Here is a 52,720-nt window from a genome sequence, read left to right as displayed (position 1 = left end):
CCCCTCAATTTTGAGTTATTCGATAATGGGTTTGTCAGAGAAATTTCGGGGCGGGTTGTATACGTGGACCACATAAAGAAACTGTTTCATGTAAAAGATAGCCGTTCTGATACAAATTTAATAAAATTTGCAGATATACTTAATGTAAAAACACTTTAAATAAAAAGGCCGCCCTTCTAGGCGGCCAATAAATTCATTTGTTAATGTTTTTCTTTAAATCCTCAATTTCATTTTTGAGGATTTTATTTTCTTTCTTTAGTTTTGAAACCTCAACGACTGTAAATAACAAAGTTGCAACTATAAGTAAAATCAAAATATACTCAAACATGTTAAATATCCATATAGTAGTCATCAAAGCCAAATGTCGCAGCAATACCTATTACCGGTACTAATGCAGCTCTGAAACCCCATCTGTGTTTTTTGTAAGTTGATTTCGTTAACTGCTTGCGCTTGTAAAGTTGATTGGCGATATAGCGACCAGCAGCATATCCACTCCCCACAATTGCGGTCATCCCAGTAATTATGCCGATCACAACAAGTATAGGATTATGTACTGTGGCTTTATCTTCTTTGTCGAAAAGACTGTCGATTTTAAAGATGTCATTGTCAGTTAGGCCAAGATCTAACGCACCTTTATATAATTCAGGATCGTTTTTTGTAAATGATTCAGACGGTGTTTTTTGTTCATATTGCGGCTGAATAGCTTTTGCATCTGCAAACTCTCCAAGCGTACAGGAGATACCCAATGCAGCTACAATGGATAATGAAATTCTTGTTATCCATTTTTTATTCAAATCAAACCCTCCCCTTTTTAATCCCATCAAGCATAACTTAAAATATACAGTAATTTCCATAGTTACAAATAACCGAATAGCGAAGGTGGATTAGTAATAAAGTATGTAATTTACGACAAACAAAAAAGCCCCCATCCATTAAGGACAGGGGCTAATTTCTTTTCCTATAGTCATATGTCTATAGATTTTTATTTTAATAGTTTTTCGAGAGCGGCTTTTGTCTTCGGTCCGTAAATGCCGTCGGCCGTTAGGCCATGCATCATTTGAAAACGAGACACTGCATTCGCAGTCTTGGGTCCGTAGTACCCATCGATTCCATTGTTGATCGCTCCTTTATCTGGGTAATAGTAAACCGCCGCTAGGGCTTCCTGTACGGCTTTTACTCCCGCCCCCTTTGTAAGAGGCTTTGTTACTTTTAAAACGCCAGAAGGTAGGTTGTATGTCTTTTTAGAAGTGCTTGTTTTAGGCTTGCTCGTGCTTTTTGATGGGGCTGATTTTACAGGTTTAGCTTTTGTTGTTTGTTTTACTGTACCAGCTAAAACCGCTTTATAATCAAAAACAGGACACGCTTTCCAAGAATAGCCCGGAAACTCATTGTGCCCTCTTGTTCTTTTGTAGTTTGGCATATCTTTCTTCAATGCCGTTACTAAAGCTCGAAAACTCGTTTCCTGTGCTGCTGTTGGTTTTTCGCTCCTAAAATCACCCACCAGGCAAACACCAATTGCAAAGCGGTTAGAGTCACCTACATGATATGATTTGATACCTAAATTATGATTCCACTCAATCGTTCCGTCCTTCAGAATTACAAAATGATAAGCAACTCCCGGCCAACCATTAGTACCTACATGATAGTTTGCAAATGCTGCACTGTTCCCCGATGTTGTTAAGCTATGATGTACTGCGATGTCGGTCTTAGCATTGACACCAACATTTGCATAACTCCCCTTACTCTTGGTTTTTCCTCGAAGATCAACAAGCTTGCTTAATTGTCTAAAATTCATTTACTTTCTCCCCATTCATTTAATGGAATTAAAATAAGCCACCCGAAGGCGGCTTCTATTTTGTTAATCCTTTTTGCTTCAAGACTTCCTTTTGTTGCTTACCTTTTGATGTCACATAGTTGTTTTTAAACCATGTGATGAGCGTCATAATCGTTGTAAAGATTGTGGAGCCAGCAACATATAAAACGTTCGCTAGATTGTTTACTGACTCTTCATCCAATGGTAAAGGCGTTTTACCGAACATAACTAAAAACTGATTGATCAATGCAACTAAAAGAAGCACCGTGCGTATCACAGTGCCTTTGTCGATGTTTTTCATATTCATTTCCCCATTTCATTTATTTTTGTAAGAATGTAAACGCAAGGGCAATCACACCGCCAATTACACCAGTGCAAACAGCGGTTATAATCGCACCTGTTATTGTTCGTTTGATCCATGTTGTGTTTTCTTCGATTTTGTTAAGTTGATTATTCAAGCTGATAATTTGCTGATCATGCTTGTCTTGACCTCTTTCGAGAATGTTGACTCTCTGCTCCAAAGTTGTATGACTGTTTTTTAATTCCGATATATCTTTTTGTATGATATTCACATCATTAACCTCCGTCATCCCTGACATGAGTTAGCCCCCCTAGTCCTATTTCAAGTTCCTCACCTCCTTAAAGAAGGCAAAATAAAAACGCTTATTCAGCGTTTGCGTTTGTGTCATTCCCTTGTTGATTTAATAAAGCTTCTTTAAGCTTCTTATGTTCCTCAGACAACATCGTATATGTGGCCCTAACCTCTGCAAATTTATTGTTTGCTTCATTAAGTAGCTCGCTTAGACTGATCACTTTTAACTGTGTCGCTTTCAGTTCTGTTTGCAACTGTTCCTTTGTCATCTCATTACTCATTTGTCATATCCTCCTGCATTTTAATTTCTTCTTTAATCTCTTGAAGTGTTTTTTCTGCTTCTTTCAATCTTTCTTCCAGTGATTTTGTAGGAGCGTCACCTCTAATTACGTTGGGTATCAGTTCCTTCATCTTCAATCACCCTTTCTACAAACGCATTTATATACCCATCTCTTTCACCTTCCACACCTACTCTGATACTTAATAGAGTTAAAACGAGATAGTCGGACCCGGTATAACACGGCATTTGATTAGGTGACATGTAACATTTGTCTAAATGATAAGCGTGATTTTTTTCCTCATCCATCGTTATATAAAGGTCATACAGCACTGAATATCTGTTTTCTTCATCCACATCTAGCTTTATCAAGGCTGCTGGAAGCTCACCTGTAACTAATTCCCCTTCATACCTGTGATGAATAGTACAAGCGCTCAATTCAATTCCTTGATCTGTCTCTTTAGCTTTTAAAGAGCGGAAAAATGGATTGAATCTCTTATCTCCTCTAATTTCAATCAAAGTGAATCCCCCTTCACTTCTATATTGCTTCTGTAATCATCATTATGTTAACTGTGTAATTGCGGTCGTTGGCACTAGCTATTCCAGCAGCATTTCTTATATAGATCCTGAAACCTGAAGTTGTTTTATTTTCAAATGCTGCTATGACAGCACTTGAGTTCGATCCTTCCACCTGCAGAAAAACATTAAAGACATTTTCTATATTCCGAAACCCTCCAAATGTGTAATCATAGCTTCCAGAATTGCCGGACATTCTGACAGTAACATTATCAAAAATAATTTGGCAGTTTGTTTGAAGTGAGTTCATGTACCGTTCATGCCAAACACCAGCAGCTCTCAAAAGGGTTCTAGTTTGGTTTCCGCTATACATATCGATGGTATGGGCGTTCAAGTTTACCGAACCATTTAATGTACTTATAATAAATCCTTTTTTTGCGAATACACAGAAATACCCGTTATCTACATCGACTGCAAAGTTCCCATCTTTGCTGACACTCCATGTACTTTCATAATATTGTCCGTTACCTTTAATATAATAATTTGTTCCTACAGAATTGATAATAGTTTCTTCATTTGATGTGATAGTAAGGTCAAGGGTATCCGCTGTCATAGAGAAAAGGTCTCTCTCAGTCGATCCGTTGTATTCCGTCATTTTAAAACCTGAACCATCTATGAAATCTGAAAACAGGTAGAATCTATAAGTCTCTTTACCTAACACTGATAATCCTGAACCGCCTTCAAGGGTTATAAAGCCTTTATCAATTGTTGTTCCTCCAACCACTTCTTTATTGTCATCTTTAAATGATTGTTTAAAAACTCCGTCTTTTATAGTTAATACATTTGTGGTGCCTTTTGTATATTCTTGATATATCTCATCAGCAGTCATATAAGATTTATACCTTGAATTTTGAGAGATAGGTTCAATCCTTGCACCTTTTATAAGCGAACCTTCTATCGTGATACCTTTAATCGTGCCAGCTGTGATTTTATCAGCAGATAGATTGGCTATTTTGGCATTTGTGATGGCTCCATCTGTGATGTGCGCCGTGTCAATTATCGCTGTTCCTAAATGTGCTTTTTGGATTGCGGCATTTTGAATGGCTGCCGTTCCAATAGCAGCATCGTTCACGTGAAGTGCTGTAACAGACTTTTCAGTTAACATGACATCATAGGGGCTTGGTGACCATCCTTTTATTTCACTACCTGATCTTAACTGAACATTGCGTATATCGAACGAAACAGATGTCACATCTAAAGTTTCAATACCTTCCACAGTTGTTGCTGATCTCGCAACACTGCCTATAATGGTATCTTGTGAGTTTGGCGTAAAATTGACCCAAGATGAATTATTGTTGTATTGCCATTGTGAGCCGTTATATCGCACTACTCTAAAATCATATGTTTGTACAGTGACACCGCTTGTAAATCTTGAATTATCTGATCCAGTAAACATTAAAAAGGCATTGGATTCAGTAGAATTTGCGCCAGTACCTTCTAAATTTGTGCTAATTTCTGTGCTTCCCTTTGGGAATTTGTAAACAGTACCGTCTGGCGTGGTAAAAGAAGCATTTTCACCGAAGATAACTTGAATTTCCCCCGGATTATACAAGCCGGAAAACTGCATGTTTTTCAGGAATTTTATGTCTCTTACTCCCCCGCCACGTTGAACCCCATTTACTGTTAGTGCGGGCACCTTTCCACCGAGTCCAGCTATTAAGATGTAATAGTCCGAATTGGTATTCCCCGTAAATTCAAATGGAAAATCATATCTTACAAATTCTTCTTCTGGATAATTGGTCATGTCCGTGTATGGTGATGGAATCAAAATACTTTCCGTACTATTAGAATTGGTAATTCTTCTTACATAAACATAATTGAAGTTATCCATTAAACCTCTTTTGGCTTCGAAAGACAAAATATATTGTTTTCCGTTTTCTAATCTCAGCGTTTTTCTTTTGTTTGTTGTAATTCCAATAGCATTGTAAGTCGAATTTCTCATCACAGAAACGACATTAGACCTTTCGTTTTCCTTGAAGAAAAGAAAACCATTATTTATTGCTGTCAAATCACTTGATCGTAGAAGAGAACCTGGTAATATATTTGAATTTGCAATGTCCGTGTACAGTTTTTCAGCCGTTACTGACAATGAAGCTAGTTTATCAGCTGTGACAGCACCAAACATAATATCATCGGTGAGGATTCTCACTGTCTTAGCTTCATATTCTTCTGACCAATCGCTGGCCGTTCCATGTGTATTTATGGTTCTCAAGCGGTAATACCATACCTGATCAGCTTCCACGCCGTCTTGATGATGCCACCCGCCTGTTTTGCCTCGGAAAATAAGCTGTGCGGCTGTAGGTGTAAACCCCTTGTTTTGTGATGCGTACACTTCATACGCAGCTATAAAGGATCTAGGGTCATAATCCCATGTAAGTGAAATCGTCTTGTAAAGACCTTCTACTTTAATATTTGCTGGACGTGGTGGCTTTGTATTCGGAAAACTGCCATCAGTCACGTTACCCGCTTCCGGCTTCCGCTCCCATGTGCCCCTGTTACTATCAATTATCTTTTGCAGCTGCTTTACTCGATCATCGCCCTGTAAGGCTGACAAGAACTGCCCGATCTCAACGACACACGTATTTTCAGGATCGGTGATGTCATATTCCATTACTATAATTCGCTGTGAAGTTTCGATCGGAATTGCGAAATTACGGTCAATAGCAATGGTTGTATCTCCAAGATCGACATGCTCGTGCTCATACCCCTCAACACCTTCAAGCAGCTTCACTGATAGCTCATAATTGACCTCAGTTATTGAAGCCACCGTGATTAGATGATTGTATGTTGCTTTCAATAACTCTTCAGGATCTTCAATATCCTCATCACTGAAAATATCTTCTCTATGAATCAATTCCCCATTTTTCAAGCGGCCGTATTTTTGTAATAGAGCAGGATCGCCTACCCACTCTTGCCCCTTTGGTTTGTCTACTGGATCACCATTTGATTTTTTCCACTCAACATCTGAGAAGTCGATGAAACGAGAATAACCACCTGTCTCCTCTCCGTCTTCGTCAGTTGTTTGTAATGAAGCACCATAACCATACAAAGCAGTCTTCGGATAGCTGATCACAGTACGTCTGATACTCTCTGTGTCCTTATCAATTTCAAACCGCTTACCGCTGTCTTTTCCTCTTCGTGATAATACCTTGATTGTGCGTTTAGTGATGGTATTTCCGTCAAACTCCACTACATCTTTAAACTCTCCGCCCCATTTGTTCAAGACATCGCTTAAACATTCAAGAGCAGTCATTTTATAGAATGAAGTCGAATTCAAGCCCAACTCGGCGGTCACTTCTGCGGTCCATCTGGTTCTTTCAAACACTTGATCAAGAACCTCTTGAGCGGTCCTGTCTTTCGGCCTTCGCTCTTTTATGATTGTTTCCGCTAGTTCCATCATTGCTGCTTCGCAAGTAACAAGGGTATTGATCTCGGCACCATCATCCGTATCATCAAGCTCTTTTATGACAAATGCCCGTAATTCGCCGTCCTTATCTCGGAACACCACTTGATTTTCTTCAAATAGATAACGTGCGTCAGGATGGGAAGCATCCGCAATAAAAGAAAAAGAAGAACCCAAGTTGAGTTCTTCTTTGTATTTTGCATCCCAAAAATTGCAGGAGTCCTGCCCGTCACTGGACAGAACAGCCAAAAGTTCATCTTCTGGCGATAAAATGAATATTTCAGCCATGACGGACCCCCTTTCTATAGATAGGCTTCATTGAATTTGATACTACTTTTATGACTGAATCTTAGCTTGACTGGCTTTTTAGCAGGAAACCCGAAAAATTCTGATTGAATTTGTAGTCCATTCATAATTGCTTTTCCATTGTTCATTATTTTTCGTTTAGCAATGTCAATCACAAGCGTGTCACCAACGATGAAATTATAAACAATTTTAATAGTTTTCTTCACACTATTATCTGAGTTTAGAAGAGACACCTCATATGAAGTGGCTGCTGCCGTAAATACACATTCAATCTTTGGTTCTATGGTTGCTAAACTTGGATTCGTAAAAGTCCTCAGGCCGCTCTCGAATTCATAAGCTGCCGTTGTTCCGTATTTAATTGGATCAGTACAAAGAAAAGTTAGTGTAGCACGTTGTAAACCTCCCTTTGTCTCCCCCTCTGTTGAATTCTCGAATATAGCATTGTATACCCTGTCTGGCTCATCGAAAAATACAAGCGGCTTTTCTTCATCTGTATGCAGAATAAAGTTCAATTCCTCTTGTTTTTTCTTTAATTCACTTTCACTACTAAATGCAAATAGAACCTCTAAGGTAATAACTCTTGTTGGAACCCGTGTACGACGAAGAAAACCGCCTCGGCGGTTCCCTTTTGTTTCAATATTCACTTCTCGACCTACAACACCCCTGCCGCTCGGTGTCTCTTTAAGGTAGAAATATTGTGATATGTCGATACCGTTAAAAGTGATCTTCCATTCATTGGGGACAAGTTCTTGATATTTGATCATGTGATCCTCGTCCTCCTTGCGTTTGCTCTCTTCTGTTCATGTTCTACAGGTTTTGCAACACCTTGACCAACCTTTTTGCTGTCCATTTCAATAACAATAACTTGCTCAGGCAGTTCAATATTTTGAAGCTCTGCGCTCAACTCGTGTTTAACCGCTCCTATTTTACTGTTTGTAATAGAAGCATCGTAAGCGATGTTTAAATCTTCCTGTTTGATATACATTGCTTCTGTTACGGCATTCATTGCTTTACTCACAGTACCTACACCTTGCTGAATCCCCACAGCAATACCAGCTGGCACCATGACACCCACTTGATCACGCATTAGACGTGAAGGAGAATGGATTTTCAGCTTCTTCTTGATTGTTTTTTCGATTGTAGATGCGATGCTATTGGCTTCCTTCGCAAGTTCGCCTTTCATCCCTTTCATGCCGGATATAATGCCGGCCATCGTGTTAGATCCAATAGCTTTCCCACTTTTTTTAAGCGATCCCAGCTGCTTAACATTGACAGTCAATTCAGCGATTTTATTCATGTAATCATTTTTCAATTTGTTCAGTTCTGAGTTAGCCGCATTTCTCAATTCAGTGATCTTTTTAGTTGTTGCATTTTTAAGATCCGCAAGCTCTTTGGTCGCTTGTTCGCTTGCCATGCTGTGTTTTTGTTTCCATAGTGAGATATACTTATCTAGCTCTGGAGCAGACATGGAAGCAATAGCTTTTATTTGATCAGCTGATCCAACACCCATTTGCCTTAATTCATCGACAAATTCTTTTGGTGCGCTGCCTGTTAGTTTTGATAGGTCAGACTGGAAACCTTTCATTTTATCAATTTGCGCTTGAAGGTTATCCAGAAGCTTTGACCCACTTACTTTCTCTGTAGTGACACTATCAAACAATCCCATAGCGTTGTAAATGGAATCTGTTCGATCTTTAAGAGCGTTCTTATACTCTTCATTGGCCTTCTTGATGTCGCTGGTTAGCTTGTCGTTAATGCTTTTGAACTTTGATAGATAAGAATTGTTTGCTGAAAGAATACCTTTATTCAGCTTTTCAGCTGCTTTTTTCTCATTTTCTTTCTTCTTCAGCGCTTCTCTAGTTAGATTATTCTGCGTTGTATAGATTTCCCGTTGAATTTTATTACGCTGGTCAGCTGTCAGTTTTTCCTTCTTTTTAATCTTCTCAAGCTGCTTAATGTATGTCTGACCGCTTATTTTTTTGGTGTCATATTTAACTTCTGCATTAGCAATCTTTTGAGACACTTTCTTTTGATACGCAAGCTGCGCTTTTGCCTTTTTACGCTGCGCCTCAAGAGCTTTTTTCTTTTGCTGTGATTGCGATTTCTTCTGTGCATTGTATATTTCACGCTGTATCTTCGCATTTTGCGTGGATGTTAGCTTGTTTTGCTTCTTGATTGCATTTAATTGTTTGATATATGTTTTGGAACTTATTTTTCCAGTATCGAACTTGGTTTCTACAGCTCTAATCTTGTTATCAACACCGGTTTTTCTTCTGGCATTCGCTTTACGTGCCGCAGCTGCTTGTTTCTTCTTCAATGCCTCCGCTTGCTTTTGAGCTTTTTTCGTTTCAGCTTGCGCCGCTTTTTGCGCCGCCTGTGTTGTCTTTTTGGCAGAAGAAACAACTGTATTTGTTGATTTATCCAAACCAACGGCCATACCAGCACCCAAGTTATATCCAATCTCATCCCGCATCCAGCGTGAAGGGGAATGGATGTTGAATAGTCTTTTGAAAGTGTTTTTGACGTTATCTACAATATCAGTTGCTTTTTTATATAGATCACCAGCAATGCCGCCTATACCTCTTATCAAACCTCGAATAATGTCTTTCCCTATTTTGAATAGGTCAATTCCTTTAAAGAAAGCCATGACCTTATCCCAAATACTCTTGAGCTTGCTTTTGACATCATTCATTTTGTTACCAACAGAATTTTTTATATCGTTGAACTTGCCTGAAACAGCCTTCCATATCCCGCCGACAACATTTCCGACTGTCGTTTTGATTTTATTCCACACATTTCCAATGAAGGTTTTAACTGTGTTGAAAACGGTCGTTGTCGTGCTCTTGATTTTGTTCCAATTGTTCACAAAGAAATTTTTAATGCCGCCTAAAACAGTCGAGAAGAAGGATTTGATTCCGTTCCAAACTGTAGAAGCAGTATTTTTTAAGCCATTCCAAACAGCTGTAACAACTTTTTTGATTGTGTTCCAAACTGTTGTGAAAATGGTTTTATATATCTTAAATACTGTTGTAAAGTACGCTTTAATCCCGTTCCATATTGTTGTGGCCGCCTTCTTTATTCCGTTCCAAACACCGGTTATAAAGCCTTTGATGCCACCCCAAACACTAGAAGCAACTTTCTTGATTCCCCCCCATAAGTCTTTCAAGAAGTTTACTATGCCATTCCATGCATTTTGCGTAAAGCTAGTAACCTTGTTCCATAAGTCTATAAAAAATTTAGAAATAGGCTCCCAGTATTTAATGACAAGAAATACTGCTGTTCCAATGGCCGCAATTGCTAACAATATGGGGTTTGCCATAAATACCTTTGAAACAACCCCGAAAATTGTTCCGATCAACTTAATAGCTGAACCTACTTTTGTTGCTATTGCTACTATGTCTTGCCACTTCAAAAATAGTGTGGAGAAAGAAACGATCATCGGTGTCAAAGCTCGTACTACACCAATAGTTGAAAGCAATCCGGCGATCAATTGGCCGATAATTGGATTTGCTTCCATTGCAGAATTTGAAAACTTCAAAAAACTGTTTACGTTTTCTAAGATCGTCTTTCCAAGTGGTGCCATTCCAATAAGCAGATTTATAATAGTTCGGGAAATTTGCCCAAGTGTGCTCCACACTGTCGGACCTGTTTTTTCAATGTAGGCAATAAAATTCTTAAAACCTTCTGTATGTTGAACGCTTCCCGCCCATTCTCTGAATCTTGCTGTCATATCTACTAATGAAGTAAGCATGTCTGCTGACATTGGACCAAAAGCAGCAAATAAACGGCGTAACGCACCTGAAAAATTAGTGATAACTTTTAAAATTTTTGGGCCGTTTTCTCTTGTATAGGCTACAAAATCTTGGAATCGTTGTGATGAGCTTAAACCCGCTGCCCATTTAGCCCATGAAGCAGTTGCTTTTTCCATGCTTGCTGCCATGTCATTCCCAAGAGGACCAAAAGCCACAATAAGGTTCATCACTGTTCTCATGACATTACCAGCGATATTTCCAAACGTCACAAATGCTTGACCAGCGTTGTTGTTCATCCATTTAATAAAATTTTGAAGATCAGGAGCTTTAAAAGCATTATCCATGTTCTTTGATAATGTAACCGCTCCATTTGCTACACTCACAAACATAGGTCTAAGACTATTCAGAACCGTTTTAAACGTTGTAAGAGAGTTGGTGAATGATTTAAGGATAGGCTTCTGGGTTATGCTTGCGATCTCTTGCCAGTTATCTTTGAAATCTTCTAAAGTGGCAAGGGCTTTCTTTTCTTCTTTTCCAAGCGACTGTTGCAAGACGTTTATCTGCTCCATGATTTTAGCCCGTTCTTTTGCATTAGTAGCATCATCTAGCTTGGCTTGGAGTTTGTCTAGGTCTTGGCCGGTTTTAATCACATTTCCAATGGATGTAACAGCTAAAGCACCAAATGCAACGGCACCTGTTCCAGCAGTAGAAAAGGCACTGACAAGACCCATTAATCCACCAGTAGCAGAACCGATCATAGGACCAAGCGAACCAAGAACACCGACAGCACCAGCTAAAGCAGGAGCGATGGCAGGTAATAAAGCCAATAATCCACCACGTATAGCATTCCCAAATACAGTTGAAATTGAATTTGTGATTTTCGCTAATCGGTTCATAGCGTTTTCGAAGTTATCGAGCCGGCCCTCAATGTTTATCCATATCTTTTTAGGTAATGTTGCCAACGCTGTTCTTGCAATTGCCACAGACCTTATCAAAGCTGCTGCACTTCCATTTATAATCGTTGTAACTCTATTCGGTATACTTGCTAAAGCTGCAATTCCTGCACTAACTCCCAAAAGAAGTGGCCCCTCATTTACTGATAGCACTGTTGTTACTCTGGAAGTAATGGAAGAAAGAGCGGTACGAGCAACGGCAACTGTTGAAACAAGCGGGCTGGCATTACCTGCAATGATTGAAGTTACCCTTTGAGAAATAGTAGATAATGCCGTACGAGCTACGATAACAGCACGTCCTAAAGGAGTAGGATTTCCGGCTATGACGGTTGTCACTCGTTGAGCGATTGACCTTAGCCCTGCTTTAGCACGAGCTATTGAACTGGTTAACGGATTGTTATCACCCGTAAAATAAGTATTGATCCGTTGAGGAATCTCACGCAATTTTTGACGGGCCATACGAACCGCCCTTGTTAAAGGATCTGCATCTGCGTCTAGGTCAACCCGGTTGCGTTCGTGCCGGCGCAAGAAACTGTCCATTTGCTGTTCAGCTTCCCTAACACGCCTTTGAAAGTCAGCGATTTCAGCATCTACTTCGACAGTGTGATGATCACGCATGCGCCGCATCATATCATTCACTTTGTCCATTTGCTTTTTGAATTTACGTGTTTGCGCCTCGACAACCGCCGTTAATTTTTCAATCAAACCCTCACCCCTCTTCTGTTGGTTTTCTAAGCATGTTCCTTAATCCAATGTTAAGGTCGTTCAGCTTTTTGGCATCCACTTGATTTTTGAAGCCATTGCCAGTGACATCCCGCTCAAGATCAGCTCTAGCTTTTTGTGCATCAAACATTTGTGAAGGCTTAACTTTTTTGGCGTTATTCGCATACCGATGAAACATTGCGTTTATTGTCATTCGCTCTATTTCATCAATTTCACGCATCTTAGCTGCCTTTAACTTTCGTTTATACTCGTTTGGAGTCCATGACATGATGAGATCGTTGTCATAGACACCCATCCAACGAGCTGCGTCTTCAATTACTTGGAGGTAGTCAATCCCATCAACTCTTTGCGGGCTTGTTTCAGCATTTCCAAGTATTCCTTGCCGGTCTCTTCTTCCTCGATCCGCTTCGCTGCCATTTCTGGTGTCTCGTTCGGAGCAACTTTCTTCGGTTTGTTCATCTTCTCGAGTAGCGTCCAGTTCTGACGGATCTTTCCTTTGAAAAAACCAGCGTTTTCAAGTGTTTGGAAAGCTTCTTTAACCAAGCGATCCACTGCGTCACCTTTTGTATCTTCTTCAATGATTTTCATAATTGCATCTTCAATTTGCTCTGGAGACGGTTTACTCCCTTTAAGATGAGAAAGAGCGCAATCCCAAAAAGCAGATAACATAAAAGCATCTTCATTGAGTAAACCCATGTAAATGTTAAGTGTTCCGCCTGCTTTGTCTTCTTCTTTTGTCGTGTATTTCTCGTTTGCTGTACGGTCAAATGCAAAGTCACATCTTGCTGTATATTCTTTTGATCCAATTGTTAAAGTAGCCATTTATAAAAACCCCCGATTTGTTTTTTGTAATAGAAAAGAGCCTCCAGATAATAGAGGCCCTTCAAATGTTATTCTCCTGTGGAAGCAGGTTCTGTCTGTGTAACGATTTCACTCATTGGAGACTCGCCAGCTTCATTCACTGCTGTCACATTAATAGTCAGTTTCGTATCAGGACTCATACCTGTTGCAACATAACTTGTGTCAGTGACGTTTTTATCAAGACGCTTATCAGCGCCTCTGTATACGTTATATGAAGTCGCCCCTTCTACAGCCTCCCACGTAACTGTAATGCTGTCAGACGTGGCAGTAAACGATAGATTTTGGGGCTGCTTAGGGTGTCTCAACTTTCTTATTAAGTTCGCCAAACTGCTTGAAGCTGTCAGCTCCAGCAGTAGAACGAATTTGAGCAATAAAAGCAGGATCTAACGCATTTAGCTCACCTTTTTGCGTTTTACCCAATACAGGTAACGTTGTTGAAACCTCAATGAAACCATCCTGCGGCGCACTTTTTTCAAGGTTTTCAATAATTGCATGACCATATTCTGAATCATGCTTTCCGTTTTTGTTTAGGTTTAAATTTACTTTCCATACTTGGATAGCTTCTTCGTTGTCAAAAGCCGCTTCAATGGCTTTTTGACCCGGATCATCATCCGCAGCGTAGAAAGATAATTCAACTGATTCACTTTTTGTGCCATATCCAACAATACGACCTGACTTTGTGCTTTCATCCAGCGTGTCCTGCTCTTTTGTGTGAGAGCCTTCCGTCTGGAAAGCAATAAATAAACCTTCATCGTCTGTTGCATCCATCGACTGAACAAAATAGATTTCGTCCTTACCATTCAACAAGTTCATTTATATCATCCTCTCAATTGTTTATCGTGTATCTCATTCGCAAGATACCGTGTCTTGTATATCCGTCTATGTCTGTGATGACCTGCATCCCTCGCAACTCTTCACGGCATAAAGAAAAGCCCTCTATTTCTAGGGGCCTTTTTGTCAAAGCTTGCAACATTAGGTCTATTACCTGTTGCGCTTCTTTTTTTCCTGAATAGTCTGACCAGCAATGTAAAACCACGTTTACAACCTCGCCAGCAGACGTTTTTGTCTCAAATAAGGAAACATCGTCATCGCCCATTGAGACATAAGGCTTTTTAGCATCTTTGGAAACCGCATCAAAAACGCCTGTGACACGTTCGTTTAACCGCTTATCCATAGATAGCCTTTCAAATATAGCAGCCTGTAACGGCCACAATGATGAGCGCATTTCAGCAGCTCCTTTCTATTGCGTTTCACTGGCAAAGTGCCGCATTCCTTCTTCTACAGCAGGATTAAAGAATGGTTGTGCCCTCATACCTCTTGTCATCACCCATCGGCCTAGCTTTTCATCATAATAGACCCACGGTGTTTGACGGCCGCCGCCTTCCTCTGCATAAATACCGGTTCCATACTCAACGTATATGGCGTAATCTGCACCAACAGTGATGATGGCTTTCAATCCTTCATCACGATATTCAACCTCAATAGAGTTCTTAAGGTTTCCACCATCAATTATGGCTGTTGGTGAATTAATGACAGCATGACTGTAAATCAGTTCCGCTGTCTCTGTGACAATTTGTTTCGCTTGATCTATGACTTTTCGCTCAAACTTTTCAATAGCTTTATTCATTTTCTTAGCCCATTTTCCGCTTACTTCAGCCATTTAGCACCTCTGAAACTTGGCATTTGAGACACATGATTTCATTTTCTCCGCCTTGATCAATAGGATCTGACTTCAATGTGAGTATTTTATTTTTGTGTTTAATTCTCATGGTCTTTTCAATGTCCTCTCTGTACTCGAAATAGACATTGTGATCAACTGGATATTGTAGCTGTTGAGCTTGGTAAAATTCTCTTGATGAAACACTCGTGACCCGAGCAGGTATTGTCAGATGGTCCACATACTTTTCATTGTAGCCACCGCCACCGTCCGGCACTTTTTCAAGCTTTTGAAACGTGATTTCATGCGGGAACTCTTCAAATACATAACTCACCAATAAGCCCTCCTATACGGGTACAGGTGCTTTGCTATCGTTTCAGGAAAATCAGTGTCATATGAGTACGATACATCACCCATGCTTCGACTTGCCAAACCTGCTGGCTTCATGTTGAACTCAACAGCTTTCGCAACAAAGATTTTCACACCGGCCGGCAGTTCATCTGCATCAAATTTGTTCTTACAAAAGTCAGAAGCATATTCCACAAAAATAGGAACAACCTCAGACAAGTAATCATCGTGCTTATCTGTGGTCATTCCTATCATTCTTTTTACTTTTTGGATGTCCATTGGATCACCCTTTCAATTTTTCAAGCAGGGTTTCACGCTTCATGTTGTAATAACCAGCGATCCCTTTCTCTTTCGCTTCCTGCTTTAGTTGCTCAACAGTCATTTCTTCATAAGAAAGATCGTCTTGAGCATCTTCTTCAATCTTCGCACGCCTTTTCAATTCTTGTTCCAAGAGCCAAAAGGTTGTTGCTCCCATTTACTCGGTGCCCCCTTCTGCTTCCGTTTTAGTTGCGATTTCTGACATTGCAGATTCGCCGCTTTCATTAACAGAAGTAACATTGATTGTTAACTTAGTATCAGGCGTTAGACCGTCCGTGCTGTATTCAGGCTTGGTTACATTCTTATCAAAACGCTTGTCTGCTCCCCGATAAACATTGTATGAATCCGCCCCAGCTACGGCATCCCAATTGACAGTCACAGATTTACTTGTGCTTGTAAACCGTAGGTTTTGGGGCGCATTAGGGCGTAGGAATAGGCTCTTCCACTGGAAGTGAATCATCAACAATAATAGATTTTTGAAGATATGTTCCGAAACCTACATCAGCTCTGTTGTTAGGAATGAACTCAATCAAGTTTTGTTTCTGTAAATTTGTATGCGTTACAGAATGCATTGCAATTGAAGTGAACTTCCCTTTAGCATCCCCAAGTAATTGAGCTGCCTCAAGAATCACTTCACCACTTAATTTAGATTTAGCTGCTGCGTTTGGCCCTTCATTGGAAATAATCTTCACAATTCGGACTTTCTTTTTGTCGTACACTCGTTCATAGTTTCTAGCACTTGCCAATTCAGCGAGTGTTGGCATTTGGTCAGCGACATCTGCTTCTGTCCACTTGAAACCACGAGGATGCATAATGAATTTCTTACGATTGATCAGAATATCTTCACCTTTAAGTGAGTTTCGATCAGTTTCAGTCGGTACTTTAGGCATTCCTGGAGCGTAACCAACGGCACCACCAGCAAATAAGTAAGTTGTATACTTTTTCTCGTCACCGCTCGAAATATCTAATACTAAATCACCGTCATTATTAGCGACGTTGCTACTAAAGACACCATTCAACATAAGGAAAATCATTCGTTGCATTTGTCTTTCCCAATAATTATTAACACGATCACCAATTGCTTTCATTGGATCAGATCCAGCAAGTTCACTAGCTAAATCTTCTGCACTCCAAGCCTGTCCAAATAGAAATACCCGAGCAACGTCTTTACCTGCATTGATTTTTTCTGGAATCAGTGCGGAGTTTGATTGAATCGCTTGAGGATCTCCTTCTAGATCGTTCCAGAAAGGCATGCTAACTGTATCACCACCGCTTGGAACTTTTAAGTTCGGTACCGGCTGAATAATTCCGCTTCGATATACTGCTGTTTGTTCAACAGTATTGTTCATTGTGTACTGGTTGAAAATTTCTGGGATGATAACATCCTGAACTCTAGTTACTGCCATTTAAATTCTCCTTTATAATCCATAGATTGCAGGATTTCCGCCTGCTTGGATGATTAATTTTTTAGCTTGTTCGGGATCACTTCTTAAAATGTTCCCTTGCTCAGTTAGGTTTAAATGGTCCTGACTGAATGGATTTTTAGCTGTTGGCAAATTAGCAACAGAATTACCTGTTCCATGTGGCTGTCTTCCAGCTAAACCTGGAGGGCTTTCATTTTCGGTTTCAAATAAATAGCCGTCACTCTCTTTTAGAGCGGCTAACTGCTCATCAAGACCAATGATCTTATCGCCTGCCAATTTAAGTTCTTCAACGTTTAAATTAGCTTTCACAGACTTAATGTTCCGCGCCTTCGCATCACGTAAAGCACTTTCAATAGCAAATTCAAAGGCTTGTTTGTCCAGATTTTGCTGATATTCCTCTGACGCTTTTTTATTTTTTTCTTGCAGCTGCTCAATTTCTTTTTGAAGCTCTTCATTTCCTTTGGTTTGCTTTTGCAGTGTGCTTAACTGCTGATCCCGCTCATCAAGCTGGCTTTTCAATTCCTTCTTCTCGTTATTGACCGCATCGAATCGGTCTTTAGGAAACCATTGACCGTTACTAACAATATCAATCTTTTGATCTCCAGCTTTTTCTACTACTTGAGCATACAGATCATCACCGAGTAATTCTTTTAATGTCATGTTTATCTCTCCTTTGATGTTTTTTTGCGTGTCCACCTCACGCACAGGATTTACGCTTAGTTTGGCTCCAAGCCTTTAGAATGAGCAAAAGAGCCTTTTTATGTCATGCTCAGGACAGTTCATTATTTGTTCTCTATTGTTTTGTACCACTCTTCATAGGTTTGGTATGGAATGACCTCGCCCGCTCCCGAACCGCCTTTTCTTGCTCTTCTTGTGTCCGGCATTTTGCCATTCACTTTGAAAGAGACAGTGCAGCGGCAGTTTATATCATCTTTGGCATTATTCATGTGACCCGGAGCGGGGCCGATACCGCCATAAATAGAAACGAACAAACCATTTTTAGCGGTCTGCCCATCTAGCTTTCTATGCCCCACTCTTGTTTTTAGGTCAAGGGTAGAATTCCAAGTCTTTTCTAAATCGGCATGTTTAGAAGCTTTTTCAGCGCTTTTCATTCTTGCTGATACCTGTACCCTATGAACTTCGGTTCTCGCCACGTCACGGGCTTTCTTTCGTGCAAATTCTGTATTTCTCTCGATACGCTTGGCAATTTTGGAATAATCCTCACCCGCTTGAATGCCTTGAGCGATAGATATTTGAATCTGCCGAACATAATCATCACGATGCCGCTTATATAAAGCTGATAGAGTCAATTCGGCTATCGGGTTTAGAATAGCTTGCTGAATCATTGCAGTTGTTGGCAACGTATAACCCATTTTCACCGCTGCTTCTATCTCGTAGAGATAAGCAGACCGCATATAGTTCTCAAGAAACTGCTTGGCAGCCAGCGCCTCTACAATGATAAGAACCGTTTTAAATGCTTTGCTTGATTCTTCTGTTATCCGCTCCATTTCTTTTTTGAAGCGGTTGTATTTGTTGAGATCCGCCATAGAAAGTGAACCATCTTTTCCATACTTAGCGAAAAGAGCGGCCATTTGCTGATTAATTTCTTTCAATCTCTTAGCAAAGACAGCATCAATTTTCTTAGCATCCTCTGTGATCATGTCATCGAGCAGTTTATCAATCTCGTTCTGGTTCATCTTCATCACCGCCCGTTTCAATCTCAGTTAACGGCGGCATGTTGTTCCTGTATTCGACTTCCTCTGCCTCAATACGCTTCAATTCTGCTTCTACATCATCTACCCACGGATGATTCGCAATGCGTGTTTCTCGGCTTAAATCTGTGCTCTGATTCGCCATTTGAACCTGCTCAAGCTCGTTTGTCATTCGAGAGCGGTTAAATGTCATCTGTAAGAGCGTGGGATCGTATTCACCTTGACCTGTCATTTTTAGATATTCAGTGAAGAACCAAAAAAAGGCGCTTAAAGCTGGCCGGAATTTCCGCTCTGCTTCATTCGCCTTCAAATCTAAGAGTGAATATAGATTTTTAATTGCAACGTTGGTCGGTGAATTTCCCACTTTGTCAGGATTGTTGTTTACACCCTGTCCGAAGCGGTATATATTCTCTTCTAATCGGTCTAGATGTGAATTTGCGCTATCCATTGGGATTTCAGCACTCTTCATTTCTAAACCGCCTTCACCAGACACTTCCACAGCCTTATAGTGACGTAGATTCGTTGTGAACTCGTTTAAATCTTGACCTGCGAAGTTTTTAATGACATAGATTAAGTCTTGCATTTCATCAAACGTGTTAGCGTTATTTGAAATGTTGTTATTATATTGATCAATCAAGTCTTTATAGAAGATAAGGTCACTAACACCCTCTTCATTGTTCTTAAACTCGATCATTGGAACCTTACCCCAGCCATAACCTTTCCCTCGTTTGTCGTAGAAATGGCTTTCAGGGTTGTTTTTATAATCAAAGTCTTGAATGAAAGACCCGTTATGCTCTACATAGTAGAAAATCTGTTCATCTGTGTACAATTCCACTTTGCGGGTGATCTCATCATCAATGTTTTTAACATCGTAGTAACGGATAGCATAAAGCAGACTTCGTTTTTTGGTTGAATCGTAAACCGGTATGACTTCCTCTGCTGGAATGCGAAGATAATCAAAGTTACCTTCTTCATCAACAAATGGATGGAGCCACTCTTTACCCTTGTTGCTGGCGTTTTTAAGAATCTCCTGCATACAGTCATCAAAATCTTCGTCTATAAAATCATTCACAACTTCAAGAAACCTTTCTTCTTCTGCATTGAAGGTGATAGGTTTCCCTAAAAGGTACTGAACCTTTTGCTGAACAAGCAGCTTATGCCAGTTGTGAGAGATCCGATTGTTCGGCTTATCAGTATCAACCATTTTAACGCCATGTTTATAGTAATAACGTTTGCGTTTCTTAATGTCCGCTTGGTTCAAATAATAAGCGACACCTTCGAGCATCTGATCCCGCTCCACAGCATGTTTATCAATCATCTTTTGAAGGATGGTTGTATCAGGCATATTGTCGGAAGTTTCTGCGCTGTCCTCTATGATTTTAAGCAGCTCTTCTGTATGCGTTGGCGATGTTGGGTACATGATCATTCCCCCTTTCTAATCAAGTGAGCACCCTTACGCCAGATTGTTTCATATCACGCTCAAATGCGTATCTAGTCGCATCAATAGAGTGATTGTCTTTATCCTCAAGGCGTGGTTTAGGGTTGCCGTCTTTATCTGTTTGATAATCAATGTTCTCAAATTCACGGGCTAAATTTGGTGTTCTTAATGGATCAATGACTATTTCATCTAAGTCACCAAGCCATTCCTCACCATATTGAACCGAGTCAGGGCCTTTCTTTGCTCCTGAAACCCTTCTAATGCCGTGTTCCTTTTTCAGCTCGTCAATGCTTTTGGGTTCAGCACTATCGGCTGTGATCTCGTTGCTTTCATAGCCTTTTGATTTAATCCACTTTGCTAGTTCTCTGTTAGAAACTTTGTGATCATATAATTCATCAAGTGCATATATTTTGCTTCGCTTCTTGTCATAATGCCATCTGACGAAAGCAAGCGGATCTGGACCATAACCAAAGTCAACGCCTTGACGTATATTGTCAAAGGAGCGGACCATATCATCAGTTATGCTGCCTTTCTTGATTTGAAGGTTATCGAATGGAACAACGCCAGTTCCGATCGCTTCCCCAAGATATTCCCATCTATACTTCTTTTCGTTTTTGGCTTTAGTTTCCTCAGCCTCATTAATAAACGCTTTTGATAGATGCGGGTTGTCTAAATAAGTTGAATGATGAATATACGTGTTCTCAGCAGGGAATGACGTTTCATACTTCTTGTTAACCCAATTTTGCTTACGCTTTGGCGGGTTATAAGTGTAATAGAACGTATAATCAAACTTCCCTGCTCGTTTACGTGGGTTCTCTGTCTTTATTTTGTGTGTTAGTTCTTCACGTAGAACGGAGTTCATGATGGTGCTTACTTCCTCATCTGACTTAAATTCTGCAAGCTCTTCTATCCACATGACACCGATTGGAAAATCAGCGTCTTTGATTGATTTGAGCTTTTCAGGATCATCAGCACCTGCAAAATATATCTTGTTCCCTCTTGGCTTGTATATGATCTCTAACCTAGAAGGAACAAACTTGAATAGATGAGAGACACCAAGCGTTACCGTTGCTTGCTTTATCTGTGCGAAAACTGATTTAACAAGCGTATTCTGTACTTTACGCAGCACGAGAGCGGAAACAGGGTATTCAATAATATCTGTTACCACACCATTACCCACGCTGAATGATTTACCAGAAGCACGTCCGCCCTTTAGAACGTAATGAAGATGCTCTTTTGCTCTTCTGTATCTCCAAAACTCACGAAATGCCGGTGCCAACACTTCCGATACTTTAATCATCGTCATCACCTATATCATCAACAATGTAAACTGGTGCAACGTCACCTAATTCCATTTTCTCGACTTCGGCTTTTGTTTTATCAATGTTCAAGCGCATCTGCTCCAGTTTAAGCCGTCTTTCGTCTTTTTCATGGGCTATGTTGTCGAATTGCTTTATTAAGCCCCTAAGCTCAGACATTGCCCTAGATTGAGCGTTTAGGAATGTAGCATGACGATCCCAAGCGAATTGAAACTCGTATTCCTCTTCTTCGATGTCAGCTGAATCTGAAACAACTGATTTTTTCTTTTTCAGCTCTTTGATCATTTCATCCTTATTCTCGACAAACATGATCTTCTGCGCTCTTACAATTGCTGTGAACTGAATTTGTATTTGTTCCCAAAGTAAATCAACAGGGGAAAACTCCTGAATGTCCTGCATGATCTCAAACGCTTCTGCTGGCATGTGCTTTGAATAAAATCCATGCGTCTTTGCGTTTTGGTTTCGTATTGGTGCTGCTCCCCCGCTATTACCTAACGCATTAACGTTACCGGGTTGACCACCCTTTTTTGTGTGCACACTTTTTCTTTTGGGTGCACCCTTTTTTCTTTCCCAACCATGCCGCTTTTTCCATGATTTTATGGTGTTGATCGACACCCCGTATTTCTCGGCAAGGTCCTTGTATTTCATACCTTTGACGTAATCTTTCTCCGCCTGAATGTGCTTCGATTCCATTTACATTCACCTGCCGCCTCCTTCTGATTCGTGTTTGTTTCGGGATCTTTATTTTTTAACTTGGTGCTTGATGAGGTTGTTGTACTCTTCAAACCACTCAAGAGGAATTTCTGACCTTGCTGATATTCTTCGTTCAATAGCTGCTGCTATATCTTCTGTTCTACGTTCATCATGTAGCCACTTAGGAATAACACCTAAAGGCGGTTCCGTTGTCATGTCATTCACTCCTTTAATTTATTCGCTCTAAACTGCCGCCGCACTCTACCTTTAAGCCGATACTTTTTATAGAGATTCTTCACCGGAAGCAGTTTGCAGGGAACAAAAAAAGCACCCCAAACGGGTGCCTACTTTGCGAAGTTTTCTGTATAAATTTTATAAATTTCATTTGCTATTTCATTCATATCATATTCATAGCTTTGATATGTAATTATGCCTGTACTAGGATCAAAGTGTCTCAGATATTGATTCTCATTTAAACCCTCAACACTTATAGCTGATTTCGGTCCAATATTTGAATCTACATAATTAGAATAAGAATTAGGTTGAGTTGCCCATTCTTCTATATGCTCATCAAAATGTTCAAATAAGTTTCTCATTTTTCTACTTCTTAAAGTAGAGCCTTCAGAGACATCAAGCTTTTCTCTTAGTTCTTTCCTCAGCTCTTTCCTAAGTTTATTTTTGGCATAATCCTTAGTGTAACTTCCCCATAATAGTCTTGAAATGTTTGCTGAGGAAGTTAGAAAAGATTGAACGTGGTACCAGATATTTTGTGTTTGAACTCTCTTCTCTGGATTAAAACATTCCTTCAAATATTCATCAGATGAAAAAAAGATAACGCATTGTCTTTGGATTTCAATCTCAAATATTTCAATTGCTCTTTCTTTATTATCCATACTATCCCCTCCCACCTTTTTATCGGCAGAAAGCGAGATCATGGAACCATTCGCAAAATTTGTCGAACGAATCCCAAGCTCGCAAGAGCAAGTGAAAATATATTAATTTGTGGTGACACGGGAAATTGTGCCTCCCCGTCCTGCCTTCCATTTTACACTACGGATTTTTCGTCTTTCAACAAGTGCACAAAGTGGCAATATTGGCATAATTGGTCGATGATATTATCTTTCATTTGCCGTACCTTTTCACGAGACAGCCCCAAGTGAAGTCCAATAGCCCGATAACTCATACCCTCCATCATGCAGTCATAGACCACTCTGTTTTTCTCTCCTTCTATCTTGCTTGCTGCTGTTTCTATTGCATACACCCGCTCTTCAAACTTACATAGCCGCTTATAAAGCCTTTCTTCTCGTAAATCCATGTCACGCAATTCAGCTTGGCTCTTTCCTTTGCTCCCCTTTGGAAGAGTTGCCTCGATACCGTATTGCGCCACACCCCAACTTCGCATAGGGATGTCAGTACCATATATAACACGCTGGAGCCGTTGAACCTCTTTTGCCATCCACGGATAATTGCGAATGAGTCCTTCAATCTCTTTTTTGTTCATGGTTCATGCTCCCTTCGATCGTATTAAATCTAGTTGAATAGCAATCTTTTTCTTTGCTCTATATACAGTTTTTTGAACCGTTCCTTTGCTAACTCCCATGAGATTTGCGATCTTATCTAGTGAATTACCGTCAGCAACATGCGAGAGATACATTTCTTTTTGCTTTTGTGTAAGGGTAGATAAGGCGTACTCAAGCAACCTTTTATCTTCATCACTGACTGTTCGTGGTGACTCTTTCACGATTTTATAATCATTCGCTAAAGCCTCAAGCACTTCTGGTGAAGCAAACACAGTACGTTGATAAACGGATCTTCGGTCAATCGCTCGTTTTGCTTCTGGCTGCCTACCAGTGGACAACCATTTCACAACGTACTCAAGATCATTTATCATCGCACTGAAAATCTTGCGGCTTGGATCAGTTTCCTCCATCTGCTCATATCTTCTTTTTGTATCTTTCAACGTTCGTTTATACTCAAGAATCAATTCGTTCATGGTTTCCTCCTATTTACGCTTGTACGCCCCGCCTTTGGCTCTTTTTAACCGCTGCATGTTTTGCCCCATAAGCTCACGTATCTCTCTTTCTGTAAGCTCCTGCGGTAGTTTTTTCGGTTTTTCCTTCTTCATGGCTGCTCCTTTCCGACAAATAAAAAACGGACACCAACCAGCACCCTTAAAAGGTGTTGATCAGTGTCCGCAGGCTCTCCGTCTTGGACTTATTTAATTGACTCTATAAAAATGTGTTCAAAATCATCGTCATCCTCTTCATAATTCCATTTGATGAAAAAGAGACAATCCTCTTTAGATGATTTGAACAGTGTTTCATCTGTTCTGTCGTCATACACTCTATACTGATTCATTACATATCTTCACCCATTCTTTGAGTTTTTCATAATCGGCTGGGCTGATATTAACATCAGCAACCCCGCAATATGCACAATGGACTTCACCTGGATGCTCTAATGTTTCAAGATATGTCCACTCTTCGCAATCCTCACAATAGTAGCTGTGCAAGTCTTCTGCTGTCATTCCGCTACCTCCAATCCTTGTAATGAACCATTGATCCGATGTACGGGTGGTCTTGTAATTCCTGTAAACTATCATGGAATCCGTTTGCGACACCTTCACCATTTAGGCTGACTAAAGCGTATTTATATCCGAACATTTCCCCGAAGTATAGCTTTGCAACTAGGTATTTGCCCATGCTTGTATTACCATAAAAATCTTCTAGTATGTCTCCAAGTTTCAACTCGTGCTTCATTCCGCTACCTCCTATCGAATATTGAATTTAACGGATTCAAACGTTCCGATATACTTCTTTTTTGCTGAATCCGTGTAGCAGTCCAGCTGGATCACGTATGTTCCTTTGCCGGTACGCTTGCGAATTTCTTTAACACTAAACGACTTTAGAGGCGTGGCTGCTTTGAAGCTGCCCCTTTGCACTAGATTAGTATCTGTTAATCCGCCATTGGATCTCTTTTTGTAAACGCCAGCGGTGTAGTAAAGTGTTCCTGATCCTTTCTTTTCCGCTCTCCAATCAACGGTAGATGCACCTGCATAGTAATTGGTGTCATCCGTAAAGACTCTCGCTTGATGACCATATCCCTCAGTTTGCCAGTTAGACCATACTGCTTGAGCAGACGGCGCATAAAGCACCGCCGCAATAATAATAATTAGTGTGATTAGTAGTTTTTTCATACTGAAACCTCCTTATCTAACTCGTCTTCCCATTTAACCCCGAAACGCTTGCGGAGCTTGTCCTCTAACGCTCTCAATTCTTGATAGGTTATATCCTTTTGTCTTTTGATATTTTTCATTTTTCGTTCAGCCTCCATAAGCTGCATAGGACTATTACCTCTATACAACTTGTCAGCATCCCTAGCACCTGCTCGCATGAACGCCTCTTTTAGAACGTTCTCATCTACTGTAAGCTCTTGGCGTTTCGCTCTTTTCATGCAATTGGAACCGATGTAAACGCCAATGTGACTAGGGATTTCATCTTTTACCTTTTCGTAAAGCTCCTTTGTGAGCACATAATAGTTGTAATGACCAACAAAGCTCTTTTTCGCACTGGACCTAAAATCCGAAAGAGATACCTTGATTTCGTAACACCGCCAAACACCTTTTGTATCGTAGGTAAGATAATCAATTCGCTCATAACCTGGTCTGCCATCATTAAAGCCAATAGTCACCTCGAACAAACCGAACTCGCTTTTCATGCCGCCGTTTTTATATGTTTTCAAGTGGATTTGATCTTCAAGTTCTAATGTTAGATCGGTTTTGGCCATCATTCACCCTCCGTTTTCAATCTAAAGCCTGCTGTCAAAGCGTCTTGATAAACAAGGCTTGCGCTCAATGCGTGGTGATTTCTAGCATCTGCGCTACTGCTCCACCCATCATAAAAACCTGCCATTGCTTCGTATTTTTGTGAGATATGATGATCATAACGAGCTTGAAAAGCCTGTTTTTGTTCCTCTAGCAACTGAATTGCCGTTTCAAGATATGTCGCCAGATCCAACGTTTCTTCAAGTCCGTGCTGCAACCATCCTTTTAAGTCGTGGGAAGAAGTTTTGACAAAAACCCCGTACTTTTGCAGGCCCTTTTCTTGCTGCTTATGCAATTTCTCGATGACTGAATATACAATTGGGTTATTTTCATTCATTGTGCTTCCTCCTTTAGAAGATCAGGATTTTGATAGATGTTTCCAATGCACTTGTACGAGTCGAGTCTGAGCATTGAATTCTGTATGAGGTAATCCGGTACAATTTCATATTCCAAACCTTCCTCATCGGTAATAGTTGGGTTCACCGCTTTGGCATAAAAACCAAAGCATTTCGATGGTGGGTATTCATCCCCGCTTCCATCCTGTTCATACTCGCCAAATTCTACTGAAGCTATATAGTTGCCGTGCCATTGAGTGACATATATTAAATCTCCAACGAACACGCCTTTTTCTTTGTCAAAACATAAATCACGAGAGATTAATTCGTATTCTGTTTCATCGAAGCATGGCGACAGCTTTTGTACTGACCGTTCTTCTATTTGGCTGATTGAGTATATTTTGATTTCAATGTTTCCGGTTGCTCGGTGCTTGAAAACATATCTGATGACTATATCCATCAATAACCCTCCTGCTGCCGCTTATGATTGACGGCGTTTTTTTCCATGTATGCGGCTTCGATTTGTTCAGGTGTGAAACCGAGAGCTATTCCAAGTTCGTTAAATCTCCAAAATATTCTTTCATAGATCATGATGCGAGTTAGTCCAATAGTATTCTTTGATACTTTCCGCTCTTCGTTAAAAAATGTAATTTCTTTAAATAATTCTAGGAATGCTTTTACTCCGCTGGCTTCCAATGTATTTCGTTTTAGATCATTAACATCATTATTTTTTGAATACTTAGTGAGATTCCCAATACTCAAGATAAAGTGCAAGCAGTCCACGTATTCTTCTAGCAATGGATTCTTATAGTAGTCTCTCGATGTCTCTCCTTTTTTATTTATGATACAAGTGCGTGGCTGCTGGTCATTGCTCCAGAACTTAAAGCCGCGCCACTCGTTAGCACACTCCGCTAGTTCCACCTGCAAAGCCAAGATAAGTCCGGGCAGCAGGTCTTGACCTTCCAGCCCTTTTTCTCGGATGATGCGGTTATCTAACTCCGCTTGCATTTCAAACATTTTTTCAAGGTTCATTATTTTTTCCTCCTAAGCCGCTAGGCTGTTTTATACTCCGCACATTCCTTCGCATTCGTTCAAAAAGTGGTCTATATCAAGCTGATCCTCATTAAAATCAACTTCTTCCAAAGGTTTACCTGACTTGTGCAGGAAAGCATTATTTTTAAATCGTGGTAGTTTCCGAATAAGGCGATCTATTTCCACCGCATCTTGCCACGACTCTTGATCTTTCATTTTCATATCACGCCACGCATTGAAGTCATGGAAAGGGCAGCCGATACAGCTAGATTTCGCAGGTGTACCAAGTCCTTCTCGCTCAACATATGTAATGCAGCGTGACCGATCTATAAAAGCCACATCGACCAAAGGATGCTCTGCCACTTGCCAGCTTTCCCGACTTGGCTTAACCCGTTGTATTTCATCGGTGCTTATGCCTTTCCATAGGTGGACAACTTCTTTAATCCTTTGTCTCGGCTTGTACCCAAGCAAAGAACGGATCTTACGATTAACAGGTAATATCTTGTATTCGTTTGTACACTGGCGGCGGGCGATGCCGATTTCTCCATTCTTATCTTTTGTGAAAAAGGGAATGCTTGCGAATCTATTTCCTGTCACGGAACCTTCTACAATGTCATCACGAATATTTCCGTTATCACAGAAGATGATTTCCCTGCCGTAAGTAGCCTTGATATGCTTGTTTATTTTCTCGATCCAGTTGTAAACGTGCTTCGGCTCCCATCCTGTATCCGAAAAAATGATGTAGTCTGGTATTACTCCATTAATCTCACCCTTTAGAGCCATCAAGAGTAATGCAGTTGATTGAGTGCCGCCGCCATATGATAGGACATGGACGTGATCTTTTCCGTCATCGTATTGTTGTTGAATCATTGCATCAACCCAGCGATAACAATGACCGCCATGAAACCAAGCACCGTGAGAATGACAGGCCCGTTTGATTCCCTTTTCGCCATGACCACATTACCTTCTATCACGAGATCATCGTTTTTGCGTACCAGCATGGGCACCACAAATTCAGGAACTCTAATTTCAGCAGCTGCATCATCAATCGTCATCGCTTGATTTTTGCAGGCTTTGACTGCCTGCGACAGTTCAACGTGTTTTGGTAAACTCATAGCTCATCCTCCTCATCATCACAAAAACATTCGCTTTCACGTTCCCCACACGATTCGCATTTCTTTTCGACTTCAAAGCCCAAGAAATGATATTGAGGCATTGCATAATATTTCTTTTCACAAGAAGAACACTCAACCCAGCCATCGTTATCTTCTCCGTTCCAATTGGCATAAGCATCGTCTTCCGTTAAATTGCAATATGGACATTCTTGCTCTTTTGGTAGACTCATTGTTGCTCCTCCTTCACCACATAGCCATTTGTTAAAGCACTCATTAAGTCATGCGGATCAACATCATTTAAAGGTTTGAATAATAGTTCCCACGGTGGTGTATCACCTCTTTTTACTAACCAATGTTCAAATACAAACAATCTATTTAATCTAACGCCACGGTCCATCCCGTGTGATTCGTAATATTTCACGCCTGCTTCTACTGCCTTGGCTTGTTCTTTAGTTAACTCAACTTTTGAAGAAGTAGTAATTGAAACACTCATAATCTCTCAACCTCCGATTATTTGATCTTGAATCCTATTTCATGGTCAACTCTCGCAAAGTGACCTTTGGCCGTTTGAATGATTGTTTTTCCGTGTTCAGGTGCGTCTGTGATGTGGGCAGTACCTTCGTTGCCGTCAATCACGATAATGCGGACCTTCCCAGGTTCTAAATTCTGATCAATGGTTGTAGCAAAATCTTTTATTTCTGATGGTTGGTTCATCCGCTCCGCCCCCATGTGTTATAATTAAAGTGTGAGATTTAATTAGCACTGGAGCAGCGGCTTCGGTGTTTTTTTATGCCCATTTGTCCATTTGGTATGATGGTGACGGTTTTAGTTCTTCTCGGTAAACGATAGGATGTTTTGCTAGATATGCCTCAAGCTCTTCTTTAGTCATCTTCCACTCGATGACTGGACCCGCAGCATATGGGTTGTTAGGCTTTCCGCTCATGTTTTCTCCCTCCAATCTTCGGTATTTCAATGCCGCCCATTCGTTTGCAATCAGATCCAAAGCGGCTTGAGCATTGTTTGAACTGCGAACAACGTGTCATACAGGCCATAAGCTTATCTTCCTGCCTTACCCACAACGGACGATCGTCTGCTATTACCACGTTTAACAGTTGGTTTCCCCGCCTTCCTTTTCAGCTTTTTGAGTTTGTCCAGTTCGATGAATCCAAACGACCGATCAAAAGCAATGACTTTTAGCGGCGTATCAAATTTGCGTTCGTACAGCTTTCGCTTGATGGCGAACTCTTTTGTTTCCATGCCTTTGATGTCGATTATTTCTTTTGATCCATCGATTTTAGTGATCTCGAAGTCTGCAATATATTCAATCTTCCGAAAAGTCTTGTCGTTCTTTTTGAATGCTTCTTGCAGCAGGAAGCGTGGTTGCAATGAAAAATCTTTTATCTGCTTGGCTTGCTTGAGCCATTTAAGATGCTCATAGTATTTGGCTTCTGCCTTACTGTCGAAGGTGATGCCGTCTACTACCGTTTTGCGTGCGCCGTATTTATTGGACATGTTTTGTTGATCCTCGCTTTCCGTTGCTGGAAGTGCTTTTTCAGTTCGGCAACGAGCTTTGATTTTTCTGATTCAGTTAAGTCAGTTCTTTTTAGTAAAGACATGATGCTGTGGTTCATTTTTTGTCAGTTTCAACTGCCTTTGATTGTCTATGGATTTCATTAAGAGCAGGAAAAATAGAAGCCTCTATTTGTCTAATGTGATCCATCGCTGAATGTGGTGTCATACCTTCTTCTTCAATCAAAGCTGTTAAACCAGTAATAATTAGCATTGATCCTTTGCTAGAAAGTATTTCATCGTGTGATAACATGGTTACCTCCCGTCATCCCGCAGCCATTGCAGGAGCTTCCTTTCTCTTGATGATGCCGTGAAAGCTATAGTGATTAGTGCGGCCATCGTCTTCATGCTGTCTTTCCATCTAGTGCTCTTGCTTCGACTAACATTCTGTCTAGCATTTCGATGACTGGCTTTAGGCTCTGTTTGCGTCCTGTAGTGTTACATTCAGGACATGGATAGTAGCCAGCCATAAATGAAGTTTCTCCTATGACGACCCTCTCGCCGTTGCATGTGTTGCACATCTGACATTCTCCTTTACTCGTATAGTTCCAAAAGCAGTTCTTCATTTTCTTTTTGCGCTATCTTTTTACGAATCTTTTCATCCGGCATAATCACAGGGAAAGCCAGTTTTTCAACCCTGCTACTCACCCGACCACTTTTATAGATTGTGTCAAGATCATCTATACTTAAATTACTTGTAATGATCGTAGGCTTCTTGTATTGAAGTCGATAATCAAGAATACGGGTGAAGGTTTCTTCGACAAATTTTGTTACATTTTCCACTCCGATATCATCTAGGACAACAAGATCAGCTGTCTTGACAGCATCCATAATGTCGGTGCTTTTCACCTTCGATTCAATATCAAACGTGCTTTTTATTTCTCCTATCAGATCAGCTGTAGACGAATAGATGATTTTGAGTGGCTTTTCTTCTTTTTTGTCGTAGACCTTTGTTATTGCGTGAAGAATACTAGCAGCAAGCCTTGTTTTTCCGCTTCCTTTCTCTTCACTAAAGAAATACAAGCCTTTTCCTAACTCCCGCATCTTTTCAAATTTCAAAATGTAGTTTTTAGCAACCCTTTTTGCATTGGCTGCTCGCTCTTTGGATTCGGGTTTTTCATAAACATTGATATCAAAAGAGTTTAGAGAAGCGTCTTTGAACTCTTCGGGTAATCTTGCATTCATAAGCCTATTTGAGAGCTTTTTCACTTCTTTGCACGGACACTCTTTCATAAATTCTTTGTTTTCCTCATGATCAATAATCCAGATCAACCCCGACCCATCGCATTTTCCATACATGCAATGTTGTTCAGAAATCACAGTGAGTGTCTCGTACCTGACCGGATAGACCTTTTCTTCTTGCAATTTCTTGTAACCTCTCAGTCTCTTCGCTAGTGCTGGATTTGCTTTCTCCAACGACTTTAAGGTATCGCCCATACTCTGCATCTTTGTTCACTCCTTCTTGTGCCCGCTGATTTGAAAGGACCCGCTGAACATATTTGATGTTCTGAACGCCGTTTTTCAAAGTGACCTCCATTGCTTTAATCACGTTTCCTTCTCCAAAATCGTCTATCAGGTCACCAATTTGCTGACTTACAAAGCTATTTAAAGTGCCGCCGAAGTGGCTTTCGTAAAATTCAAATGGGTTCATTGGCTTGTCCTCCTGTCGTGTTGGTTTTTCTTCTTTTGGCTTTTCAGGTTCTTCATCAGGTACAGGGGCGATGCTCGTTTTAGTCTCAAGACTTACGATGCGATAACTGCCCGCTGATTTACCTTTAGGCTTGTACTCGATACGGCCATGTTCTATCAAGATTTTACGGTGCTCAATCATAGTCTTTTCACTGACTCCTAACCTTGAATAAAGGCGACTGTTTGGCACCGTGAACCAATCTTTCCACGAACAACCGTTGTTAATATCCATTAGATGAAACCACAATGCTTGAGTGGCGGGTTTTAGTTCTGTTGTTTCAAGGAATCTCATGAAGCCGTTTATTTCTTTCAGGTAGTTCAAGCCCCTACCTCCTTTCACATAATGCATACAAGCCCTGTATGCGAACAAAGCGCATATCAGGCTCATTAGTCTTGATGTAATCTTTCACATAGTCTTCTGCTAATTTGAAAGGATCGGAAGTGCCTTTGACCATCCATGTGTAACAAAAAGGAATAGGAACCTTAATCAAATGGGCTTCGGTTTTCATCGGCTTGCTCCGTATTCGGGCTTTCTGTTTGTTCTACACTGTACGGCATATCAAGGACTTCCTCGTCATAAACTGACTTTGCTTCTTGGGTAATATCTTTTCGTACCGTTTCGTCTTGCGCTGCATATTGTTGTATTTCAATACTGATAGGCAGGTACTTCCACATGCGGCGAATGACAGTTTTTTTTGCCATTTCTTCATAATCTGTTTGCCACGGGCCACTATCCTTTGACTTGCTTCGTTCACGAACAGCCTCAACATCTTCTTTGCTGAAAACCTCGAATTGATAGCCACCATCTTTAAAATGAGCAACTGCATATACATGAGTCATTTCACCTCTATGCCCTGTTGCTGGCTTATGAACTAACTTTGGATTTAACCCTAGTTCATACTCGAATTGATCCTTTTCATAAACCACATGAGAATAGATACTTTCTATATGACCAGAACGTCTAGCAAGGTCGATCATGCCCTTATATCCGATGATGAACTGAACTTCTTTCGTCCACTTATCCTTCTCACCATTTTGCCCCTTGATCTTTTTGTTGAAAGGAACAAAATAGCAATGACCTATTAATCCAGGTTCTAATCCTAGTTGTGCAGACTGCATGACAGCCCCCAACAATGAAGCGGGTGAACATTGTTGTAATTGCGGGTTACTTCTGATTGTCGTTAGAGCGATTCTTGTGAGTCTTTCAGGTGTCATGTGTTCAGGCAACGCCTTTTGTAATTCCGGCTGCATTGAAGCTAGGTAGTCAGCAATTGTTTTGGGTTTCTCCTCCTGCTGCTGGACGTTATTGACTGCTTTGTTTGCCAGCTGATTCCGAATATCTTCGTTTTTAGCCATTGTCTACGCTCTCCTTTACATAAAATCTTCTCTGCGGCTTTGTCTCGCTGAATTCCTCAAATAATTCAGGATGTTCACTGGCGAACTTCTTTGTATCAAAGCGGTTTGTTTGAATGGTCTTCCAAGTCACCCGATGTTTAGTAGCAAGACCGATTTCGTTGTCTCCTAGCATGGACTTGAGTTGGTTTTCATCCGCTTTAATTCGTTCATCAATTTCTTTCTTTTCTTCTTTTGCGCTTTTTAGTCGGACTATGATTTCATCCGCTTTTAAAGGCAGGCTTGTTTCCTCGTCAATTCCAATGGGGTACATGTGATTAAGCAATTCTGTTGATGACTCTGAACCGTCAAACATTGGCGGCTCTTGCTTTTGAACGTGATTCTCCCAAAAATCTTTTTCAATCTGAATCAAATAACCTATCAATTCCTCGTCACGATCGACTTTTTTATAAATGAACTTGTTTCCGCCGATCAGAACTGCAATCCACCATGCTTTATAACCCGTCACAGCCATGTAATGCTGGCACTGGATCAGATAAGCGTCTGGAATCTCTTCCCCTGTCCATTCTTCTTTCAAGTATTCAGATGCCGTTTTACATTCAAGCCCCACATTTTCACCAACAATTAATCTATCAACGTTGGCAAGCATGAAAGGATATAGAGGGTGTTGTAATATAGCCTTTTTTCGTCGGACCTTCTTTCCAGTGCGGTTGCTAAACTCTCTTGCGACCACTTCTTCGAGTACATGCCCCCAATATGCGGCTTCTCCCGCTTCATCTTCCTTTGGTGACTGGCCCAATTTATCCAAGTAAACTGAAACGGGTGATCTCCATCTACTCATTCCAGCAATGGCAGCGGCATCTGAACCGCCTATACCTGCACGTCTAGCCTCAAGCCATTGCTCTTCTGTCATCTTCTCCGTTGAGATAAGGACCTTCGCTTGCATGGCTACATACCTACCTTTTGGCGATATGCCGCCTGCCCCAATTGAATGTATTTTTGTTTAGCTGCTGCGTTCGGAAAGTTGAACACAGGTTGTCCTTTTTTGTAGTCGATCCAACCGCCTGTCTGCTCTAAACGCTCCTGCGCTTCACGGCGATGGTCAAAGCTGATTTGATATTTTGACATCGTGTATACCTCCATTGAATTTTTGTAAAAGATTTGGTATACTGTCTGTACCAATCAGAAGCAGTACACCTTAAAACTCGCTATGCCAAGCGGGTTTTTTTATTTGTCTTCGTCTTCCTCTTCGTAACCGTCTCTTTCTTGCTCGTCTTTCCAATGACTCTTCGGATAACCAAAACTATTAATCTGTGTGATCATCGGGTGCTCAATATTCAATTGTTTCAGTCCTTTCAGTGCGTGTAACAAGCTCAAGACGTACACCACTTTTTTTCTGTAACTTCGATGCGACTTCAATTAATTTCCATAAATTATTCATCCGTACAAGATCCTCGCTAATAGTTCTAATGCTTCCAGCTATACTTGCAAGTTCGTCATAGTCACCATCCTTTAGTGCTTGGTGAGCAAGAAGCATAAGCTCTTCTGCGCTTTGAATCTTTACCTTTGCCACAGGAACATCTTCTTTAATGAATTGTTTTTCAATCATGCTAGTACAGCCTCCCTATCTTGCCTTTTGTGCATTGCTACCTCTGCTACAATGGCCTTTTTAGACCATTTCTCAGTTAGGTCTTGTATCTTCAAACCAAACTCCCTCGACATTGAGTACATGAGCGTTTTGTTTGCTTGTGTCAGGTCATATATTTGCTTGATAGCCTGCATCGGAAGCTCGGACTGTTTGCCTGGTCTGGTGTTGTTCAACCACTCCGCAAGCTCTTTGGTTGCTTGCTTGGCATCTTCCATTTCATGAACAAGATTTATGAGCGCTTTATGAGCACAATCATTTAGGGCGGGATCAATTGGTGCGGCTGCCATAGGGTGAAGCTTAAAAATGAAATGTACAAGATCAATATGTTCATAGGCACCGCAAACCTCAAACCATCGAATGCATATTTCAGGAGTAAGTGGAGCAATTCCATTTTCAATGTTTGAAACATACTTCTGATCCCTCCCGCCAAGTAGTTTACCCATCGAGTATTGTGAAAGACCTACTTCCTTTCGTTTCATATGCATCCACTTACTTAAATTGGCAACATTATAAGGGCTGTTCGCCATTTGTTCTCATCCTTTTTTATTCAGTTTTTGTTGTTAAAATATTAATGAAGGGACAGGCTCAGCTGGCCTGCTGCTTTTTCAAACGGTTGATGATGTAAGCTTGTCCCTTTGGTGTAATCTTCATAGTGAGCCATGCTTTCGATGACCCGTTTACTTCTCGGACACCTTGAGCAATCTCGAAGTAACCACGGTTTACATACTCTTGATAAGGCTCGTTCTTTTGGCTGAAAATCATTTTCCAATCACGCAGTTTTTGGAATAGTTTTCTTTCACCTATGATGATGCCTTGCTTTGATGCCAGTTTTGCAACCTCACGAACTAATAGTGACTTTTCTGAGGCCATACAGCTTTCAGCGAAGTTTACAAGCGGTTCTTGAATTTGTAGTGTTCGTTGTAACTGCTGCTTCTCTTCTTGTTCGGCGATCCATCGCTTTGCACGGCTTACTGGATCTTCGATCATGTAAGAAGGGGCATTCATTTCTTGGATGTAGTTTTTCATTTTCTTAAATTCATTGATAAACCGGATTTTCATTTTCATTGCTGACGGTGTTGTATAAGACATCGCCACTAGAGCAAAGGCATCTTCTGTTAGGTTGAATTTGCGGTATTTTCGCTTTCGTTCATTCTCGTAAGTTGACTCCTCAAAGTTGAGGAGTGAAAAATCTGTTTCACCAGCTTGTTTCAACTTCTCGATTTGGACCTCGATGTCTCGTAAAACAAAGTCATGTCTTTTATCAAAAACTCTTGAGATCGTCAGGCTATCCGTAACAGCTTGGTTACCTTCAATGAAAACGAGTTTGCTCATGCTGTAACTCCTTTCTTGAAGTAATCTGTGTTTTCGTTGATCCAGCGGGTGTTGTTTTCAATCCACTTGAAAAGCAAGTGTGTTGGAATCAATAGACCTGCTTCTCTAAATACCGGAAAGTCTTCACGGTTCAACAGCTGTGAAGCCTTTGTATCTTTAATGTTGAATAGTTCCATAAGCTGTTTTTTCGTTAGCATTGGCGGCAGTTGAGTTGTTCTAAAATCCTGCATCGCCTTTGCGACTTCATCCGCAATGATTTCTCTAAACATTTCCTTAAAGGCTTCACGGTCAATGTTTAACATGTTAAAACCTCCTATGCGGTGTTTGTTTTTTGTTTCGTTTCGACGACTTCTTCTTCAAAAAAAAGAGTCCAATCAAAATTCAAGGTATCACCGATTCTTTTTGCAAGAGTAACAGAAGGGTTTCTTTTCCCTAATTCAATATTGGCATATGCTCCTCTTGAGATACCAATAGATTTTGCAGTACTTTCTTGGCTTCTGTTAGCACGTAATTCAATAAGCCAATGTCTCAATTTCCTCACCTCCAAATTGTTTCTTATCGAATCATTTGACTTAATAATATCGTCATTAAGAAACAATGTCAATGGTTTTTTCGTCTTTTTGACACAAAACTTTATTTGTTTCATTTTGACACGTTATAATGATTTTGAAATGAGGTGTTAGTATGTTTAAGGACCGCTTGATACAACTAAGAAAAAACAAAAAATTAACACAAGAACAAATGGCGGAAAAAATCGGTATTCATAGAGGTACTTATGCAAACTATGAAAGAGGTCATCGCCAACCAGATTATGACACTTTACTTAAGATTGCTGATTTCTTTGAGGTTTCAGTTGATTATTTATTAAGAGGCGAAGAACACTATAAAGAATTAGCAAGTGAAATAAATAAAAGACCTGACACTCGATATGCTGCCATTGACGGACATGACTTTGAAGATGATGAAAAAGATGAAATTTTAGTGAATGCTTTAAAACAAATTGACGGTCTTGAAAAGATCATCAAAGAACACCTTGAGAAAAAAAATAAGGGTTAATTGTGTTCTTATTAAACAAAAGTTTTGCAAGTCAGATTAGAAATAAAAGATGAAGAGAAAAAGAAAGTTTTGGATAAGTAAATAAATCCATTTAAACATCCTTTTCGGAGTATTTGAGAGATTTTAGTAAGTATTTAGACCAAATATACCCGCATGGTACAAAAATGTCTGAGAAGGCAAATACGGAGTTTTTAATAAATTTAGATTATATATGTATTTTTCCAAAAAAACTCTTGCAATACAGATTAGAGTGTGATATTTTTTAAAATCTTTTTATTTATTATTATTATTTAGTTTAATTAATACTGTAAAAATTACAGTAAAGTCTTCAGTTGAATAACTGTTCAACTGTAAAAATTACAGTAATACCTACAATTGAACGACCATTCAACTGTAAAAATTACAGTAGAGTCTACAATCATTTTTTCTCAACTGAAGGTTGTGCTGTAATTTTTACAGTAATGATTATGAGTGAGAGGTGTAAAAATTGGCTTTTATTTTTAGAGATGAAAAGATTTATAATCCCACTTTGAAAAAAAAGAAAAATGCTTCAAGGAACTTTATTAATCTCTATCATACAGCGAACGCTTTGTTAAATCAGACAAATGAAACAATTATGGAAATCGTATCTGGCAGCAGCAGTTTTTCTAAATTCGGTGAAATTGGCCTCTTAATAGCCACAAAAAAAAGACTGATTTTTATTGACAAAACGAGCTCGATTAATTCTTGGGACTATAATGATGTCACTCATGTGTCTGTCCCTAAGAAATCATGGACAGGATACAAATTCTCTTTTAATACTTCTAATGAATACGTTGAATTATCTGGAATAATGGAAGGTGATCCTGATACTTTCGTTGCTTATATAAAGAAGATGAAAGAAAATGCCTCAAAGGTAAAAAAACAGTCTTCAAGTGATGAAATTAAGCAAGAAAATGTTGTGGCGCCTGAGGAGAACACCGATTTTATTATTGAAGAGATAAGAAAGTACGCAGCACTCAAAGAAGAAGGCATTTTAACTGATGAAGAATTCACACTAAAAAAGAAACAGCTTTTAGGAATTTGAATACAGCCCTATCTTTTGGGCTTTTAATTTAAATTTCCATAAGAACATGTGTTCAAAAATTGTATTGAAATACCTAATTATTTCTAATATCATTGAATTGATACAAATACTGGCTTCTGATTAGGTAATATACTTTATGATAGGAGAATGTTATTTGATTGGTTTCTTTCTTCAATTTTTCTTCCTGCTTATCGGTGGAGGATTTTGGATTTACCATCAATACCTATATAGGCCAGATTTAAAAGAAAATATTGTGCTTCTTATCATAGTCATTAGTTTTACAGCAGTTTTCTTTTTTAAGGACATAGATTTAAAAAAAGCTGAATAAGCCCTTAAACGCTGGGCTATTTTTTAGAACAAAAAACAGAACACACGTTCTTTTTTCACTTAAAAAATAAGTCGTTAGCCTCAATTAATGTATTCTAAACCATACTTTTATCCAGTGTTAATGCAGTAAATTTGGAGGGGATGCTTCACATGTTAAACACTTATACTCAAAGCCATTTAGAAGACTGGATCGAGAGCTTTTTAAGGGGTAAACAGATTACTTCTCCATCAGACTTAGAACTAATTGAACTATGCCGAAAAATGAACATTTTCATCGTGCAACATGAAAAACGAACCTGTATGACTGAGATATGCGGTGTCTATGTTGTAAGCATTGATAGTAGATCAGATCCATTTCAACAAAGATGCGAACTGGCGCATGAGCTGTGGCACATTTTGATTGAAGGTGGCAACAATGCCGCAATGCCACTTCAATGGAAGCAATACCAAGAATACAAGGCTAATTATTTTTCATATCATTTCTGCATTCCGACATTCATGCTGAAAAATTTAAGCCTTCCCGCTGATCAAAACAAAGCAGCGTTGCTTGTCGCCGATATTTTCAAAGTTACTTGTGAATTTGCAAAACGCAGGCTGTGCCTGTATTACAATAAAATCAAATATTATTGAGAGGAGAATTTTAATGGTTGCTTACAAAAAAGAAAAATCAAAAAAGGCTGCTAAAGGTTATACATGGTATTTTGTAATGGATGATGGCCATGATCCGAGGACTGGCAAGCGCAGACAAATTAAACGAAGAGGATTCAAAACTAAAAAAGAAGCAGAAGAAGCATATTCACAGCTGAAATCAAAATTGTCTTCTGGATTAGTATTGGATAAAGAGAAAATACTATTTTCTGATTTGCAGAAACTCTGGTACAGAGAGTATCAGAAAACAGTTAAAATCAGTACACTTCGAGCAAGAAAAAGTGAAATAGACCATCTTGTCGATTATTTCGGTCATATGAAAATAAAAGATATTAATCGTGCTGTTTATCAGGATTTTTTAGATTACCTAAATTCCAAAGAATATTCATTTAATACAGTAAGCGGCATTCACACCACCGCAAGCATGATTTTCAAATATGCTCGGCAAGAAGATATTATTTTAAAAAGCCCGACTGAATTTGCAAAACCTCAAAAACCACAAGTCACGGTTGAACAAATAGAATCTACAAATGAAGTTGAAAACTTCTTGGAAGGTGATGAGCTTGTAAAATTTCTTGATCTAACTGAGAAGCATGGGCTTCTTCTCGACTTTGAATATTTTTGTACGGCTGCTTTTACAGGTACTAGAGCTGGAGAAAGACTTGCAGCAAAATGGAAAGACTTAGACCTGGAGAACGAAACCAAGACATTAAGGATAACCAAAACATTGTTCTGCCCTTCTAATAAAGCAAGTGACTATCAGCTTTTAACACCAAAGACACCTGCAGCTATAAGAGAAGTTCCTCTGTCTGACTTTCTGGCCGCTCTACTTAAACGACTTAAACTGAAACAAGCAAAGATCGCCTTTGCGAATGGCAGAACGTTTAGTGATGAAGACTTTATTTTCGCACGAGCAGATGGACATCCAGAAAACATAAAGAAATTCGATACACGTATGAGGCGAATTTTAAAAAGAATGGATCTAAACAAAAAAATAACTCAACATACATTTAGGCATACATTTACTTCATTGGCCGCAGAAGCAAATGTACCACTTGAAGAAATTCAAAAAATACTTGGTCACGGGAATGATGATATTACTCGTAGAGTTTATTTACACACTACAAAAAAAGTGAGAGAAAGAACATCAGAAAAGTTCAATTCATTTGTAAATGATCTCTCTCTAAAAATCCAATCTTCATAGCTCCGTGACCAAATTGTGACCATTTTTATAAAGACAAAACAAAAACCCCTATATTTCAAGGGGTTTTCGGGGGTGTTTACATCATTCCACCCATTCCGCCCATGCCGCCCATATCCGGCATTCCGCCGCCTGAGCCGCCTTCTTCTGGTTTGTCTGCTACGACTGCTTCAGTTGTAAGAAGCATAGCTGCTACAGAAGCTGCGTTTTGAAGTGCAGAGCGAGTGACTTTTGTTGGGTCAACGATTCCTTTTTCGATCATGTTTACCCATTCGTTTGTTGCTGCGTTAAAGCCTACGCCAATTTCTTCGTTTTTCAAGCGCTCAACGATGACTGATCCTTCAAGACCTGCGTTGTGAGCGATTTGACGAATTGGCTCTTCAAGAGAACGTAGAACGATGTTCACACCTGTTTGAACGTCACCATCAGCTTCGATGGAAGCGACTTTGTTGTATACATTCACAAGTGCTGTACCACCACCGGATACGATACCTTCTTCAACTGCTGCACGAGTTGAGTTCAGTGCATCCTCGATGCGTAGTTTACGTTCTTTTAGTTCTGTTTCAGTTGCAGCACCAACTTTGATGACAGCAACGCCGCCAGCTAGTTTTGCAAGACGTTCTTGTAATTTTTCTTTATCGAATTCAGAAGTTGTTTCTTCTACTTGTGCACGAATTTGGTTCACACGTGCTGCGATTTGAGCAGAATCTCCTGATCCTTCTACGATCGTTGTGTTTTCTTTTGTCACAACCACTTTAGACGCACGGCCAAGCTGACCAATTTCAGTTGATTTCAGGTCAAGTCCTAGGTCTTCTGTGATTAATTCTCCGCCAGTTAGAACAGAGATGTCTTCAAGCATTGCTTTACGACGGTCACCGAATCCAGGTGCTTTTACTGCCACTGCGTTGAATGTTCCACGAAGTTTGTTCACAACAAGTGTTGCAAGTGCTTCGCCTTCTACATCTTCAGCAATGATCAATAATGGTTTTCCTTGTTGTACGACTTGCTCAAGTACAGGAAGGATTTCTTGAATGTTTGTGATCTTTTTATCAGTGATTAAGATGTAAGGATTTTCAAGAACCGCTTCCATCTTATCAGAATCAGTTACCATGTATGGTGAAGCATAACCACGGTCAAACTGCATTCCTTCAACCACTTCAAGCTCAGTTGTGAAACCTTTAGATTCTTCAATTGTGATGACGCCGTCGTTTCCTACACGCTCCATCGCTTCAGCAATGAGGCTACCGACTTCTTCATCTGCTGCAGAAATAGACGCAACTTGAGCAATTGATTCTTTACCTTCGATTGGTTTAGAAATCTCATGCAAGCCTTCAAGTGCTACTTTTACTGCTTCTTCGATTCCTTTACGAACACCAACAGGGTTTGCACCAGCTGTTACGTTTTTAAGACCTTCACGGATCATCGCTTGAGCTAGAACCGTTGCAGTAGTAGTACCGTCACCAGCTACATCGTTTGTTTTACTTGCAACTTCAGCCACAAGTTTTGCACCCATGTTTTCAAATGCATCTTCTAATTCGATTTCTTTTGCAATCGTTACACCATCATTTGTGATAAGTGGAGAACCGAATTTTTTCTCAAGAACCACGTTACGTCCTTTAGGTCCTAAAGTTACTTTTACAGCATCTGCAAGTGCATCTACACCACGTAACATCGCACGACGTGCTTCTTCACTGAACTTAATATCTTTTGCCATAATAACGAAACCTCCTCAGTCTTTTTAGAAATATATCTCAATCTTTGTTTATTTGATTAACCAATAACAGCTAAAATGTCGCTTTCACGAAGGATTAAATATTCTTTTCCTTCATATTTCACTTCAGTGCCTGCATATTTTGAGAAGATAATGCGGTCGCCTGTGTTTACTTCTAACGCAACGCGCTCACCACTTTCAAGTACACGACCTGAACCTGCTGCAACAATTTTACCTTCTTGCGGTTTTTCTTTTGCAGAATCCGGTAAGACAATACCGCTAGCGGTTTTTTCCTCAGATTCAACGAGTTCAATGATTACGCGATCGCCTAATGGCTTTAACATAAGAAACAACCTCCTCAATTTTTATATGTAGTCTTTTTTAGCACTCATCACTAGCGAGTGCTAACACATTTATTATAATAAAGAATGTCTTCTGTAATTTCAAGTAAAAACCTTTAAAAATTTTTACGCTTTCATGATCTTTTTTTATCACCGATTCTTTCCTTTTCAACGAAAAAGAAGACTTGTGTTACAATAAATCTAGTTCTTTTAGTAAAGGGGTTTTCGTTACTTGAAAAAACAATATTGGTACATCATCTTAACGTATATATTGGTGCAGGTTTCTGCGATTCCTTATGTGTTCGTTATGAAATGGTTAGGTTACATTCAGACACCGATGACACAAGCAGAGCTCTCTGAATTGTCAGGAACCTGGACAATCATTAGCTTCTGTATTGGACTAATCATTATTCTGCTCATCCTTCGGACTGTACCAAAAGCTTCACTCCGAAATGAAGCACCGGCTTCAGTCGGCGCGTCAATCGCTTGGATCATTGGCGGTTTCTTTCTTTCCCTCTTTGCACAATCCATTGCGGGGGCGATTGAACAATATGCATTTGGCATTAGCCGAGAATCCGAAAATACTCAAAACATTTTAGCCATTATGGATGCAGTTCCATGGCTTGTCATCGTCATCGCTCTGATTGGACCGATATTAGAAGAAATCATTTTTCGAAAAATCATTTTTGGTGTCGTTTATGAAAAAACGAATTTTTTCATTGGCGCACTTGTCAGTTCAGTGGTTTTTGCTGCTGTACACAATGATTTCCCACATATCTTGCTCTATACCGCAATGGGCTTTACATTTGCCTTTTTATATGCGAAAACAAAACGAATCATTGTGCCAATCGGCGCACACATGCTGATGAACTCGCTCGTCATTCTTGTGCAGATTGAGCCAGTAAGAAAAATGATTGAAGAACAATCTCAAACAATGCAAATGATTATTGGAGGCTTTTTCTCATGAGAAACCCTGTCGTATGGGGCATTATTTATTTTGCCGTAGGTGTGGCGTTCACCTATATGGCCATTCAAAATCCAGGTGACATGTGGTCATTTTACAGCATTTTGCTGATGGTGTTTGCGGCCTATAATATTAATATCGCGTTAAAAATGTTTGCTTTTTCTGTCAAAATGAAAAAACAACAGCAAAAATAAACCAAAAACCATTTTCCGCCGTTTGGAAAATGGTTTTTTTATGGAGGTCATGTTTTCATGGAACACGAAAAACTGAACATCATGAACAATCAGCATGAAACGATTGGTACAGCCGCTCGATCTGATATCCATGCTGAGGGCCTTTGGCATGAAACCTTTCATTTCTGGCTTTTAAAAAAGGAAGATGACACAGTGTTTCTCTATTTTCAGCTGAGGAGTTCCGCCAAAAAGGATTTCCCTTCTCTATTTGATATCACAGCAGCAGGCCACCTTCTCGCAGATGAACAGCCTTCTGATGGCATCAGAGAAGTCGAAGAAGAGCTTGGTCTCTCCATCTCGTTTGAAAACCTTACCTTTGCTGGTGTCATTAAAGATGAAATCCATCTGCCTTCGTTTACCGATCGTGAGTTTTGCCATGTGTATCTTTATATGGATCAAAAAGAGCACATGGATGTCCATCTACAGAAAGAAGAAGTTGCTGGACTTTATAGAGCAAGGCTGATGGATGCAAAGCAGCTTTTAAATAGAGAATGCGAAAAAATGAATATCGAGGGCTTTGAAGTGGATGCAGACGGCAAGCGACGTGAGGAAAAGAGAGAGGTCCATGTACATGATTTTGTCCCGCATGAACCTGCCTATTATGAGCATCTCTTTCAAGCAATCAATCAATTTCTTTCACAATAGAAAAAGCATCGTGACCCCTATTAGGATCACGATGCTTTTTTATGAGACAACATCATTTTCTTTCTCCTCTGTCTCTGTTTGCTGCATTTTGCGATAGGTCACTCTTGAAATGACAATACTCACTTCATACAAAACGAGCATTGGCAAGGTAACCATGAGGTGAGAAACGAGCTCTGGCGGTGTAATCAGTGCGGCAATGACAAGGAGGACAAAATAGGCATACTTCCGTATCTTTGATAAAAACATCGGTGTGATGATGCCAAGTCTTGTGAGAAACATCAACACGACAGGCATCTGAAACAAAAAGCCAAATGGAAGTGTTAACTGCATCAGAAATGTAAAATACTCATGAATCCCAATCACTTGCTCCACATGTAAATCATTTGACATCCGTATCATAAAATCGACGACAAATGGAAACAAAATAAAATAAGAGAAAGCCACACCGCTCAAAAATAAAAGCAGTGCAATCGGAATATAAGCAAGTGTCACCTTTCTTTCTTTTTCATATAAGCCAGGACTCACAAACGCCCAAAGCTGATATAAAATCACGGGACACGTCAAAACAAGAGCGATGACAAAAGCGAACTGCATAAACACGTACAGTGGATCTGTGAGCTTAAATGCGTTCAATGTCAGTGTGGCCGCTTCATCGGTATTTTGTAAATACACAATGACCGGCTTAGCGAGAAAAAAACCTGCCACCATAAAGGTGACAAAAAACATCGCAATGATCACTAAACGTTTTCGCAGTTCCACAATATGCTCCATAAGCGGCATATCTTTGACATTCATGAAGCTCATCCTATTCTACTGATCTTCTTTTTTCTTTTTTTCTTCCTGATCATCAGCTAAACCTTTTGTGGCATTTTTGAATTCACGTAATGTATCTCCTGCTGCTCTTCCTAATTCAGGAAGCTTTTTCGGCCCAAAAATAATGAGCGCAACAACCGCAATCAGAACCAAACTTCCAGGACCGATCGGACCCATTTGCTCCACCCCCTTTACCCCTTTTCGTCAGTCCTCCTGTGTAACAGAATAATGCTTTAAGAAATACACAAGAGACTGAAGTTCAACCGCCAAATCTATATGATGAATTCGAATGTGTTCCGGCACATTCAATCGAGCCGGCGTAAAGTTAAGGATTCCTTTGATGCCAAGGGCAATCAAACGATCTGTAATGGATTGAGCTGCTACGGCAGGCACTGTCAAAATCGCAACAGGAATATCTCCTACCTCTTGCACATGCTCTTCAAGCTTATCCAAATCATAGACAGGCACGCCGCCTATCTCACTTCCTATTTTACTCTCATTGACGTCAAAAGCCATTGAAATTTTTGTATTATTATTTTTAATGAAATTATAGTGTAAAAAAGCAGTCCCTAAATTCCCGACACCGATGAGCATGACATTCGTCATTTCATCTTGGTCAAGGGTCTTTCTAAAGAAGGTCAAGAGGTAATCGACATTATAGCCATACCCTTTCTTCCCAAGTGCACCAAAGTAAGAAAAATCTCGGCGAATCGTGGCAGAATCCACTTTGACTGCATCACTAAGCTCTGCCGATGACACCCTTTGTTTTCCTGATGCATGCAGATTTTTTAAAAAACGGTAGTAAAGCGGCAAACGTTTGGCTGTCGCTTGTGGAATTTTTGACTGGTCTATATTCATATAAGATCCTCCAACTTAAATATCAGATGCTCTGTGAAAATCACCGTTTTTCCCGCCTGTTTTTTCTACTAGATAGGTCGGGCCGATGATCATCCCTTTGTCTATTGCTTTGCACATGTCATAAACGGTCAGTGCACATACTGAGGCAGAAGTGAGCGCTTCCATCTCCACACCCGTACTTCCTTTTGTTTTCACCTGTACTTGTATGTTCAGAATGTACGCATTTCCGTCTTCCTCCCAATCAAAGGAGATATCGACACCTTTTAATGCAAGCGGATGACACATTGGAATGATGCTGGACGTTTGCTTTGCTGCCATAATGCCAGCTACCTGTGCGACAGATAGTACATCCCCTTTTCCAATGTCATGCTTTTGTATTTGATGAAATACTTCTTTTATCATACGAACGCTTGAAACAGCAACGGCAGTTCTCACTGTAGACGATTTGTCACTAATGTCGACCATCTTTGCTCTTCCTTGTTCGTTAAAGTGGCTAAATTGACTCATCTTTCAACGCTCCCTCACTCAAATCATACACTATTTTTTCCTATCTGTCTTTCATTTGACCATGGCAGCCGTATGTAAGATTTGCCGGTTTACTGCTGATAAGCTACACTTAACATATTATAGCAGAGGTGAAGTTACATGATGATTCTACAAGTGAATCAGCTGTCCAAATCGTTTGGCGCTGATACCGTTTTAACGAATATAAAATTGGAAGTCAAAGCGAGGGATCGTATTGCCATTGTCGGTCGTAACGGTGCAGGAAAATCCACGCTTTTAAAAATCATTGCCGGTCAAATGTCTTACGAACAAGGTGAGATCATCAAACCGAAAGACCTATCCATTGGATATCTAGCACAACATACAGATGTGACGTCTACACGTACGCTAAAAGACGAACTACTATCCGTTTTCGATCATTTAAAAGAAATGGAACAAGAGATGAGAACCATAGAAGAGAAAATGGCTTCTTCCACAGGAACAGAATTAGATTCTCTAATGAAAACCTATGACAGACTGCAGCAAGCTTTTAAAGATCAAGGCGGCTATCAATATGAAGCGGATGTCCGCTCCATTTTACACGGACTCGGCTTTAGTCATTTTGAAGACCATACAACCGTCCAATCCTTAAGCGGCGGTCAGAAAACACGTCTAGCGCTTGGAAAGCTATTATTAATGAAACCAGAACTCTTGATTTTGGATGAGCCAACCAACCATCTAGATATTGATACCTTATCATGGCTTGAGCAGTATTTGCAAAATTATACAGGAGCCATCCTCATCGTTTCCCATGACCGATACTTCTTAGACAAAGTAGTGAACCATGTATATGAAGTCTCAAGAACAGCGATGAAAAAGTTCGCTGGGAACTATAGTAAGTATCTTGACCAAAAAGCTGAGCAGCTAGAGCGTGATATGAAGCTGTATGAAAAACAACAAGAAGAAATTTCGAAGCTTCAAGATTTCGTGGATCGCAACTTAGCAAGAGCCTCCACCACAAAGCGTGCTCAAAGTAGGCGGAAACAGCTGGAACGAATGGATCGTTTAGATAAGCCGCTAGGAGATGAAAAATCCGCAAACTTCCATTTCGATATTATGAGGCAAAGCGGAAATGACGTGCTGAAGGTGCATGATCTCGATATTAGTTATGATAAAAAAACGCCGCTCCTCTCCTCCCTCTCTTTTCATATTAAACGTGAGGATAGCGTGGCACTCATCGGTCCTAACGGTATCGGGAAATCAACTCTTTTAAAAACCTTAACGGATACGTTAAAACCAGTAAAAGGCGAGATCAGCTTTGGTTCTCATGTGACGATTGGCTACTATGATCAGGAACAAGCCAAGCTGACATCCTCCAAAAAAGTGTTAAATGAACTTTGGGATGATTATCCCCATATGACTGAAAAAGACATTCGGACTTGTTTAGGAAACTTCCTTTTTTCAGGTGATGACGTCTTAAAGCCTGTCCATGCTTTAAGTGGTGGAGAAAAAGCACGACTTGCGCTGGCAAAGCTGATGCTCCAAAAAGCCAATTTCCTCATTCTCGATGAACCGACGAACCATCTTGATTTAGACAGTAAGGAAATATTAGAGAATGCACTAATTGATTATCCAGGCACCATCTTGTTTGTTTCGCATGACCGTTACTTTATCAATCGCTTGGCAACAAAAGTTCTCGAGTTGTCACCAAATGAAACAAAAGAATACCTTGGTGACTACGACTATTATCTTGAAAAGAAAAACGAACAATTAGAGCTTGAAGCACTCCAAACTCAGGAGACGCATAAAAAACAAGCAGAAAAACCAGTAGAAACAGCAAAACTTTCCTATGCAGAAGAGAAAGAACTCAAAAAGAAAGAAAGACAAAAGCAGCGCCGAATTGGAGAAATTGAAGAGCGTATCGCTGTCATCGAAGACAAGCTCGGTGAAAACGAAGAGCTTCTATGTGATCCTGCTATTTTCCAAGATCACGAGAAAGTACAAGCCATTCAAACAGAAAATGATGCGCTCAATCAAGAGATGGAATCACTTTTTGCGGAATGGGAAGATCTATCAGATGCATAAAGAGTGCCCTAACGGGTGCTCTTTTTTTAAGGTGAGAATCTTTATCCACAATGATACCCACAATAACATCTTGATTATTCTTAAATATTTTAAAGTTATCCACTTTATCCACAGTATTTTAATCACATATCCACATAAAAGATCACATTTATACACATTCTCTTCATTTTAAAAAGAATTTTCTAACAATTGTGGATATATAACGTTTACATGTGAATAAATCGCTTTCATTTCAATAGAAAAAACTCCTGTATCCACAGGAGTTCTTATTCATAGGAGACAAGCGGCAGTCCAGGTTGACCGTTCATTGCCATGTCGCCTCTTATTCCCTTTTCAAATGCAATGGTTCCCGCAGCAGCAATCATGGCTGCATTGTCTGTACAAAGAGACAATGGCGGAATCATGACATTCACTTCAGGTAGCTTCGCAAATGCTGAAGTAAGGGCTTCTCTAAGACCTTTATTGGCAGCAACCCCGCCAGCTAGAACGACTTGTTTCACACCATACGATTCAGCCGCTTTTAATGTCTTTCCAACCAGCACCTCAATCACGCTTTCTTGGAAACTTGCAGCCAAATCCTCTGGCGCAATGGTTTCACCCTTTTGAGACGCATTGTGTAATGTGTTGATGACCGCTGATTTTAAACCGCTAAAGCTAAAATGATAGGATCCTTCTTCAAGCCATGCTCGAGGAAGCTTAATCGTTGGCTCCCCTTCATGTGCCAATCGATCAATGTGAGGTCCCCCTGGATATGGCAGACCCATTGTCCGAGCTACTTTGTCATACGCTTCTCCAGCCGCATCATCCAACGTTTCACCAATAACCTCAAAAGACCCATGCTCTTTCATCAAAACAAGCTCAGTATGCCCACCAGAGACGACTAGAGCTAAACAAGGAAACACCAGTTCACCAACGAGCTGGTTCGCATAAATGTGTCCAGCAATATGATGAACACCTACAAGCGGAATTTGATGTGCGAAACTCAGTGCTTTGGCTGCATTGACACCTATCAAAAGTGCACCAACTAAGCCTGGACCTTCTGTCACAGCAATGGCATCTAAATCCTGAAAGGTCATATTGGCCTGCGTCATGACTTCTTCTAATACGATCGTCATTTGTTCCACATGATGCCTTGAAGCGATTTCTGGTACCACGCCGCCAAATCGTTTATGGCTTTCTATTTGTGAGGCGACAACATTCGCTACGATCTCTTTCCCATTTTTCACAATGGACGCAGCTGTTTCGTCACAGCTTGTTTCTATACCTAATATGAATCGATCTTTTTTTTCACTCATTTATCTTCACCCACATGACTAATGCATCTTCCCCGTTATCCGTATAATAATTCTTTCGAATAGAAGCTGGTTTAAAACCTAGCTTTTCATAAAGGGATTGTGCTGGCGTATTTGATACCCGCACTTCTAGTGAAAGATGATCTGTCTTTTTTTCTTTGCAAAATTCCATGACATATCGAAGCAGCGCTTCCCCGTATCCTTTTCCCCGGTGCTCAGGGAGAATCGCAATATTCGTAATTTGTGCATCATCCATGACAATCCAAACGCCGCAATACCCAACAGGCTGACCATCTTCTTCAATGAGGAAATAATGGCTGTATTGGTTATGGAGAATTTCATAGACAAACGACTCTTTTTTCCAAGGCGCTGTAAATGAATGCACTTCAATCGTATATACCTCTGGGATGTCCTCTACTGTCATTCTTCGCATCTCTACTGTGTTGAGATTATTTTTGTCCTTCAAGCCATTTCACTTCCGCTTCTGCCAAACGAATATAATTAGGAACAAGCTGATGGACATCTTCAGCAGGGCGGTCTGCCCCCAAAAATGCGAGCACTGAAGGTCTTGGGTTGTGAAATGCCTCGTCTGCTAAAACGGCGGTTTCTCCAAGTATGGAGAGTATATTCTCTTGATGAAGATGCACATCATGTCCAAGAAATAAAACAGGGTTCCCTTCCTTTTTCAGCTCTTGAAGCCAATCAGTGAGCAGGATATTTTGATCTGGTTTCACTTCTTTTATCTTTCCACCTTCAAATGTATATAACCCTGTATAAACTTGTCCTCTTCTTGCATCAAATATAGGAGAAATCATTCCATCAAAATATCGAGCATTTGCCGCCAGCGTTTCTAAACTTGAAACAGCAGCTATCGGAATAGACAGCGTCCAAGCAAGTGTTTTTGCAATGGTCACACCGATTCTAACGCCAGTGTAAGAACCGGGCCCTTTGGCTACAACAATTTTGCTTAATTCGCTCGGTGCTACGCCGCATTCTTTCATCAGTGCTTCAACTGTCGGCATTGCACGTACTGAATGATTCTTCTTTAAGTACGTAATACTTTCCCCAACCACAGTGTCATCACGGATAAGAGCTATTCCGAGTGTATGGTTTGACGTATCAATTGCCAGTATGGTCAATGTTTTTCATCTCCTTACAAAGGGCCTCATAACGCTCCCCTTTTGCATAAAACGTGAGATGACGTTCTTCTTCACGTTCTGTTCTCAGCATTTCAATTTTTAAATACGATGAAGGCAATTGAGGTTCAATGAGATGTGCCCATTCAACCAAACACACACCTTCCCCCTCAAAATATTCGCCCAGTCCAATATCTTCTTCCGCATCTTCCATACGATACACATCCATATGATAAAGTGGCAGTCTGCCATCCGTATATTCTTTAATAATTGTAAAAGTAGGGCTGTTGACGATACGGGTAATACCTAAGCCTTCTGCAAAACCTTTTGAAAAAGTCGTTTTACCTGCACCTAAGTCTCCTTCTAATGTTAAGACATCGCCAGGCATCACAAGTGTAGCCAAGGCAGCAGCAATTCGTTTCGTCTCATCCGCACCTTTTGTTGTCCACGTTAACTTCATGGTGGAGTCACCTCATTTCTTAAAATGATTATATCCTTTTTTCATTAAAATTGTTTGTTGATCATGGTCTTTTAAAATAACGCTGGACGCTCGATCATCTTTGACTTGTCCAATACGCATGACCTGAATGTGTTCTTTTTTACATTGCGTCTCAAATCGCTTCCAATCCGTTTCAGGGATCGTACCAGTTAAGACAAAATCCTCTCCACCGAACAAGACCCATTCAAGCCACTCTTTATGTAACAACGGTAGATGTGGATGTTTTGGGAGCTGATCAGCTTCAATTTCAATCGTCACACGACTGGCTTCCGCTATTTCGTTTAACTCACTCGCTAATCCGTCACTCACATCATTCAAGGTCACCCGGGGGAAGCTTGAACAAATAAGGCCAGCAGCAATATGCGGCTGCGGCATTTTGTGTCGCTCTAGAAAAAAAGCAGTGTCAATCGAATGTTCAGCATTTACTTCATTCATTAAAAGGGATAGCCCAGCAGCTGATGAACCTAGTTCACCTGTGACAAAGACAACGTCTCCTGTCTGAGCACTATGACGGTAACAGGCTGTTCCCTTTGGAATCTCACCAATGACCGTTACTGTGATGACAAAGTCACTGCGGGTGGCTACTGTATCTCCACCGATTAAATCCATATGATATGTGTCAGCCAATGCTTTCATTCCCTCGTAAAAAGCTGCGACAATTGCTTCATCCCCATGAGGCGGGATCGCAATTGATACAAGATAATACTTAGGGGTTCCTCCCATGGCTGCGATATCACTGATATTCACTGCCAGCGCTTTAAATCCAACCTCAAAGGGTGTGGAAAAATCAAATCGAAAATGGACATGCTCTACCATTGTATCAACACAAACGACCTCTTCACAATGTGAATGAGGTTGATAAACACTAGCATCATCACCGATGCCCATGATCAAAGAACGCTGATGCGTTTCTTTTGGTGTAATTCGGCGAATAAGATCAAATTCATCCATAAAAGACAGCCCCTTCATACAATCAACTGATTGAGCAAACATGATGTCAGACACAGTTAGTATTAGTGTAGCGAATATGAGCCTCGGTTCCAACTAAAAACGATATAAAGAAAGCCTGGTATAAAAAAACCAGGCGATGTTTGTTGAAGTCATGATCTTTTCTTATCACATTTAGTGTAGCCAAACACAAGGAGTTTCATTGCATCTAGGATACTTATTGAAAGAAAAAGACATAAAAAAAAACGAAACTATACGTTTTCGTTTACAAGTCATAAAAATGGCGGTCCGGACGGGACTCGAACCCGCGACCTCCTGCGTGACAGGCAGGCATTCTAACCAACTGAACTACC

The 52,720-nt window shown here is 40.2% G+C and carries 79 protein-coding genes and 1 tRNA gene (1 of these 80 cut by a window edge); 9 read left to right on the top strand and 71 right to left on the bottom strand.

Features of this window, described 5'->3' with window-relative positions:
- Positions 1-159: the end of a YolD-like family protein gene (locus KVT11_RS15225; RefSeq protein WP_217609064.1), read on the top strand. It extends 177 nt beyond the left edge of the window; the window shows 159 of its 336 coding nt (coding positions 178-336); the start codon falls outside the window, past its left edge; it ends in the stop codon at positions 157-159.
- 170 nt (positions 160-329) lie between these two features.
- On the opposite strand, the gene KVT11_RS15220 is transcribed toward KVT11_RS15225, so the two are convergent.
- The 59 genes from KVT11_RS15220 to KVT11_RS14940 form a co-directional block, all read right to left on the bottom strand.
- Entirely contained in the window at positions 330-794 is a 465-nt protein-coding gene (locus tag KVT11_RS15220) for a hypothetical protein (RefSeq protein ID WP_138825251.1), read from the bottom strand.
- Positions 795-982: 188 nt separating this feature from the next.
- Entirely contained in the window at positions 983-1,795 is an 813-nt protein-coding gene (locus KVT11_RS21310; protein WP_217609063.1) for a peptidoglycan recognition protein family protein, read from the bottom strand.
- Positions 1,796-1,850: 55 nt separating this feature from the next.
- The gene (locus KVT11_RS15210; RefSeq protein WP_217609062.1) at positions 1,851-2,114 is read right to left on the bottom strand and encodes a phage holin; all 264 of its coding nucleotides are present in this window, start codon (positions 2,112-2,114) and stop codon (positions 1,851-1,853) included.
- A gap of 19 nt (positions 2,115-2,133) precedes the next feature.
- Entirely contained in the window at positions 2,134-2,412 is a 279-nt protein-coding gene (locus KVT11_RS15205; protein ID WP_052320757.1) for a hemolysin XhlA family protein, read from the bottom strand.
- Between the two features lie 64 nt (positions 2,413-2,476).
- On the bottom strand, positions 2,477-2,686 hold the full coding sequence (locus KVT11_RS15200) for a hypothetical protein (RefSeq protein WP_024720115.1): 210 nt from the start codon (positions 2,684-2,686) through the stop codon (positions 2,477-2,479).
- The gene (locus KVT11_RS15195) at positions 2,679-2,816 is read right to left on the bottom strand and encodes a hypothetical protein (protein ID WP_217609061.1); all 138 of its coding nucleotides are present in this window, start codon (positions 2,814-2,816) and stop codon (positions 2,679-2,681) included. Before KVT11_RS15195 ends, KVT11_RS15200 begins: the two co-directional genes overlap by 8 nt.
- A complete protein-coding gene (locus KVT11_RS15190) occupies positions 2,788-3,201 on the bottom strand; it encodes a hypothetical protein (RefSeq protein ID WP_217609060.1) in 414 nt (137 codons plus the stop codon). Before KVT11_RS15190 ends, KVT11_RS15195 begins: the two co-directional genes overlap by 29 nt.
- A gap of 19 nt (positions 3,202-3,220) precedes the next feature.
- A complete protein-coding gene (locus KVT11_RS21075; protein ID WP_254636502.1) occupies positions 3,221-6,949 on the bottom strand; it encodes a phage tail protein in 3,729 nt (1,242 codons plus the stop codon).
- A gap of 14 nt (positions 6,950-6,963) precedes the next feature.
- Positions 6,964-7,731 (bottom strand): distal tail protein Dit, encoded by a 768-nt coding sequence (locus KVT11_RS15180; protein ID WP_217609059.1) that lies wholly within the window; start codon positions 7,729-7,731, stop codon positions 6,964-6,966.
- On the bottom strand, positions 7,728-12,377 hold the full coding sequence (locus tag KVT11_RS15175; RefSeq protein WP_217609058.1) for a phage tail family protein: 4,650 nt from the start codon (positions 12,375-12,377) through the stop codon (positions 7,728-7,730). The genes KVT11_RS15180 and KVT11_RS15175 overlap by 4 nt, the downstream gene beginning before the upstream one ends.
- A gap of 4 nt (positions 12,378-12,381) precedes the next feature.
- Positions 12,382-12,615, bottom strand: coding sequence for a hypothetical protein (locus KVT11_RS15170; protein WP_235671421.1), 234 nt, complete (start codon positions 12,613-12,615; stop codon positions 12,382-12,384).
- A 95-nt stretch (positions 12,616-12,710) separates the two neighbouring features.
- Entirely contained in the window at positions 12,711-13,217 is a 507-nt protein-coding gene (locus KVT11_RS15165; RefSeq protein WP_217609057.1) for a tail assembly chaperone, read from the bottom strand.
- A 68-nt stretch (positions 13,218-13,285) separates the two neighbouring features.
- A complete protein-coding gene (locus KVT11_RS15160; protein WP_483297935.1) occupies positions 13,286-13,561 on the bottom strand; it encodes a fibronectin type III domain-containing protein in 276 nt (91 codons plus the stop codon).
- Positions 13,548-14,069, bottom strand: a complete 522-nt coding sequence (locus KVT11_RS15155; protein WP_111289986.1) for a phage major tail protein, TP901-1 family — start codon at positions 14,067-14,069, stop codon at positions 13,548-13,550. Before KVT11_RS15155 ends, KVT11_RS15160 begins: the two co-directional genes overlap by 14 nt.
- Positions 14,070-14,082: 13 nt before the next feature.
- Positions 14,083-14,481, bottom strand: a complete 399-nt coding sequence (locus tag KVT11_RS15150) for a DUF3168 domain-containing protein (RefSeq protein ID WP_217609055.1) — start codon at positions 14,479-14,481, stop codon at positions 14,083-14,085.
- 15 nt (positions 14,482-14,496) lie between these two features.
- The gene (locus KVT11_RS15145) at positions 14,497-14,916 is read right to left on the bottom strand and encodes an HK97-gp10 family putative phage morphogenesis protein (protein ID WP_217609054.1); all 420 of its coding nucleotides are present in this window, start codon (positions 14,914-14,916) and stop codon (positions 14,497-14,499) included.
- Positions 14,909-15,250, bottom strand: a complete 342-nt coding sequence (locus KVT11_RS15140; protein ID WP_217609053.1) for a phage head closure protein — start codon at positions 15,248-15,250, stop codon at positions 14,909-14,911. The genes KVT11_RS15145 and KVT11_RS15140 overlap by 8 nt, the downstream gene beginning before the upstream one ends.
- Complete coding sequence (locus tag KVT11_RS15135) at positions 15,244-15,540, bottom strand: phage head-tail connector protein (protein ID WP_217609052.1); 297 nt, start codon at positions 15,538-15,540, stop codon at positions 15,244-15,246. Before KVT11_RS15135 ends, KVT11_RS15140 begins: the two co-directional genes overlap by 7 nt.
- A gap of 4 nt (positions 15,541-15,544) precedes the next feature.
- Positions 15,545-15,736, bottom strand: coding sequence for a Rho termination factor N-terminal domain-containing protein (locus tag KVT11_RS15130; RefSeq protein WP_217609051.1), 192 nt, complete (start codon positions 15,734-15,736; stop codon positions 15,545-15,547).
- Positions 15,737-16,039: a fibronectin type III domain-containing protein gene (locus KVT11_RS15125; protein ID WP_080673871.1), complete on the bottom strand. Its 303-nt coding sequence runs from the start codon at positions 16,037-16,039 to the stop codon at positions 15,737-15,739.
- Positions 15,999-16,985, bottom strand: a complete 987-nt coding sequence (locus tag KVT11_RS15120; protein ID WP_217609050.1) for a coat protein — start codon at positions 16,983-16,985, stop codon at positions 15,999-16,001. Before KVT11_RS15120 ends, KVT11_RS15125 begins: the two co-directional genes overlap by 41 nt.
- A gap of 12 nt (positions 16,986-16,997) precedes the next feature.
- Positions 16,998-17,663 carry a phage scaffolding protein gene (locus KVT11_RS15115; RefSeq protein WP_217609049.1) on the bottom strand — a complete coding sequence of 222 codons (666 nt, stop codon included), beginning with the start codon at positions 17,661-17,663 and terminating at the stop codon, positions 16,998-17,000.
- Between the two features lie 122 nt (positions 17,664-17,785).
- Positions 17,786-18,700, bottom strand: a complete 915-nt coding sequence (locus KVT11_RS15110; RefSeq protein ID WP_217609048.1) for a phage minor head protein — start codon at positions 18,698-18,700, stop codon at positions 17,786-17,788.
- The gene (locus tag KVT11_RS15105; RefSeq protein ID WP_217609047.1) at positions 18,681-20,135 is read right to left on the bottom strand and encodes a phage portal protein; all 1,455 of its coding nucleotides are present in this window, start codon (positions 20,133-20,135) and stop codon (positions 18,681-18,683) included. Before KVT11_RS15105 ends, KVT11_RS15110 begins: the two co-directional genes overlap by 20 nt.
- Positions 20,136-20,154: 19 nt before the next feature.
- A complete protein-coding gene (locus KVT11_RS15100) occupies positions 20,155-21,459 on the bottom strand; it encodes a PBSX family phage terminase large subunit (RefSeq protein ID WP_217609046.1) in 1,305 nt (434 codons plus the stop codon).
- A complete protein-coding gene (terS, locus tag KVT11_RS15095; RefSeq protein ID WP_217609045.1) occupies positions 21,446-22,165 on the bottom strand; it encodes a phage terminase small subunit in 720 nt (239 codons plus the stop codon). Before terS ends, KVT11_RS15100 begins: the two co-directional genes overlap by 14 nt.
- A gap of 48 nt (positions 22,166-22,213) precedes the next feature.
- Entirely contained in the window at positions 22,214-22,381 is a 168-nt protein-coding gene (locus tag KVT11_RS15090) for a hypothetical protein (protein ID WP_165378732.1), read from the bottom strand.
- Between the two features lie 128 nt (positions 22,382-22,509).
- A complete protein-coding gene (locus tag KVT11_RS15085) occupies positions 22,510-23,058 on the bottom strand; it encodes a hypothetical protein (protein ID WP_217609044.1) in 549 nt (182 codons plus the stop codon).
- A gap of 152 nt (positions 23,059-23,210) precedes the next feature.
- Entirely contained in the window at positions 23,211-23,666 is a 456-nt protein-coding gene (locus KVT11_RS15080; protein ID WP_217609043.1) for a sigma-70 family RNA polymerase sigma factor, read from the bottom strand.
- Between the two features lie 3 nt (positions 23,667-23,669).
- Positions 23,670-24,158 carry a sigma-70 family RNA polymerase sigma factor gene (locus KVT11_RS15075; RefSeq protein ID WP_217609042.1) on the bottom strand — a complete coding sequence of 163 codons (489 nt, stop codon included), beginning with the start codon at positions 24,156-24,158 and terminating at the stop codon, positions 23,670-23,672.
- 9 nt (positions 24,159-24,167) lie between these two features.
- Positions 24,168-24,290, bottom strand: a complete 123-nt coding sequence (locus KVT11_RS21305; protein ID WP_302693595.1) for a hypothetical protein — start codon at positions 24,288-24,290, stop codon at positions 24,168-24,170.
- Between the two features lie 89 nt (positions 24,291-24,379).
- Entirely contained in the window at positions 24,380-24,523 is a 144-nt protein-coding gene (locus KVT11_RS15070; protein ID WP_217609041.1) for a hypothetical protein, read from the bottom strand.
- On the bottom strand, positions 24,510-24,692 hold the full coding sequence (locus KVT11_RS15065) for a hypothetical protein (RefSeq protein ID WP_217609040.1): 183 nt from the start codon (positions 24,690-24,692) through the stop codon (positions 24,510-24,512). Before KVT11_RS15065 ends, KVT11_RS15070 begins: the two co-directional genes overlap by 14 nt.
- Positions 24,693-24,696: 4 nt before the next feature.
- Complete coding sequence (locus tag KVT11_RS15060; RefSeq protein ID WP_173408294.1) at positions 24,697-24,924, bottom strand: hypothetical protein; 228 nt, start codon at positions 24,922-24,924, stop codon at positions 24,697-24,699.
- An 11-nt stretch (positions 24,925-24,935) separates the two neighbouring features.
- Entirely contained in the window at positions 24,936-25,361 is a 426-nt protein-coding gene (locus KVT11_RS15055) for a hypothetical protein (RefSeq protein ID WP_217609039.1), read from the bottom strand.
- Positions 25,358-25,951: a hypothetical protein gene (locus KVT11_RS15050; RefSeq protein ID WP_254636501.1), complete on the bottom strand. Its 594-nt coding sequence runs from the start codon at positions 25,949-25,951 to the stop codon at positions 25,358-25,360. Before KVT11_RS15050 ends, KVT11_RS15055 begins: the two co-directional genes overlap by 4 nt.
- Positions 25,951-26,325: a hypothetical protein gene (locus KVT11_RS21070; RefSeq protein WP_254636500.1), complete on the bottom strand. Its 375-nt coding sequence runs from the start codon at positions 26,323-26,325 to the stop codon at positions 25,951-25,953. Before KVT11_RS21070 ends, KVT11_RS15050 begins: the two co-directional genes overlap by 1 nt.
- Positions 26,322-26,783, bottom strand: coding sequence for a hypothetical protein (locus KVT11_RS15040; protein WP_217609038.1), 462 nt, complete (start codon positions 26,781-26,783; stop codon positions 26,322-26,324). Before KVT11_RS15040 ends, KVT11_RS21070 begins: the two co-directional genes overlap by 4 nt.
- Positions 26,783-27,355 (bottom strand): dUTP diphosphatase, encoded by a 573-nt coding sequence (locus KVT11_RS15035; protein WP_217609037.1) that lies wholly within the window; start codon positions 27,353-27,355, stop codon positions 26,783-26,785. The genes KVT11_RS15040 and KVT11_RS15035 overlap by 1 nt, the downstream gene beginning before the upstream one ends.
- Positions 27,356-27,385: 30 nt before the next feature.
- Positions 27,386-28,225 carry a phosphoadenosine phosphosulfate reductase domain-containing protein gene (locus KVT11_RS15030; RefSeq protein WP_217609036.1) on the bottom strand — a complete coding sequence of 280 codons (840 nt, stop codon included), beginning with the start codon at positions 28,223-28,225 and terminating at the stop codon, positions 27,386-27,388.
- Positions 28,222-28,470: a hypothetical protein gene (locus tag KVT11_RS15025; protein WP_217609035.1), complete on the bottom strand. Its 249-nt coding sequence runs from the start codon at positions 28,468-28,470 to the stop codon at positions 28,222-28,224. Before KVT11_RS15025 ends, KVT11_RS15030 begins: the two co-directional genes overlap by 4 nt.
- Complete coding sequence (locus tag KVT11_RS15020; RefSeq protein ID WP_217609034.1) at positions 28,467-28,700, bottom strand: hypothetical protein; 234 nt, start codon at positions 28,698-28,700, stop codon at positions 28,467-28,469. The genes KVT11_RS15025 and KVT11_RS15020 overlap by 4 nt, the downstream gene beginning before the upstream one ends.
- Positions 28,697-28,963, bottom strand: a complete 267-nt coding sequence (locus KVT11_RS15015) for a hypothetical protein (protein ID WP_217609033.1) — start codon at positions 28,961-28,963, stop codon at positions 28,697-28,699. Before KVT11_RS15015 ends, KVT11_RS15020 begins: the two co-directional genes overlap by 4 nt.
- 17 nt (positions 28,964-28,980) lie before the next feature.
- The gene (locus tag KVT11_RS15010) at positions 28,981-29,184 is read right to left on the bottom strand and encodes an XtrA/YqaO family protein (protein WP_217609032.1); all 204 of its coding nucleotides are present in this window, start codon (positions 29,182-29,184) and stop codon (positions 28,981-28,983) included.
- A gap of 73 nt (positions 29,185-29,257) precedes the next feature.
- On the bottom strand, positions 29,258-29,413 hold the full coding sequence (locus KVT11_RS15005; protein WP_162842487.1) for a hypothetical protein: 156 nt from the start codon (positions 29,411-29,413) through the stop codon (positions 29,258-29,260).
- Positions 29,397-29,522 carry a hypothetical protein gene (locus KVT11_RS21300; protein ID WP_302693585.1) on the bottom strand — a complete coding sequence of 42 codons (126 nt, stop codon included), beginning with the start codon at positions 29,520-29,522 and terminating at the stop codon, positions 29,397-29,399. Before KVT11_RS21300 ends, KVT11_RS15005 begins: the two co-directional genes overlap by 17 nt.
- Positions 29,523-29,526: 4 nt before the next feature.
- Positions 29,527-29,982, bottom strand: a complete 456-nt coding sequence (locus KVT11_RS15000; RefSeq protein WP_217609031.1) for a DUF1064 domain-containing protein — start codon at positions 29,980-29,982, stop codon at positions 29,527-29,529.
- A 115-nt stretch (positions 29,983-30,097) separates the two neighbouring features.
- Positions 30,098-30,292, bottom strand: a complete 195-nt coding sequence (locus KVT11_RS14995) for a hypothetical protein (RefSeq protein ID WP_217609030.1) — start codon at positions 30,290-30,292, stop codon at positions 30,098-30,100.
- A gap of 91 nt (positions 30,293-30,383) precedes the next feature.
- Positions 30,384-30,560 carry a hypothetical protein gene (locus tag KVT11_RS14990; RefSeq protein ID WP_217609029.1) on the bottom strand — a complete coding sequence of 59 codons (177 nt, stop codon included), beginning with the start codon at positions 30,558-30,560 and terminating at the stop codon, positions 30,384-30,386.
- Positions 30,561-30,573: 13 nt separating this feature from the next.
- Positions 30,574-31,404, bottom strand: a complete 831-nt coding sequence (locus KVT11_RS14985; RefSeq protein ID WP_217609028.1) for an ATP-binding protein — start codon at positions 31,402-31,404, stop codon at positions 30,574-30,576.
- Complete coding sequence (locus KVT11_RS14980; protein ID WP_217609027.1) at positions 31,349-32,050, bottom strand: DnaD domain protein; 702 nt, start codon at positions 32,048-32,050, stop codon at positions 31,349-31,351. Before KVT11_RS14980 ends, KVT11_RS14985 begins: the two co-directional genes overlap by 56 nt.
- Positions 32,051-32,211: 161 nt before the next feature.
- The gene (gene recT, locus KVT11_RS14975) at positions 32,212-33,084 is read right to left on the bottom strand and encodes a recombination protein RecT (RefSeq protein ID WP_217609026.1); all 873 of its coding nucleotides are present in this window, start codon (positions 33,082-33,084) and stop codon (positions 32,212-32,214) included.
- Positions 33,077-34,027: a YqaJ viral recombinase family nuclease gene (locus tag KVT11_RS14970; RefSeq protein ID WP_217609025.1), complete on the bottom strand. Its 951-nt coding sequence runs from the start codon at positions 34,025-34,027 to the stop codon at positions 33,077-33,079. Before KVT11_RS14970 ends, recT begins: the two co-directional genes overlap by 8 nt.
- 2 nt (positions 34,028-34,029) lie before the next feature.
- Positions 34,030-34,209, bottom strand: a complete 180-nt coding sequence (locus KVT11_RS14965; RefSeq protein WP_217609024.1) for a hypothetical protein — start codon at positions 34,207-34,209, stop codon at positions 34,030-34,032.
- Between the two features lie 202 nt (positions 34,210-34,411).
- Positions 34,412-34,690 carry a YqaH family protein gene (locus KVT11_RS14960; RefSeq protein WP_217609023.1) on the bottom strand — a complete coding sequence of 93 codons (279 nt, stop codon included), beginning with the start codon at positions 34,688-34,690 and terminating at the stop codon, positions 34,412-34,414.
- Positions 34,687-35,256, bottom strand: coding sequence for a helix-turn-helix domain-containing protein (locus tag KVT11_RS14955; protein ID WP_210552150.1), 570 nt, complete (start codon positions 35,254-35,256; stop codon positions 34,687-34,689). The genes KVT11_RS14960 and KVT11_RS14955 overlap by 4 nt, the downstream gene beginning before the upstream one ends.
- A gap of 58 nt (positions 35,257-35,314) precedes the next feature.
- A complete protein-coding gene (locus tag KVT11_RS14950; protein ID WP_217609022.1) occupies positions 35,315-36,061 on the bottom strand; it encodes a Rha family transcriptional regulator in 747 nt (248 codons plus the stop codon).
- Positions 36,058-36,363: a DNA-binding protein gene (locus KVT11_RS14945; protein ID WP_135010002.1), complete on the bottom strand. Its 306-nt coding sequence runs from the start codon at positions 36,361-36,363 to the stop codon at positions 36,058-36,060. The genes KVT11_RS14950 and KVT11_RS14945 overlap by 4 nt, the downstream gene beginning before the upstream one ends.
- An 11-nt stretch (positions 36,364-36,374) precedes the next feature.
- The gene (locus KVT11_RS14940) at positions 36,375-36,593 is read right to left on the bottom strand and encodes a helix-turn-helix transcriptional regulator (protein WP_217609021.1); all 219 of its coding nucleotides are present in this window, start codon (positions 36,591-36,593) and stop codon (positions 36,375-36,377) included.
- A 152-nt stretch (positions 36,594-36,745) separates the two neighbouring features.
- Here KVT11_RS14940 and KVT11_RS14935 point away from each other — a divergent pair, with 152 nt between their 5' ends.
- The 4 genes from KVT11_RS14935 to KVT11_RS14920 all read left to right on the top strand — a co-directional run bounded on the left by KVT11_RS14935 (position 36,746) and on the right by KVT11_RS14920 (position 40,362).
- A complete protein-coding gene (locus KVT11_RS14935) occupies positions 36,746-37,117 on the top strand; it encodes a helix-turn-helix domain-containing protein (RefSeq protein WP_217609020.1) in 372 nt (123 codons plus the stop codon).
- A 487-nt stretch (positions 37,118-37,604) separates the two neighbouring features.
- On the top strand, positions 37,605-38,183 hold the full coding sequence (locus KVT11_RS14930) for a PH domain-containing protein (RefSeq protein WP_025207051.1): 579 nt from the start codon (positions 37,605-37,607) through the stop codon (positions 38,181-38,183).
- Between the two features lie 477 nt (positions 38,184-38,660).
- Positions 38,661-39,140, top strand: a complete 480-nt coding sequence (locus KVT11_RS14925) for an ImmA/IrrE family metallo-endopeptidase (protein WP_254636499.1) — start codon at positions 38,661-38,663, stop codon at positions 39,138-39,140.
- A 13-nt stretch (positions 39,141-39,153) separates the two neighbouring features.
- Positions 39,154-40,362, top strand: a complete 1,209-nt coding sequence (locus tag KVT11_RS14920) for a site-specific integrase (protein ID WP_217609019.1) — start codon at positions 39,154-39,156, stop codon at positions 40,360-40,362.
- A 76-nt stretch (positions 40,363-40,438) separates the two neighbouring features.
- Here KVT11_RS14920 and groL read toward each other — a convergent pair whose 3' ends face one another.
- Both groL and groES read right to left on the bottom strand, forming a co-directional pair.
- Complete coding sequence (gene groL, locus KVT11_RS14915) at positions 40,439-42,073, bottom strand: chaperonin GroEL (protein WP_007496015.1); 1,635 nt, start codon at positions 42,071-42,073, stop codon at positions 40,439-40,441.
- Positions 42,074-42,129: 56 nt separating this feature from the next.
- On the bottom strand, positions 42,130-42,414 hold the full coding sequence (gene groES, locus KVT11_RS14910) for a co-chaperone GroES (protein ID WP_003214120.1): 285 nt from the start codon (positions 42,412-42,414) through the stop codon (positions 42,130-42,132).
- A 229-nt stretch (positions 42,415-42,643) separates the two neighbouring features.
- On the opposite strand from groES, the gene KVT11_RS14905 reads away from it, so the two are divergent.
- Genes KVT11_RS14905 through KVT11_RS14895 form a run of 3 tightly spaced genes read left to right on the top strand, consistent with a single transcriptional unit; the run spans position 42,644 to position 44,253 of the window.
- Entirely contained in the window at positions 42,644-43,378 is a 735-nt protein-coding gene (locus KVT11_RS14905; protein ID WP_116307510.1) for a CPBP family intramembrane glutamic endopeptidase, read from the top strand.
- Positions 43,375-43,569, top strand: coding sequence for a YdiK family protein (locus KVT11_RS14900; RefSeq protein ID WP_017366710.1), 195 nt, complete (start codon positions 43,375-43,377; stop codon positions 43,567-43,569). Before KVT11_RS14905 ends, KVT11_RS14900 begins: the two co-directional genes overlap by 4 nt.
- Positions 43,570-43,626: 57 nt before the next feature.
- Complete coding sequence (locus tag KVT11_RS14895; RefSeq protein ID WP_116307507.1) at positions 43,627-44,253, top strand: NUDIX hydrolase; 627 nt, start codon at positions 43,627-43,629, stop codon at positions 44,251-44,253.
- 39 nt (positions 44,254-44,292) lie between these two features.
- On the opposite strand, the gene tatC is transcribed toward KVT11_RS14895, so the two are convergent.
- From tatC to moaC, 4 genes are read right to left on the bottom strand one after another with little or no spacing between them, the layout of a single operon-like run.
- A complete protein-coding gene (gene tatC, locus KVT11_RS14890; protein ID WP_096881072.1) occupies positions 44,293-45,057 on the bottom strand; it encodes a twin-arginine translocase subunit TatC in 765 nt (254 codons plus the stop codon).
- A 6-nt stretch (positions 45,058-45,063) separates the two neighbouring features.
- Positions 45,064-45,243, bottom strand: coding sequence for a twin-arginine translocase TatA/TatE family subunit (locus KVT11_RS14885; RefSeq protein WP_008344374.1), 180 nt, complete (start codon positions 45,241-45,243; stop codon positions 45,064-45,066).
- Positions 45,244-45,270: 27 nt separating this feature from the next.
- Entirely contained in the window at positions 45,271-45,924 is a 654-nt protein-coding gene (locus tag KVT11_RS14880; RefSeq protein WP_008355687.1) for a redox-sensing transcriptional repressor Rex, read from the bottom strand.
- Positions 45,925-45,939: 15 nt separating this feature from the next.
- Entirely contained in the window at positions 45,940-46,431 is a 492-nt protein-coding gene (moaC, locus tag KVT11_RS14875; RefSeq protein WP_026050052.1) for a cyclic pyranopterin monophosphate synthase MoaC, read from the bottom strand.
- A gap of 138 nt (positions 46,432-46,569) precedes the next feature.
- On the opposite strand from moaC, the gene KVT11_RS14870 reads away from it, so the two are divergent.
- Complete coding sequence (locus KVT11_RS14870; RefSeq protein ID WP_058214263.1) at positions 46,570-48,492, top strand: ABC-F family ATP-binding cassette domain-containing protein; 1,923 nt, start codon at positions 46,570-46,572, stop codon at positions 48,490-48,492.
- A 266-nt stretch (positions 48,493-48,758) separates the two neighbouring features.
- Here the strand turns inward: KVT11_RS14870 and tsaD are convergent, their stop codons facing one another.
- From tsaD to KVT11_RS14840, 6 genes are all read right to left on the bottom strand, one after another.
- On the bottom strand, positions 48,759-49,787 hold the full coding sequence (gene tsaD, locus KVT11_RS14865) for a tRNA (adenosine(37)-N6)-threonylcarbamoyltransferase complex transferase subunit TsaD (RefSeq protein ID WP_017366705.1): 1,029 nt from the start codon (positions 49,785-49,787) through the stop codon (positions 48,759-48,761).
- Positions 49,780-50,208: a ribosomal protein S18-alanine N-acetyltransferase gene (gene rimI, locus KVT11_RS14860; RefSeq protein WP_008344382.1), complete on the bottom strand. Its 429-nt coding sequence runs from the start codon at positions 50,206-50,208 to the stop codon at positions 49,780-49,782. The genes tsaD and rimI overlap by 8 nt, the downstream gene beginning before the upstream one ends.
- Before the next feature lie 25 nt (positions 50,209-50,233).
- Positions 50,234-50,923: a tRNA (adenosine(37)-N6)-threonylcarbamoyltransferase complex dimerization subunit type 1 TsaB gene (tsaB, locus tag KVT11_RS14855; protein WP_035391507.1), complete on the bottom strand. Its 690-nt coding sequence runs from the start codon at positions 50,921-50,923 to the stop codon at positions 50,234-50,236.
- Positions 50,904-51,380 (bottom strand): tRNA (adenosine(37)-N6)-threonylcarbamoyltransferase complex ATPase subunit type 1 TsaE, encoded by a 477-nt coding sequence (tsaE, locus tag KVT11_RS14850; protein WP_017359859.1) that lies wholly within the window; start codon positions 51,378-51,380, stop codon positions 50,904-50,906. Before tsaE ends, tsaB begins: the two co-directional genes overlap by 20 nt.
- 12 nt (positions 51,381-51,392) lie before the next feature.
- Complete coding sequence (gene thiL / locus KVT11_RS14845) at positions 51,393-52,370, bottom strand: thiamine-phosphate kinase (RefSeq protein WP_116307505.1); 978 nt, start codon at positions 52,368-52,370, stop codon at positions 51,393-51,395.
- 278 nt (positions 52,371-52,648) lie between these two features.
- Positions 52,649-52,719: transfer RNA gene (locus KVT11_RS14840), tRNA-Asp, on the bottom strand.
- Position 52,720: the final 1 nt, after the last annotated feature.

It is taken from the genome of Bacillus sp. GbtcB10 (assembly GCF_019091365.1).
GTDB classification, from domain to species: Bacteria; Bacillota; Bacilli; order Bacillales; family Bacillaceae; genus Bacillus; species Bacillus altitudinis.
The sequence above is the reverse complement of the archived record's forward strand: the minus strand, read 5'-3'. Positions and strand labels throughout refer to the sequence as shown.

Coding starts and splice junctions, on each gene's coding strand:
- KVT11_RS21310 (WP_217609063.1), bottom strand. CDS start 1,795: ATGAATTTTAGACAATTAAGCAAGCTTGTTGATCTTCGAGGAAAAACC.
- KVT11_RS15210 (WP_217609062.1), bottom strand. CDS start 2,114: ATGAAAAACATCGACAAAGGCACTGTGATACGCACGGTGCTTCTTTTA.
- KVT11_RS15205 (WP_052320757.1), bottom strand. CDS start 2,412: ATGTCAGGGATGACGGAGGTTAATGATGTGAATATCATACAAAAAGAT.
- KVT11_RS15200 (WP_024720115.1), bottom strand. CDS start 2,686: ATGAGTAATGAGATGACAAAGGAACAGTTGCAAACAGAACTGAAAGCG.
- KVT11_RS15195 (WP_217609061.1), bottom strand. CDS start 2,816: ATGAAGGAACTGATACCCAACGTAATTAGAGGTGACGCTCCTACAAAA.
- KVT11_RS21075 (WP_254636502.1), bottom strand. CDS start 6,949: ATGGCTGAAATATTCATTTTATCGCCAGAAGATGAACTTTTGGCTGTT.
- KVT11_RS15180 (WP_217609059.1), bottom strand. CDS start 7,731: ATGATCAAATATCAAGAACTTGTCCCCAATGAATGGAAGATCACTTTT.
- KVT11_RS15170 (WP_235671421.1), bottom strand. CDS start 12,615: ATGCGTGAAATTGATGAAATAGAGCGAATGACAATAAACGCAATGTTT.
- KVT11_RS15165 (WP_217609057.1), bottom strand. CDS start 13,217: ATGGCTACTTTAACAATTGGATCAAAAGAATATACAGCAAGATGTGAC.
- KVT11_RS15155 (WP_111289986.1), bottom strand. CDS start 14,069: ATGAACTTGTTGAATGGTAAGGACGAAATCTATTTTGTTCAGTCGATG.
- KVT11_RS15150 (WP_217609055.1), bottom strand. CDS start 14,481: ATGCGCTCATCATTGTGGCCGTTACAGGCTGCTATATTTGAAAGGCTA.
- KVT11_RS15145 (WP_217609054.1), bottom strand. CDS start 14,916: ATGGCTGAAGTAAGCGGAAAATGGGCTAAGAAAATGAATAAAGCTATT.
- KVT11_RS15135 (WP_217609052.1), bottom strand. CDS start 15,540: ATGGACATCCAAAAAGTAAAAAGAATGATAGGAATGACCACAGATAAG.
- KVT11_RS15130 (WP_217609051.1), bottom strand. CDS start 15,736: ATGGGAGCAACAACCTTTTGGCTCTTGGAACAAGAATTGAAAAGGCGT.
- KVT11_RS15125 (WP_080673871.1), bottom strand. CDS start 16,039: ATGATTCACTTCCAGTGGAAGAGCCTATTCCTACGCCCTAATGCGCCC.
- KVT11_RS15120 (WP_217609050.1), bottom strand. CDS start 16,985: ATGGCAGTAACTAGAGTTCAGGATGTTATCATCCCAGAAATTTTCAAC.
- KVT11_RS15115 (WP_217609049.1), bottom strand. CDS start 17,663: ATGACATTAAAAGAATTACTCGGTGATGATCTGTATGCTCAAGTAGTA.
- KVT11_RS15110 (WP_217609048.1), bottom strand. CDS start 18,700: ATGAACCAGAACGAGATTGATAAACTGCTCGATGACATGATCACAGAG.
- KVT11_RS15105 (WP_217609047.1), bottom strand. CDS start 20,135: ATGTACCCAACATCGCCAACGCATACAGAAGAGCTGCTTAAAATCATA.
- KVT11_RS15100 (WP_217609046.1), bottom strand. CDS start 21,459: ATGACGATGATTAAAGTATCGGAAGTGTTGGCACCGGCATTTCGTGAG.
- terS (WP_217609045.1), bottom strand. CDS start 22,165: ATGGAATCGAAGCACATTCAGGCGGAGAAAGATTACGTCAAAGGTATG.
- KVT11_RS15090 (WP_165378732.1), bottom strand. CDS start 22,381: ATGACAACGGAACCGCCTTTAGGTGTTATTCCTAAGTGGCTACATGAT.
- KVT11_RS15085 (WP_217609044.1), bottom strand. CDS start 23,058: ATGGATAATAAAGAAAGAGCAATTGAAATATTTGAGATTGAAATCCAA.
- KVT11_RS15080 (WP_217609043.1), bottom strand. CDS start 23,666: ATGAACAAAAAAGAGATTGAAGGACTCATTCGCAATTATCCGTGGATG.
- KVT11_RS15075 (WP_217609042.1), bottom strand. CDS start 24,158: ATGAACGAATTGATTCTTGAGTATAAACGAACGTTGAAAGATACAAAA.
- KVT11_RS21305 (WP_302693595.1), bottom strand. CDS start 24,290: ATGAAGAAGGAAAAACCGAAAAAACTACCGCAGGAGCTTACAGAAAGA.
- KVT11_RS15070 (WP_217609041.1), bottom strand. CDS start 24,523: ATGAATCAGTATAGAGTGTATGACGACAGAACAGATGAAACACTGTTC.
- KVT11_RS15065 (WP_217609040.1), bottom strand. CDS start 24,692: ATGACAGCAGAAGACTTGCACAGCTACTATTGTGAGGATTGCGAAGAG.
- KVT11_RS15060 (WP_173408294.1), bottom strand. CDS start 24,924: ATGAAGCACGAGTTGAAACTTGGAGACATACTAGAAGATTTTTATGGT.
- KVT11_RS15055 (WP_217609039.1), bottom strand. CDS start 25,361: ATGAAAAAACTACTAATCACACTAATTATTATTATTGCGGCGGTGCTT.
- KVT11_RS15050 (WP_254636501.1), bottom strand. CDS start 25,951: ATGGCCAAAACCGATCTAACATTAGAACTTGAAGATCAAATCCACTTG.
- KVT11_RS21070 (WP_254636500.1), bottom strand. CDS start 26,325: ATGAATGAAAATAACCCAATTGTATATTCAGTCATCGAGAAATTGCAT.
- KVT11_RS15040 (WP_217609038.1), bottom strand. CDS start 26,783: ATGGATATAGTCATCAGATATGTTTTCAAGCACCGAGCAACCGGAAAC.
- KVT11_RS15035 (WP_217609037.1), bottom strand. CDS start 27,355: ATGAACCTTGAAAAAATGTTTGAAATGCAAGCGGAGTTAGATAACCGC.
- KVT11_RS15030 (WP_217609036.1), bottom strand. CDS start 28,225: ATGATTCAACAACAATACGATGACGGAAAAGATCACGTCCATGTCCTA.
- KVT11_RS15025 (WP_217609035.1), bottom strand. CDS start 28,470: ATGAGTTTACCAAAACACGTTGAACTGTCGCAGGCAGTCAAAGCCTGC.
- KVT11_RS15020 (WP_217609034.1), bottom strand. CDS start 28,700: ATGAGTCTACCAAAAGAGCAAGAATGTCCATATTGCAATTTAACGGAA.
- KVT11_RS15015 (WP_217609033.1), bottom strand. CDS start 28,963: ATGAGTGTTTCAATTACTACTTCTTCAAAAGTTGAGTTAACTAAAGAA.
- KVT11_RS15010 (WP_217609032.1), bottom strand. CDS start 29,184: ATGAACCAACCATCAGAAATAAAAGATTTTGCTACAACCATTGATCAG.
- KVT11_RS15005 (WP_162842487.1), bottom strand. CDS start 29,413: ATGAGCGGAAAGCCTAACAACCCATATGCTGCGGGTCCAGTCATCGAG.
- KVT11_RS21300 (WP_302693585.1), bottom strand. CDS start 29,522: ATGGCCTGTATGACACGTTGTTCGCAGTTCAAACAATGCTCAAGCCGC.
- KVT11_RS15000 (WP_217609031.1), bottom strand. CDS start 29,982: ATGTCCAATAAATACGGCGCACGCAAAACGGTAGTAGACGGCATCACC.
- KVT11_RS14995 (WP_217609030.1), bottom strand. CDS start 30,292: ATGTTATCACACGATGAAATACTTTCTAGCAAAGGATCAATGCTAATT.
- KVT11_RS14990 (WP_217609029.1), bottom strand. CDS start 30,560: ATGTGCAACACATGCAACGGCGAGAGGGTCGTCATAGGAGAAACTTCA.
- recT (WP_217609026.1), bottom strand. CDS start 33,084: ATGGCTAAAAACGAAGATATTCGGAATCAGCTGGCAAACAAAGCAGTC.
- KVT11_RS14970 (WP_217609025.1), bottom strand. CDS start 34,027: ATGCAAGCGAAGGTCCTTATCTCAACGGAGAAGATGACAGAAGAGCAA.
- KVT11_RS14965 (WP_217609024.1), bottom strand. CDS start 34,209: ATGTCAAAATATCAAATCAGCTTTGACCATCGCCGTGAAGCGCAGGAG.
- KVT11_RS14960 (WP_217609023.1), bottom strand. CDS start 34,690: ATGATTGAAAAACAATTCATTAAAGAAGATGTTCCTGTGGCAAAGGTA.
- KVT11_RS14955 (WP_210552150.1), bottom strand. CDS start 35,256: ATGGCGAACAGCCCTTATAATGTTGCCAATTTAAGTAAGTGGATGCAT.
- KVT11_RS14950 (WP_217609022.1), bottom strand. CDS start 36,061: ATGAGCAAACTCGTTTTCATTGAAGGTAACCAAGCTGTTACGGATAGC.
- KVT11_RS14945 (WP_135010002.1), bottom strand. CDS start 36,363: ATGTTAAACATTGACCGTGAAGCCTTTAAGGAAATGTTTAGAGAAATC.
- KVT11_RS14935 (WP_217609020.1), top strand. CDS start 36,746: ATGTTTAAGGACCGCTTGATACAACTAAGAAAAAACAAAAAATTAACA.
- KVT11_RS14925 (WP_254636499.1), top strand. CDS start 38,661: ATGTTAAACACTTATACTCAAAGCCATTTAGAAGACTGGATCGAGAGC.
- KVT11_RS14920 (WP_217609019.1), top strand. CDS start 39,154: ATGGTTGCTTACAAAAAAGAAAAATCAAAAAAGGCTGCTAAAGGTTAT.
- groL (WP_007496015.1), bottom strand. CDS start 42,073: ATGGCAAAAGATATTAAGTTCAGTGAAGAAGCACGTCGTGCGATGTTA.
- groES (WP_003214120.1), bottom strand. CDS start 42,414: ATGTTAAAGCCATTAGGCGATCGCGTAATCATTGAACTCGTTGAATCT.
- KVT11_RS14900 (WP_017366710.1), top strand. CDS start 43,375: ATGAGAAACCCTGTCGTATGGGGCATTATTTATTTTGCCGTAGGTGTG.
- KVT11_RS14895 (WP_116307507.1), top strand. CDS start 43,627: ATGGAACACGAAAAACTGAACATCATGAACAATCAGCATGAAACGATT.
- tatC (WP_096881072.1), bottom strand. CDS start 45,057: ATGAGCTTCATGAATGTCAAAGATATGCCGCTTATGGAGCATATTGTG.
- KVT11_RS14885 (WP_008344374.1), bottom strand. CDS start 45,243: ATGGGTCCGATCGGTCCTGGAAGTTTGGTTCTGATTGCGGTTGTTGCG.
- KVT11_RS14880 (WP_008355687.1), bottom strand. CDS start 45,924: ATGAATATAGACCAGTCAAAAATTCCACAAGCGACAGCCAAACGTTTG.
- moaC (WP_026050052.1), bottom strand. CDS start 46,431: ATGAGTCAATTTAGCCACTTTAACGAACAAGGAAGAGCAAAGATGGTC.
- KVT11_RS14870 (WP_058214263.1), top strand. CDS start 46,570: ATGATGATTCTACAAGTGAATCAGCTGTCCAAATCGTTTGGCGCTGAT.
- tsaD (WP_017366705.1), bottom strand. CDS start 49,787: ATGAGTGAAAAAAAAGATCGATTCATATTAGGTATAGAAACAAGCTGT.
- rimI (WP_008344382.1), bottom strand. CDS start 50,208: ATGACAGTAGAGGACATCCCAGAGGTATATACGATTGAAGTGCATTCA.
- tsaE (WP_017359859.1), bottom strand. CDS start 51,380: ATGAAGTTAACGTGGACAACAAAAGGTGCGGATGAGACGAAACGAATT.
- thiL (WP_116307505.1), bottom strand. CDS start 52,370: ATGGATGAATTTGATCTTATTCGCCGAATTACACCAAAAGAAACGCAT.